The organism is Streptomyces sp. NPDC002623, assembly GCF_053592635.1.
Map to the genome: position 1 here is coordinate 1 of NZ_JBSFWB010000049.1, position 56,330 is coordinate 56,330.

The window sequence follows — 56,330 nt, forward strand, 5'->3', positions numbered from 1 at the left end:
GTCTTCGGCGCGTTCATGTTCGGCATGGTGCAGCAGGGCATCGTCTACGCCGGCTGGAACCCCGACTGGTTCAAGGCCTTCCTCGGCGTCATGCTGCTCGGCGCCGTCCTGATCAATCTGTGGGTCCAGCGCACAGCGACCCGGAGGTGAACGGAATGACAAGCATCAACGGATCCGGCACGCACGGCGCCGGCCTCGGCGACAGGGTGCGCGCGGGTCGAGCCGCCCTCGTGGAACTGTGCAACGCGGGCAAGGCGTACGGCAACATCCACGCCCTGCACGGCGTCGACCTCAGGGTTCATCCCGGCCAGGTCACCTGTGTCCTCGGCGACAACGGCGCCGGCAAGTCGACGCTCATCAAAATCATCTCGGGGCTGCACCAGCACACCGAGGGCGACTTCCTCGTCGACGGTGAACCGGTGCACTTCTCCACCCCGCGCCAGGCCCTGGACAAGGGCATCGCCACCGTCTACCAGGACCTCGCGACCGTGCCGCTGATGCCGGTGTGGCGCAACTTCTTCCTCGGCTCCGAGATGACCAAGGGCCCCTGGCCCGTGCGCCGCCTCGACATCGAGAAGATGAAGAAGACCGCCGACGACGAACTCCGTAACATGGGCATCGTGCTCGACGATCTCGACCAGCCCATCGGCACCCTCTCCGGTGGTCAGCGTCAGTGCGTGGCCATCGCCCGCGCCGTCTACTTCGGGGCGCGGGTGCTGATCCTGGACGAGCCCACCGCCGCGCTCGGCGTCAAGCAGTCCGGCGTGGTCCTGAAGTACATCGCCGCCGCCCGCGACCGCGGCCTCGGCGTCATCTTCATCACCCACAACCCGCACCACGCCTACATGGTCGGCGACCACTTCAGCGTCCTGCGCCTGGGCACCATGGAACTGTCCGCCGAACGCCACGAGATCACCCTCGAAGAGCTCACCAACCACATGGCCGGCGGTACCGAACTCGCCGCCCTCAAGCACGAGTTGGCCCAGGTCCGCGGTGTCGACGTGGAGGAACTCCCCGAAGCGGACGCCCTTCACGCCGGCGCTCCCCAGGCCGACTGACCCTCACCAGCACCGGAGACCTCACGAACATGCCACTTCAGCAAGCGCTGGGCGTTGCCGTCATCGGCACCGGCAAGATGGGCGCGGACCATGTGCGCAGACTCCACGACGTGATCAGCGGGGCACGCGTGACAGCAGTCGTCGACATCGAGGCGGAGCGCGCCAAGACGCTCGCGGACGCCATCGAGGGCTGCACGGCGTACACCGATCCCGCGGCGGCCATGGCGGCGCAGGACGTGGACGCCGTACTCATCGCCTCCCCGGGGCCCGCCCACGAGGCGGCCCTGCTCGAAGCACTCGGCCGTGACCTGCCGATCCTGTGCGAGAAGCCGCTCACCCCCGACGCGGCCTCCGCCCTGCGCGTCCTGGAGGCGGAGCAGCGGCTCGGGCACCGGCGCATCCAGGTGGGCTTCATGCGGCGGTACGACGCCGAATACATGAAGCTGAAGCGGCTCCTCGACAGCGGGGAGCTGGGCAGGGCGCTGATGCTGCACCATCGGCACCGGAACCTCTCCATGCCGCCGTGGTTCACCAACGAGATGCTCATCAACGACTCGGTGGTCCACGAGATGGACGTGACCCGCTGGCTCCTCGATCAGGAGATCACAGCGGTCACCGTGCACAAGCCGACCCCGACGTCACATGCTCCGGAAGGTATGAACGACCCTCAGTTCGTGCTCTTCGAAACCGAGTCGGGCGCCCTGGTCGACGTCGAGATCTTCGGGCACTGCGGCTACGGCTACCAGGTGCACGCCGAAGCGGTCTGCGAGCGGGGCACCGTACGCATCGGCGACGAGCCCGGGCCCCGAGTCAGCGCCGACGGCCGCTGGGGCGGACGTATCACGCCGGACTACGTCGAGCGCTTCGAGGGCGCCTACGACCGCGAGGTGCAGGGCTGGGTGGACGCCACCCGACGCGGCGAGGTCACCGGCCCCGGCGTCTGGGACGGCTACGCGGCCGCGGCCGTGTGCGAGGCGGGCGTGCTGTCCCAGCGGGAGGGGTGGCGCGTCGAGGTCGAGCTGATCGAGCGACCCGCTTTCTATCGGTAGACGGCACGCACAGCGGGAGAGGGCGGTACCGGTCCGGCACCGCCCTCTCCCGTTCGCTCTTCGCTATGCCGTGGCCGGAAGGACCGTACGCGGCCGGACCGGGAACCCGGCCGCCCGGTAGCACTCGTCGATGAGACGCATGGTCGTCAGTGCGTCGTCCGCGTCGAGAACCAGTGGCGCGTCATTGCGCAGACGTGCCGCGAAGGCCTCCAGTTGGTAGGTGTACGAGGACCGGCGGCCGAGCTCCTCGGTGCGCTCGCCGGCGGCCGTGCGCACCACCACGCGGTCGTCCAGGTGCGGCTGCACGAAGTTCGTCACCGTGGCCTCGCCCCGCGTGCCCACGACACGACAGCTCATCTGCCACTTGTCGTACGCCATATGGCAGTTGGCCGTGCCGGTGGCCCCGCCGGGAAACTCCAGATCGGCGTACAGCCACTCGTCGACGCCCGCGGCACCGGCCTTCTCGCCGCCGCGCGCGGCGACCAGCCGGGGCGCGCCGCCCGCCCAGGGCGCGAGCATGCGCTGGGCGTGCAGGCTGTAACACCCCAGGTCCATCAGCGCGCCGCCCGCCAGCGGCAGCGACCACCGTACGTCGCTGTCCGGCGGCGCGGGCATGGCGACCATGGTCTCGACGTGCCGGAGCTCGCCCAACTCCCCGCTGTCCAGCAGCTCGTGCAGGCGTCGGGTGACCGGGTGGAACAGATAGTGGAAGCCCTCCATGAACACCGTGCCCGCCTTGGCGACGGCCTCGTGGACCTCGGCCGCCTCCGCCGCGTCGCTCGCGGACGGCTTCTCGGTCAGGACGTGCTTGCCGGCCCGGAGGGCGGCCAGGTTCCACGGGCCGTGCAGGCTGTTGGCCAACGGGTTGTAGACGACCTCGATCTCCGGGTCGGCGATCAGGTCGGCGTAGGAGCCGGCCACCCGCTCCACGCCGTGTGCGGCGGCGAAGGCCTCGGCCCGGCCGCGGTCGCGGGCGGCCACCGCGACGAGGCGATGGCCGCCGGCCCGGGCCGGCCCGACGATCGACAGCTCGGCGATCCGGGCCGCGCCCAGGACGCCTATCCGCAGGGGTTCGGTCGTCATGCCTTATGTACCTCTTCGAGTCGTACGGGTCGGTGCTCGTGCAGCGACAGGGTGCGGGCCTCGGCGACGGGCTTCGTGAAGTCGTCGCCGCCGGGCCCGAGCCAGGTCCGTGATTCCACGGCGGTGGGAGACATCCGGGTCCTTTCGCAGTTCTTGCTTCTCTGCCAGTCTTGGGAACCCGAACCCATCATTCAATGCTCAGCAGGACATCAAAAGTCCATCACCGCTCCGAGGGAAACAGTCATGCGACACCCCTATCCGATCAGGGAAATCGCCCGCCAGGCCGGGTTGAGCACGGCCACGGTCGACCGGGTCCTCAACGACCGGGGCAATGTGCGGGAGAGCACGGTCAGGGAGGTGCAGGCAGCCATCAAGGACCTCGACCGACAGCAGACGCAGGTCCGCATCGGGGGCCGCACCTTCATGATCGACATCGTGATGCAGACGCCGGAGCGGTTCTCCACCGCCGTGCGCGAGGCGCTGGAGGCCGAGCTGCCCTCCCTGCACCCCGCCGTCGTGCGCTCACGCTTCCACTTCCGCGAGAGCTGCCCGGCCGCGGAGCTGATCGGAACCCTGGACAAGATCGCCAAGCGGGGTTCGCAGGGCGTGATCCTCAAAGCCCCCGACGTCCCGGAGATCGCCGCCGCGGTCGGCCGTCTGGTCGCGGCCGGCATCCCCGTCGTCACCCTGGTGACCGATCTGCCGCACAGTGCGCGCCTGGCCTACATCGGGATCGACAACCGCGCGGCCGGCGCCACCGCCGCCTACCTGCTCGGGCAGTGGCTCGGCAACCGGCCCGGCAATGTGCTCACCACCATCAGCCGGGGCTCCTTCCGCGGCGAGGAGGAGCGCGAGATGGGCTTCCGCAGCGAGATGCGCCTCGCGCACCCCGGGCGGTCTCTGGTGGAGGTCACCGACAGCGACGGCCTGGACGCCACTCAGCACGAGCTCGTCCTCGACGCGCTCAAACGCGACCCGGACATCGTCGCCGTCTACTCCGCGGGCGGCGGCAACCTCGCCACGCTCGACGCCTTCGACGCGCTGGGACGGGAGTGCGCGGTGTTCGTCGCGCACGACCTCGACCACGACAACACCCGGCTGCTGCGTGAACGCCGCCTGTCCGCGGTGCTCCATCACGACCTGCGCCAGGACGTGCGGCGGGCCTGTCAGACCATCATGCGGGCCAACAAGGCACTGCCCGACGACGGACCGACGCTCCCCTCGGCGATCCAGGTGGTCACCCCCTTCAACCTGCCGCCCGACTTCATGGGGTGACGCGGGAGCCGTGTCGGTGAGACGGGCTCACCGCCCTCCGTCGGAGAGCGACCCCCGGGCGTGGGACGTGAGGACCATGTAGGGAGCGATGTGGGCCTCCGCCGGAGCGGGGCCGTCGTCGCCCGGCGGGGGCATGGTGGGCAGGTCCACGGTGGGGGGCGGGAAGCCCGCGCCGGTGAGGAACGAGCGGTAGGCGTCCAGGGAGCGGTAGTGGCAGGCCGTGGTGATCCAGTCGCCGTCGAGCTGCCGTAGCGCGGTGGACACGGTGTCCCCGTCGGTGTGGACGGCGCCCGGCTCGCCGTAGCGGACGGTGGAGAACTCCCGCCCCGCGCCGGCCGGGTTGAGGTCCGCGAGGACGAACGGGGCGCCCGGGCGCAGGACCCGGTGGATCTCTCGGGTCAGGGCGGCCAGCCGCTTGTCGTCGGAGTCGGCGCAGTAGACCAGGCAGCACACGACCGCGTCGACGGAGGCGTCCGGGATCCAGGACAGGCTCTGGCCGTCGAAGAGCCGGTAGTCGACGCGGTGGTGCGGGCGGTCGGCGCGGGCGATGTCCAACATGTGCGACGACGGGTCGAGCCCCTGCACGCTCCACCCGTCGCTCTCGGCGAGAAACGCGGCGAGGGCCCCGGTGCCGCAGCCGACGTCCAGGGCGGTCGGGGCGGACGTGGAGGACCTGGAGGACCTGGAGGACTTGGCGGACGTCGCGGGACGGCCGAGGCGGCTCAGCGTGGTGGGAAAGATCAGCTGCCTGGCGAGGCGCATGTCGCGGTCGCGGTATGCGGCGGCCGCTGCCGGGGTGTCCCAGACGAGCGGGCGGTCGGGGGCGGTCAAGGGCGGGTGCCTCCGTCAGGTGCGGGCGCGGGTGCGGGTACCGGTGCGGGTACGGTACGGGCGCGGGTGGTGCCGGTGGTGTCGATGATCTCGATGTCCTCGTCGGTTCGGGGTCGTCGCGGCGGGTCCGCAGGAGCGCTTAGACGCACGCGGGGCGCAGAGGCGGGGCCTCCGCGCCGTCGGCCGCTGCCGTCAGCCGCTGGGGTCCTGGGGTGCGGCGGTGCTGCGGAGGCTGAGCGGGCCGTTCGGCGGGTCGCGTCAGGCCGGATACGCGTGGGTCTGTGTCGCCTTCACCGTCGCCCAGACGCGGGCGCCCGGGTGCAGGTCCAGTTCCGCCGCGGCGACGGTCGTCAGATCGGCGGCGAGGGGGAGTTCGCCGGTGAGGTCGGCGCGGATCTGGTCGCCGTGGGTCTCCAGTCCGGCGACCTCGCAACTCCAGAGGTTGCGGGCGCTGGAGCCGGTGGGCCGGTCGCGGTGGAGCGTCACCGCGCTGGGCGGGAAGGCGACGAACACGGGGCCCGTCAGAGGCTCGGTGGTGGTGACGGCGGGCCCGGTGTCGAGCAGGACCGTGTGGCCGTCCGCCCGCCCCCGGTAGAGGTTCAGGCCGACCAACTGCGCGATGTAGTCCGTGCGCGGGTGACGCGCGATGTCGGCAGGGGAGCCCTCCTGGACGACCCGGCCGTCCTCGACGACGACCAGCCGGTCGGCGAGCACCATCGCGTCGAGCGGGTCATGCGTGACGAGGACGGCGACCGCCTCGAACTCGGCCAGGTGGCGGCGGAGTTGGGCGCGGATCTCCAGCCGGGTGCGGGCGTCGAGGGCGGCGAGGGGCTCGTCGAGGAGGAGCAGCCGAGGGTGCGTGGCCAGGGCCCGGGCGAGGGCGACGCGCTGGGCCTGGCCGCCGGAGAGACGGCGTGGCTTGGCGTCGCCGTGGGCGGCCAGGCCCATGCGCTCCAGCCATGCGGCGGCCTGCGCCCGGGCCTCCGCCTTGCTCGCCCCCTGGCAGCGCGGGCCGAAGGCCACGTTGTCGATCGCGGACAGGTGCGGGAAGAGCAGGTAGTCCTGGAAGACGACGCCGACCGGGCGGGACTCCGGTGGCACACGGTCCAACGAGGTGCCGTCCAGGCGCAGATGACCGCCCGTCAGCGGGACCAGGCCGGCCAGCGCCCGCAGGGCGGTCGTCTTGCCGGCGCCGTTCGGGCCGAGCAGGGCGACGACATCACCGGGCGCGGCGGTCAACGCGACGTCGAGGCGGAAGTCGCCGCGCTCGACGACGAGACGGGCGTCCAGCCCCCCGGCGTCCACTCCTCCGGCGTCCAGCCCCTCGTCGGCCCCCTGCGCGGACTTCTCGGTGTGTGTCATCCGGCGGTCATCCAACGGTCGCGCAGCCCGGCCAACACCGCGATCGACACGGTCAGCAGTACCAGGCTGAGGGCGATCGCCGCCTCCGGGTCGCTCTGCAGCGCCAGATAGACGGCGAGGGGCATGGTCTGGGTACGGCCGGGGAAGTTGCCGGCGAAGGTGATCGTCGCGCCGAACTCGCCGAGCGCCCGCGCCCAGGCCAGCACGGCGCCCGCCGCGATGCCCGGCGCGATCAGCGGCAGCGTGACCCGGCGGAACGCGGTGAAGCGGGAGGCGCCCAGCGTCGCGGCCGCCTCCTCGTAACGGGGGTCGGCGGCCCGCAGGGTGCCCTCGACGCTGATCACCAGGAAGGGCATCGCCACGAAGGCCTCGGCCACGACCACCCCGGCCGTGGTGAAGGGAAGCGTGATCCCGAACCAGTCGTCCAGCCACTGCCCGACGATCCCGTTGCGGCCGAGCGCCATCAGCAGCGCCACACCGCCCACCACCGGAGGCAGGACGAGCGGCAGGGTGACGAGGGCGCGCACGAGACCGCGTCCGGGGAACTCGACCCGGGCCAGCAGCCACGCCAGCGGCACTCCGAGCACCAGGCTCACGGCGGTGGCGGCCGTGGCGCACACCAGCGACAGCTGGAGTGCCTGCCACACCTCCGTACTGGTCAGCTGCGCCGGCAGGCTGCGCCAGGGCGTGCGCACCAGCAGGGCGATCAGCGGCAGCACCAGGAACGTCAGCCCGAGCAGCGCGGGCACGAGCAGCGGAAGCGGGACGCCCCGGCCACTCGCGGGTCCACGTGCCCGGACACGTCCGCGCCGTGGCCCGCCCCTCAGGGTGTCGGCCACGGCGGCGGACTTGTCGTGCGGGGAGGTCACGGCTTCAGGAACCCGGCCTCGGTCAGGACCTGCTGTCCCTCGGCGGACTGCACCAGGGCGATGAACGCCTTGGCGGCCTCCGCGTTGGGGGCGTCCTTGAGGAGGGCGATGGGGTATTCGTTGATGGCGTCGGCCGACTCGGGGAAGTCCACGCCCTCCACCTTGTCACCGGCCGCGTGCACATCGGTCTTGTACACGACCGCCGCGTCGGCCTCCTTCAGCTCCACCTTCGTCAGGGCGGCCTTGACGTCCTGCTCGTAGGAGACGGGAGTCAGCTTCAGCTTGCCGGCGTCGAGAACCTTCTGGGCGGCGGCGCCGCACGGCACGGTCTTGTCGCACAGGACGACCTTCAGACCGGACTTGGTGAGGTCCTTCAGGGAGGCGATCTTGTCGGGGTTGCCCGGCAGGGTCGCGATCTCCAGCTGGTTGCGGACGAACGTGGCCGGCTCGGTGGCGTTGTCCTTCGCGTCCGTCACGATCTTCATCGTCTTGGGGCTGGCCGAGGCGAACACGTCCGCCGGGGCGCCGCCCGTGATGCTCGCGGCCAGCGAGTCACTGCCGCCGAAGCTGAAGGTGACCTTCGTGCCCGGGTTCGCCTTCTCGAACGCCGCGCCCAGCGCCGTGAAGCTCTCCTTCAGCGAGGCCGCCGCGAACACGGTCACCGTGCCGGACAGCTTCGGCGAGGAGGACGCGGACGCCGAGGAGCCCGACGTGGTGGAGGCCGAGTCGTCGGACGAGGAGCAGGCGCTCAGGGCGAGCAGCGCGGCGGCTCCCGCGGCGGCCGCCTGCAAGGTCCGGCGGGTCCGGCGCGTGGAACGGGTCATCACGGATCTACTCCCTATTTGCTGCGACCGAATCACTGCGACCGACCGTTCGGATACGTCGATCATAGTGCCGCAAATGCGAGGTGTAAGTCTCCTGTGGCATTGCATGAGCTGGATCACGGATTCATTGGCCTGGCATGTGCGTTTGTACGGTACGCCCGCCCGGGTACCGCCGTCCGGGAGGTGGAAGCCCGTGAGCCGGTCCCTCGCAGCCCCCGACCCGACCGTCGGCCCGGCGGCGGAAGTCGTTCGGCGGCCGGACTGCCGGTATTCGATTGCCCGCGAAGACCCCGGAACCGTACGTTCGCCACCATGGCTGATGATGAACCCACGCGCGCGGCGCGGCTGCTGGACGCCCAGTCGAAGGCCGTCCGGCTCTTCGCGGAGATCGAGACGCGCGGGCTGGTCGCGGCGGGCGAGGGAGAGCGGGCGGTCAGCGACCGCGTGCGGGACCTGGCGAACGAACTGTTCGGCACCACCCGGCACTGGCACAAGCGCATCGTGCGCTCCGGCCCCAACACGCTCAAGCCCTACCGGGAGAACCCGCCGGACCGGGTGATCGGCGCCGACGACATCGTGTTCGCCGACTTCGGGCCGATCTTCGAGGAGTACGAGGCCGACTTCGGGCGGACCTTCGTCCTGGGCGACGACCCGGTCAAGCACCGGCTGCGGGACGACCTGCCCGAGGTGTTCGCGGCCGGCCGGCGCTTCTTCGAGGCCGATCCGGGCATCACCGGCGCCGGTCTGCACGCCGAGGTGCAGCGGCTGGCCAAGGAGGCCGGGTGGGAGCTGGGCGGCTGGCACGCCGGACACCTGGTCGGCGAGTTCCCGCACGAGTGGATCGACGGCGCGGACACGGAGTCGTACATCACCCCCGCCAACGACACCCCGCTGCGCCGCACCGACAAGGCCGGCCGCCGTTGCCACTGGATCCTCGAGATCCACCTCGTCGACCCCGACCGAGGCTTCGGAGGCTTCTACGAGGAACTGCTCACCCTCGGCTGACCTGCGCGTCGTGCACCGGCGCCCACCCACACCCGGTCGGCGAACGCTGGGCCATGCGGCTGACTGGAGTGCGCCGTCCCGGGTAGATTCGCGATCTCGGGGTCTCGAAGGTCCGAACGGTCCGATACGGGGGGCGCAATGGGGGACAGGAACGCCGCCGTGCCCCGCGCCGGCTCCGCAGCGGATCGTGTCGTCCTGGTCAGCGGTGACGAGCAGGGCACCGGGGTGCTGATCGGCCCCCGGCACGTCCTGACCGCGGCCCATGTGCTGACCGGGCCGCCCAGAGCGCGGGTACGGCATCCGGAGGGCGTCAAGGATCTCCGGGCCAGGCCGCCCAAGCTCGTCCTCCTCGCCACCCGGCCACCGCGCACCGCCAGGATCATCCACCCGCGCAGTTCCGAGTGGGTGACCGGTGAGGTGCAGTGGATCGACACCGATCGAGACCTCGCTCTGCTGCGGACGCGCAACGAGGTGGCAGGGCAGGACTTTCTGCAGCCGCTGGGCCGGACCCGGCTGGGGCGGATCGCCACCTCGCAGCCCGTCGCCGACTGCCAGATCATCGGGTTTCCGGCCGTACAACGCGACCCGGTCAGTGCTGAGATCGAGTGCGACCAGTTCGAGGTCACCGTGCTGCCCCTGGCGAGCCGACTGCGGCCGGACGTCATGGTCTGCGAGTTCAATCGCCGGCCGGCGGCCGAGACGGACGGCCGCTCGTCCCCGCTCGCCGGGCTCTCGGGCGCCCCGGTCTTCGCCGGCGGGGTGCTGCTGGGGATCGTGACGAGGGTCCCCCGAGGGCGCGACCACATGCGGATCGAGACGGCTCCCGTCGAAACGGAGCACCTGACCGAGCAACTGCGGATGTCGGCAGGCGCCGAGACCGGGCTGCTCCTGCCGCGGCTGGAGGACGTCACCGAGACGCACCGCCGCGACGAGGAGTTCGAGCGGGAGTACCGGAAGGCGGTCAAGAACCGCTATCGCAAGATCGACATCATCGGTCTCGAGGAGCTCAGCGCCCATGAGTCCCGCTGGGACCTGGACACCGCCTACCTTCATCTGGAGGCGGAGAGCACTCGGCCGGCACATCCGTCGTCGGCGTCGCCGGACACTCCGTCCCGCCCCGGACGCGTCGACGAACTGCTCGCGCAGGCGGGACCGCATGTGCTGCTGCGAGGCGAAGCCGGCGCGGGCAAGACCACGCTCGTGTGGTGGCTGGCCTCGCACGCCGCCACGGGCACACTCGGCGGCAGCCTCGCACCGCTGAACGGACTGGTGCCGTTCGTCGTCCCCATGCGCAACCTCCGGGCCGGCGGACACGGCCTGCCCCGGCCGGGCGAACTCGACCGGGCCGCCCGACTGATGACGGACGACGCCCCGCCCGGCTGGGGCCGCCGGGTGCTGGCCGCCGGACGCGGGTTCCTGCTGGTCGACGGTCTCGACGAGGTACCGCGTGGCGACCGGGCGGCCGCCCGCCGATGGCTCGGCGATCTGCTGGCCGAGTACCCCGCACTGCACTGCCTCGTCACGGTGCGCCCGCTCGCCGTGGGGATGAACTGGCTCGGCCACGAGGGCTTCCGGGAGCTGCGCCTGCTGCCGATGCGGGACGCCGACATCCAGGCCTTCGTGCACGCCTGGCACGACGCCGCGCGCCTGGACCGGTCGGCGGCGGCAGAGGAGAGCGGACGGCTCGCCGAACTCGAAGCCGAACTCAAGGGAAAGTTCACCAGCACCCCGGCACTGCGCAACCTGGCCCGCACCCCCCTGCTGTGCGCCGTCATCTGCGCGCTGCACCGCCAGAGCGGCGACCTCCCGGCCAGCCGTCCGGAGCTGTACCTGGCGGCGCTGAAGATGCTGCTCGAAAAACGGGACGACGAGCGCGGGATCCCCGGCCCGGAGGGCGTCATCCTCCGCTGGCGGCAGCATCAGCTCCTGCTGCAGCGCATCGCCGTCTGGCTGGTGCGCAACGGCCAGTCCCAGCTGTCCCACGAACAGGCCGAGCGACAGCTGACCCCGGTGCTTCGGGGCATGGCCGAGGTGCCGTATCCCGTCGACGCCGTCCTGCGGCACATGCTCATCCGCAGCGGGGTGCTCGAAGAACGCACCCAGGACAGCATCCAGTTCATCCACCGCACCTTCCAGGACTTCCTCGCCGCACGGGAGTTCCTGGACAGCGAGTGTCTGCAGGAACTGCTGGGCCATGCCGCCCAGGAGGAGTGGCAGGACGTCGTCCTGCTCGCCGTCGGCCACGGCCGGACCACCGAGATCGAGCAGGTCGTCGACCGGCTGGTGGCCCAGGGGGACGCCCAAAACGGGCACCAGCGCTGGAATCTGCACCTTCTCGCCGCGAGTTGCGCGGCCGAGGCCGTCTTCCTTCCGCACGACAGACGCGAGGCCGTCGCGGAGCGCCTCAAGGCCTTCATGCCGCCCAAGGACGTGCTCCAGGCGACCGAAGTGGCCCGGCTGGGCGCCTATGTCCTGCCCATGCTCCCGGCCCCGGAGGGCCTGCCGGAGAGCGTGCAACTCCTCGTGGCCTCGACGCTGAGCAAGATCGGCACGGTCGGCTGCCTCCCGCTGGTGCGTGCGTACGCGGCCCGGCCGAGCAGGCCGCTGCGCCAGTTCCTGGCCTCGGCATGGGGGGACTTCCCGGCCGAGCCCTACGCGCGCGAGGTCCTGGCCGGCATGCGGCTGGACGACCTGGAGATCATGGTCGACCGCGACCACATGCTCGCCCCCCTGCACCACCTCGGACCGCTCACGAGTCTCGTCGTCGACGGAGCGTTCTCCGCGGCCCGGCTGGACTGGCAGCTGCCACGCACCCCGCTCGACCGGTTGGTCCTCACCGGCAACCCCGCCCTGACCGATCTGTCCTTCCTGCGCGGGCGCCCGGGGATCAAGCATCTGATCGTCGACTCCACCGCCCGGATCGTGGACGTCTGCGACCTCGCGGGCTGCGGCCTCACCACCCTCGGCCTGGACGCCTCGCTCCTGCTCCCCGAGGACCTCGAGGTCGTCGCCACGATGGACGGACTGCGCGAACTGCATCTGCAGGGGCTGCCGATCGGACTGTACGCACAGCTGCCACCGCCGAACCCGTCGGTGGCACGACTCTCGGTGTCGAGCCCGGACCTTCAACCGGACACCCTGCACCGGTGGACGGGCCTGCAAGGCCTCGCCGTGTGGCAGCCGACCCCGCTGAACGAACTCTTCGCCCAACTGGCGGCCCTGCCGAAGCTGTTCGCCCTCCAGCTCCCCCTCGCCGACCCCGGGGAAGAACTGCGCGGCCTTCCGGCACTGCCCAGGATCCGCGCCCTGAAGCTGCCCTCTCTCGTGAACGAGCCCGACCTCGACGGACTGACGACCACGTTCCCCTCGCTGCGCAGACTCACCCTCGATCTCCGGCTCGCCGCCGCCCCCGCAGTCGACCTGACACCCCTTCACGCACTCCCGGACCTGTGCGTGACGATCCTCGCCGACACGGAGCCGACGGTGCGCGAGCCGGGGCCGCTGGCCGGCCGGCTCCGTTGGCTGACCGCCGAGCCGAGTGATGCTCGGGCCGCGACAGCACCACCGCACTACCGTGTCATCGGCGCCGGCGCCCGACGACGAGGGGGAACCGATGACTTCGAGCACGCCTGAGACGCCTGACACGCCCGAGACGCCCGACGCCTTCTCCATCGGAGGCGAACACCGGGTGAGCCGGATCGGGTGGGGCGCCATGCGTCTGCCGACCGAGCCCGGCCCCGACCGGGACGCGGCAATCGAGGTGGCCCGGCGCGCCGTCGAGTCGGGTGTCACCCTGATCGACACCGCCCACCTCTACGGCTGGGGCGCCAATGAGGAACTCCTCGCCGAAGCCCTCCATCCGTACCCGGACCACCTGCTGATCACCACCAAGGTGGGGGTCGTCCGGTCCGACGGTCCCGAGGGCTGGGCCTACGACGCACGGCCGGACAGCCTGCGCGCGCAGGTCGAGCAGGGACTGCGCCGACTGCGGACCGAGCGCGTCGGCCTGCTCCAACTGCACCGGATCGATCCCGAGGTGCCACTGGCCGAACAGATCGGCGCGCTCCACGAACTCCGGCAGGAAGGGAAGATCGGCCATATCGGGCTGTCGGAGGTCACCGCCGCACAGCTGGCCGAGGCCCGGCGGACCGCCGAGATCGCGAGCGTGCAGAATCGCTACAACCTCTTCGACCGGGAGTACGAGCCGGTGCTGGAGGCCTGCGAGGCCGCCGGCATCGCCTTTCTCCCGTGGCGCCCGGTCGCCGCGGCTGCGACCGGACCGGCATCCGAGGTCGACGCCGTCGCCACCGAACTCGGCGCCACCGCTCCGCAGGTCCTGCTGGCCTGGCTGCTCGCCCGATCCCCGGTCCTGCTGCCGATCCCCGGCACGGCTTCCCTCGCCCATCTGAAGGAGAACCTGGCCGCGGCAGACCTCCGGTTGGACGAGTCCCGGCGCCGTCGCCTCGACCGCATCGCCCTCCCCGCCTGACACACCGACCGTTCAGAGCTGCTCGGGTCGCTCGGGCTGCTCGGGCTGCTCGGGTTGCCCAGGCTGTGCTGTCAGCCACCGGCGGTACGCCGACACCGCGGTGGGGAGCGTCGGGAACATGTGGTCGGCGCCCACCGCGTCCGCGAGGCCGTACGCCTTCAGATCGTCCAGGAGGTCCTGCTTCACCCGGGCGAGGGCGAACACGACGCCGCGTTCGGTCAGCTCGCGGCGTAGTTCGTCGACCGCGTCGAGGGCGGTGATGTCCACCTCCACGTTGGCCTCGGTGTTGAGGACGAACCAGCGCACGGGGTCGCTCTGTTCGTCGACGGCGGCCAGGGCGCGACGCCGGAAGTTCTCCGCGTTGGCGAAGAACAGCGGCGAGTCGTAGCGGTAGACGAGCAGACCGGGGATCGTACGGGCCTCGGGGTAGTCGTCGACGTCGTGCATGCCGGCCACCCCGGGGACCACGCCCTCGACCGCGTCGTGCGGACGGGCCACCCGGGTCAGCAGCTCGGCCACCGACAGACCGACCGCCACGATCACCCCGTACAGGATGTCCAGGGCGAGCACTCCGGCGAGGCAGCCGAGGGCGAGCAGCAGTTCCCGGCGGCGGAAGGACGCCAGCCGTCGGAAGCCCGCGAGGTCGATCATGCGGACCGCCGCGTAGACGACGAGCGCGCCGAGCACCGCGGCGGGTGTCCGCGCGAGCAGCGGGCTGAGGAAGAGCAGCACGCCGAGCACCACCGCCCCCGCCACCAGCGAGTACGCCTGGCTGCGGGCGCCCGCGGAGGAGGCCAGCGCGGTGCGACTGGCGCTGCTGCTCACCGGGAAGCCGTGCAGCGCCCCGGCGCCCAGGTTGGCCGCGCCCAGGGCGAGGAACTCCTGGTTGGCGTCCAGGCCGGCGCCGTCGTCGTCGGGGGCGGTGAACGCCCGCGCGGTCAGGATGAAGTCGGTGTAGGCGACCAGCAGCACCCCGAGCGCGGGCAGGACGAGCTGCGGCAGCTCGCTCAGGTCCGGGACGGCGAGACCGGGCAGGCCGGAGGGGACGTCGCCGATCACCTTGAGCCCGTAGCGGTCGTCGAGGTCGAAGACCACGACGGCGGTGGTGGCGAGGACGACCGCCACCAGCGGGCCGGGCACGACGCGCACGTAACGGGCCATCAGGAAGAGGAAGACGAGGGCGGTCGCGGAGAAGACGACGGTGGCCAGGTGCGCGTCCGGCAGGTGGGTGAGGAAGGACCACAGTTCGGGGAAGAACTCCGAGCCGGACTTCCTCACCCCGGTCAGTTTGGGCAGCTGGTCCGTCATCATGATGAAGGCCACACCCGCGAGATAGCCGATCAGGACGGGTCGGGAGAGCAGGTCCGCGAGGAAGCCCAGCCGCACCGCCCGGGCGATCAGACACAGCAACCCGACCGTGACCGCGAGGGCCGCCGCGAGCGACGCGTAGCGCCCGGGGTCCCCGGCCGCGAGCGGTGCGACCACGGTGGCCGTCATGAGGGCGGTGGTGGACTCGGGGCCGACCGACAGCAGACGCGAGGAGCCGAACAGCGTGTACAGCGCCAGCGCCGGGAGGATCGCCCACAGCCCGGCGACCGGCGGCAGCCCGGCCACCCCGGCGTAGGCCATGACCTGCGGCACGAGATACGCGGCCACGGTCACGCCGGCCAGCAGGTCGCCCGTGAGCCACGAACGCCGGTATCCCAGGAGCGCGGCGAGTCCGGGCATCAGCCGGCGCCACTCCGAGACCCGTCTGCCCGAGCCCTGCGACATCTGCCGCCTTCCGTCGTCCGGCCTCATGATCCAAAGGAAATCATGGCTAGGACCATGGCCGAGCACGAGCCCCGCGTACGTCAGCCGCTCAGAGGCTCGCCGCGTGGTCGGGGACGTAGGTCTGCAGATCGCGCGGCGGGCGTTCGTAGCCGGTCGACTCCGGACGCTTCGGCAGTTCGAGAACCGGCGGGGGCACGTCGAGATACGGCAGCGAGTGCAGCAGGTGGGCGATCGTGTTCAGCCGCGCCCGGCGCTTGTCGTCGCTCTCGACCACGAACCAGGGCGCCTCGGCGATGTCGGTGTGGACCAGCATCTCGTCCTTCGCCCGGGAGTAGGCCTCCCAGCGGGTGATCGACTCCAGGTCCATCGGCGACAGCTTCCAGCGCCGCAGCGGGTCCTCCAGCCGGCGCCGGAAGCGCTCCTGCTGCTCGGTGTCGCTCACCGAGAACCAGTACTTGCGCAACAGGATCCCGTCCTCCACCAGCATCCGTTCGAAGATCGGGCACTGCCGCAGGAACAGCTGGTACTCCTGCTTCGTGCAGAAGCCCATCACATGCTCGACCCCGGCCCGGTTGTACCAGGACCGGTCGAACAGCACGATCTCCCCGGCCGCGGGCAGATGCTCGACGTACCGCTGGAAGTACCACTGGCTGCGTTGCCGCTCGGTCGGCTTCGGCAGGGCCGCGATCCGTGCCACGCGCGGGTTGAGATGCTCGGCGACCCGTTTGATGGTGCCGCCCTTGCCCGCCGCGTCCCGCCCCTCGAAGACCACCACCAGCCGGGCGCCCGTCGCCCGCACCCACTCCTGCAGCTTCACCAACTCGGTCTGCAGGCGCAGCAGTTCCTTCTCGTACGGCTTGCGCGGCAGCTGCGCCGCCTCATTGCCGGCCATGCCGCCTCCACCATGTCAAGGTCGAACACCAGGACGCCACCGTACGTTCCGCCGACGACCTGCGCACCCTCGACGCGCACCGGCCCCCGCCGACGACCTCGCGATCGGCCGGCTCCCCTGCTGCCCCGCTCGGCTGCGACCGGTCGGAACCTCACGCGCCCCGAGCGCCCCGGCCGCCTCAACCCCCGGCGGCCGCACCCTCGTTGAGGAACGGGGCACGGCCCTGCCGTCCGCCGTCACCCGTGCCGGTGATGATCAGCGAGGCGGCCCCGGCGGCAGGCGACGCGCCGCCACCCTGGGGGGCATGCGCATGAGCCACCTCCTCGCCGTCGCGGCCCTCGCCGCCGCCCTGCTCACCGCGGGCTGCGTCGCCGTCCCCTCCCATGCCCCACCGCCCCCGGCCATGGCCCCGGCTGCCGCCCGTACGCCGTCCCGCGTCCCGGCGCCGAGCCAGGCGTCCGCCCGTGCCGCCCTGGTCGCCACGGCCCCCACCCGGGCGCCGAAACAGCACGCCGGGCAGGACCGCCCCGACGCCGGGCCGCGTTCCGCCGGGGCCGCCGTGACCCGGGCGCCGCGCGCGGACCCGCTGACGCGGCCGCGCACGCCGGTGCGCCGCGCACAGCCGCGGCCCGTCACACCTCCGCGAACCCGGCACCGACCCGCGGCTCCGGTCGCACCCCGCCGTCCGGCCGAACGCCCGAGCCCAGCCCGGCCACAGCCCTCCTACGACCTGGGCACCGTCTGCGGGTGGTCACACCGATCGCCCGTGCCACCCGCCGTCCGCGACCTCTGCGACACCTACGTGCGCGGCGACGAATAGGTGCGCCGGCACCCTGCCGACCACGAACGGCTCAGGTCGGCCAGTCCGCTCCCGACAACCGCCGGAACGCGACGACGGCGGCTTCCACGGTGGGGAAGAAGTGCCGCGGGTCGATGGTGCGGGTGAGTTCGTACCGTTCGATCTTGCGCCGCACGGGGTCCTTGAGTTCGGCGAACACGAGGTGGATGTGCTCGGCGTTGAGTTCCAGGTCGAGTTCCTCCAGAACGTCCGCCGCGGTCGTGTCCACGTCGGTCATCGGCTCCGCCGCGATCACGATCCAGCGCGGCCTCGGCTCCGTGCGCGCCAGCCGTCTGATCTCGTCGCGGAAGGCCTTGGCGTTGGCGAAGAAGAGCGGGGCGTCGAACCGGTGGATCACCAGGCCCGGGAGCTGTTCGGCGTGCGGGTAGGAGCGGATGTCGTGGTAGCCCTCCAGGTCCTTCACCCGTCCCAGCACGGTGTTGTACGGCCACCAGGCGCGCCGGAACACATTGAGGACGGACAGGGCCACGGCGATGGCGATCCCCTCCAGGACGCCGAGCAGGGCCACCCCCAGGAACGCGGCGAACGACAGCAGGAACTCCGTCCGGCGCTGTCGCCACAGCCGTACCGACCCCGGCAGGTCGGCCAGGGACAGCGAGGCGGTGATGACGACGGCGGCGAGGGCCGGCTGGGGAAGGTTGCGGAACATGCCGGGCGCCAGCACCAGCATGACGACGATGAGCGCGGCCCCGACGACTCCGGTGAGCTGGCTCCTGGCCCCCGCCCGTTCCGCCACCGCCGTGCGCGATCCGCTGGCGCTGACCGGGAAGCCCTGGAACAGGCCGGCCGCGAGGTTCGCCACGCCGACCGCGGTCATCTCCTGGTTGCCGTGTATCTCCCGCCCGCCGCGGGCCGCGAACGCCGACGCGTTGGAGATCGTGTCGGCCAGGGACACCAGGGCGATGCCCAGCGCACCGCCGAGCAGTGGCGCGAGATCGGAGAGGCGGACGTCGGGGATCGTGAACGGCGGGAAGCCCTCGGGGAGTTCGCCGACCAGGTTCACGCCGTGCTCGCCGAGGTCGAAGACCGCGGTCGCGGCGATCGCCAGGATCACCATCACGAGCACCGCGGGGACCTTCGGCAGCCACCGCTGGAGCACCAGGATCAGCAGGATCCCGCAGCCGCCGACCGTGGCGGCCGCCGGCACCGCGGCCCCGTCGGCGAGCTTCTGCACGAGACCGACGCACTCCCCGATCAGGTTGTCCGCGTCGACCTTGAATCCGAGGAGTTTGGGCAGCTGGCCGATCAGGATGGTGAGGGCCAGGCCGTTCATATAGCCGATCATCGTCGGTTTGGAGATCAGGTCGGCGATGAAGCCGAGCTTCGCCACCGAGGCCAGGATCATGATCGCCGCGACCATGACCGCGAGCACCGAGGCCAGGGCGATCGCCCGGTCGGGATCCCCGTCCGCCGCCACCAGGGGGAGCACGGTGGCGGCGATCATCGGCCCGAGCGAGGAGTCCGGGCCCAGCACCAGGATGCGCGACGGCCCGCACACGGCGTAGCCGAGCAGACAGAGGATCGTCGTGTACAGGCCGGTGATGGCCGGCAGACCCGCCAGCTCGGCGTACGCCATGCCCTGCGGCACCAGCAGCGTGGTCAGGACGATCCCCGCGATCAGGTCCTTGACCAGCCACTCGCGCCGGTACGACGACAGCGCACGGACCCCGGGGACGGCCCGGAGCCGGGACAGCACCCCGTGGCCGCCCCCCGACTCATCCGGCACTCATGCTCACCCGACCTCCACCGCCCGCTCTGCCGCCCCCGACCGTACGGCCCGCCGCGACCGCCTGGCCAGCAGCTTGCCCAGTTCCCACACGAGCAGCAGCGCGACGGCGCTCAGCAGGGCCCAGCCGAACTGCCGTGCGTCGATCTCGGTCGTCCCCAGGATCCGGCGGAAGCCGTCCAGCTGGGTCACCGCCACCGCGAGGACGAGTTGGGTCAGGGCCACCCAGTTCATCTGCCTGCTGTCGAAGGTGGCCGGCGTCAGCACGGACTCCGTCTCGCTGCGGCACTCGAACGCGGCCACGATCAGACAGAGCGCGAAGGCGGTGAACGCGATCGACTGACCGGTCTCGACGCTGTCGAAGTGGACCTGGCCGAGCTTGATCAGCCCGAGCAGCGCGCAGGTGATCGCCAGACCGCCCAGCCCGACCGTCACCAGCACGGACCGGGTGAGCACCGACTCCCCGCGCGGTCGCGGCCTGCGGCTCATGAGCCCGGGACTCTCCCGGTCGAAGCCGAGCGCGAAGCCGAAGGAGGCGTTGACCACGAAGTGGATCCACAGCACCTGCGGCGGGGTGAAGGGCTCACCCCCCGCGATGTTCAGCACGGTCGCCCCGAGGAACGTCAGCACGAAGGTGACCAGCAGAAGCAGCACGAACCGGATGTACTTGGTGAGGTTGTCGTAGATCGTCCGGCCCTGCTCCACGGCGTAGACGATGGTGGCGAAGTCGTCGTCGGAGAGGATCATGCGGCCGGCGTTCTTCGCCACGTCCGTGCCGCTGCCCATCGCGATGCCGATGTCGGCGGCCTTGATGGCGGGTGCGTCGTTGACGCCGTCCCCGGTCATCGCCACGACGTCGCCCTTCTTCTTGAGCGTGTCGGCGAGCAGCACCTTGTGCTCCGGCGCGACCCGCCCCACGACGCCGATGTCGTCGATGCGGGCCAGCCGCTCCGCCTCGCTCATCGCGGCGAAGTCGGCGCCGAGGACGGATTCGCCGGGGATGCCGATCTGCCGGGCGATCGCCGCCCCGGTGGTGACGTCGTCGCCCGTCACCAGACGGACCCGGATGTGCGCCGCCCGGGCGTCCGCGACGGCCTTCGTCGACTCGGCGCGGGGCGGATCGACCATGCCGACGAGACTGCTCATCCGCAGCTCGGTGACGTACGCGAGCAGGTCGCCGTCCGCGTCGAACCCGGCCGGGTCGAGGTCCCGGGTGGCCGCGGCCATCACCCGGCGTCCCTCGCCGCCCATCCGCTCGATCGCCGCCTCGGCGCGGCCCTGCAGACCGGCGTCCCACGGGACGGTCGCGCCGGCCGCCAGCGCGGTGGCGGCCCGCGCCAGCACCGCCGGCGCCGCGCCCTTGACGAAACAGCGCACGACGGGACGGCCGTCGGCGTCGCGCGTCGCATGGAAGGTGGCCATCAGCTTGTAGTCCGGGTCGAACGGCAGGGTCGCCAGCCGGGGGAGCGCCTCCCTGGTGGCGTCCGTGTCCAGCCCCGCCTTGTGGGCGAGCACCAGCAGCGCGCCCTCGGTCGGGTCGCCCACCACCTGGCCCTCCACCAGCTTCGCGTCGCTGGCCACGACATACGGCAGGATCGCGTCCTCGATGCCCACGGAGGACCCCGCGGCGTGGTGGACCTTCCCCGCCAGGCCGTAACCCGTGCCCGACACGGTGTACTTGTCGGTCGGACTGAGCACTTCGACGGCCGTCATCTGGTTCATCGTCAGGGTGCCGGTCTTGTCCGAGTTGATCGCCGAGGTGAACGCGAGCGTCTCGACCGACGGCAGTTCCTTCACGATGGCGTTCCGCTTCGCCAGGTTGAGGCTCCCGACGGAGAGGATCGCCTGGGTCACGGTCGGCAGGGCCTCGGGGATGGCCGCGATGGCCAGCGAGACCGCGCTGACGAACAGCGCGTCCCACGCCTCGTCCCGGCTGCGCCCCAGGACGAACATCACGATCATGGTGAGGGCGGCCGCCCCCGTGATCCACAGCGTCAGCGTGTCGAGCTCCTTGGTGAGCGGCGGCACCTCCTTCTCGGTGGCCGCCAGCATCCCGGAGATCTTGCCCAGCTCGGTGTCCGCGCCGATCGCGGTCACCACGAGCAGCCCGCTGCCATGGGTGACCGGGGTGTTCATGAACGCCGTGTTGATCCGGTCGCCCGGCGGCAGCCGCCCGCCGGCCGGCAGTGCGGCGGTGCCCTTCGCCGCGGGGACGCTCTCGCCGGTGAGCGCCGACTCGTCGATCTGCAGCGCACTGGCCTCGACGATGCGCCCGTCGGCCGGCACCTGGTCCCCGGCCGAGACGAGCACGATGTCGCCGACGACGAGCTGCTCCGCGGGGATCTCGGCCTCCGTGCCGTCCCTGCGCACCCGTGCCGTGGCCCTCATCATCGACTTCAGCGCGTTCATCGCGCTCTCGGCCTTGCCCTCCTGCCGCAGGCCGACGACGGCGTTCAACAGGGTCAGCACGAGGAGCAGGACCGCGGTGGTCCACTCCTGGATGAGCAGCGAGACCACCGCCGCGGCCACCAGGACGAGCTGCATATAGCTGCGGTACTGATCGAGGAACCGCCGCCAGGCCGGCGTCCGGCTCTCCTCCGGCAACGCGTTCGGGCCCTGCGCGGCGCGGAGTTCGGCGGCCCGCGCGGCGGTGAGGCCGACCGCGGGATCGACGCCGAGCGCCGCCGCGACCTCCGCCGGGGAACGCGCGTACCAGTCGTCGCCCTGCGAAGCCCGCCGCTGTACGCCCACGGAATCCGGCTGCACCGTCATCGCCCTGCCTCCGATCCTGGCCGGTCAGGTCCCTTCGCGGTCTCTAGCCGCGCTTTTTCTTGGCCGCCGGCCGATGCCGGGCCGCGTACGGGTCGGCCGGCAGACCCTCGGGAGCCTCCCGCTCCAGCCGTCGCTTCGCGGTGCGCAGGTCCTTGCGGGTCTCCTCGTCCACCTCCGGGTACCGGGGGTCGATGTCGATCAGGGTGTGCGCCAGGATCGCCGCCGTGCAGATCCGCGCGAACCACTTACGGTCCGCCGGCACCACGTACCAGGGCGCCCACTCCGTGCTCGTCGCCGACAGCATCCTGGAGAACGCGCGCTGGTAGTCGTCCCAGTACTGCCGCTCCCGGACGTCGGCGGCGGAGAACTTCCAGTTCTTCTCCGGCAGATCGAGCCGTTTCAGGAACCGGGTGCGCTGCTCCTCCTTCGACAGGTTCAGGAAGACCTTCACCACCTTGAACCCGTTGTCCGTGAGGTGGCGCTCCCAGTCGTTGATCTCCCGGTACCGCCGCTTCCAGACGCCCGATCCGCGCGCGTGGCCGGGCAGCCGCTGCCGCAGGAGAAGCTCGGGGTGCACACGCACCACGAGGACCTCCTCGTAGTGCGAGCGGTTGAAGATGGCGATCCCGCCGCGCTCGGGCAGCCGTTTCGCGTAACGCCACAGGAAGTCGTGGTCCAGTTCCTCGGCGGAGGGCACCTTGAAACTGCTCACCCGCACGCCCTGCGGATTCACGCCGCTCATCACATGACGGATCGTTCCGTCCTTGCCGCCGGCGTCGAGCGCCTGCAGACAGAGCAGCACACCGTAGGTGTCCTGGGCGGCGAGGCGTTGCTGGTACTCCGCCAGCAACTCGACCCCGGCCCGCAGCAGTTCGACCCCGTCCCGCTTCTTCATGCCGGCCCTGTCACGAGGGTCGAAGTCCCGGCCGAGTCGGACCTTCGACCCCGGCTCCACCCTCAGCGGCTCGATGAAGTCCGCGATCCGCTCGGCTCGTTCGTCACCGTGCACCGTCGCCGCCGTAGTACGACTCGGGCCGGTCCACGCACAGCGCCCAGATGATGAACCCGGACAGGGCGATCATCACGACCGACCACACGGGGTAGTACGGCAGGGAGAGGAAGTTGGCGATGATGATGAGTCCGGCGATGGCCACGCCCCCGATCCGGGCCCACAGGGCGGACTGGAACAGACCCAGGCTGACGATCACCGCGACCGCGCCCAGGGCCAGATGGAGCCAGCCCCAGCCGGTGAGGTCGAACCGGAAGACGTAGCTGGGCGTCGTGACGAAGACGTCGTCCTCGGCGATCCCCATGATCCCGCGGAAGATGTCCAGCACTCCGGCGATCATGAGCGTGACGGCGGCGAAGACCGTCAGGCCCTCGGCCCAGTGCCGCTTGGCTGCGTGCTGGTCGGTGTGTGCGTGCGTGGGCGATGTGGTCATGACCTTGCCTCGATTCGCTGTCCTCGGTGTCGTGGGGCGGCCGGCTCAGTGGCGTACCGGGGGGCCGTAGTCGCTCAGGACCAGCTCCTTGGCCCGCTGGAACTCCTCCTCCGTGATGTCGCCGTGGGCCTTGATCTCGGACAGTCTGGCGAGCTCGTCCACACTGCTGGACGGACCGCCGGAACCCTTGGCGGTCTCCCGGACGTAGTCGTCGAACTGCTTCTGCTGCTCCTGCGCCTGAGCGATCTCGCGGTGGCCCATGTTCTTCCCCCGGGCGATCACATAGACGAACACGCCCAGGAACGGCAGGACGATGCAGAACACCAGCCAGCCCGCCTTGGCCCAGCCGCTGAGGTCGTCGTCGCGGAAGACGTCGACGATGACCCGGAACAGCAGGACGAACCACATGATCCACAGGAAGAACACCAGCATCGTCCAGAAGGCGCCCAGCAGTGGAAAGTCATACGCGAGATACGTCTGCCCGCTCATCTCTCTCTCCTTCGTTCCGGGTCTGCGCCCGAAAGGCCGTTCCGGGCGAGCGCCCGTTCCGTGCCGTCTTCAGCGTGCACACGGCAATCGGCGGGTGCCTCACCCCCGGAGGGTGAGACTGACCGGAGGGTGAGGCGCGGCGGCTCGCTCGGCGACACCCTCAGCGGCGCGGGCCGCGGCCGTACGGCGGGGTGGTGACCGCCTGGTACCGGACGGTCGCGGCGAGCCACCTCGGCGACGGCCGGCCCGACCGGGACGGCCGGTCCTGTCGCGGGGACCGCGGCCATGGCTCCTGCCGGGTGTCTCAGACGCTCGAGCCGGCGCGGGCTCCGTCGGGCGGACCCGTGACCCCCGCCCGGCGCAGCGCGGCCCGCCAGGCGAGGGCGACCGCCGCCTCGCCCAGCCCGAGCAGGACGAGCCACAGCCCGAGCAGCCGGGTCAGCGCCCGGGCCGACTCGGTGGGCAGGGCCAGCACGACGACTCCCGCGACGATGCCCAGCACCGCCACGGCGAGGACGAACCCGCGGTGGGGCAGGTCCCTGGCGGCGATGGCCGTGTAGAGCGTGAGGATGCCGGACACCAGCCACAGCGCGCCGACGATCAGCGACAGCGCCGCGATGGTCTGCAGCGGGTTGCGCAGGCACAGCACCCCGGCGAGGACGTACAGCACGGCCAGCAGGAGCCCGGTCACCCGGCCGCCGTGGTCCTCCTGGGCGAAGAGCGCGAACACGGCGACGAACCGGAACAGCCCGGTCACGAGCAGATACAGGCCGATGAGGACCGCCAGGACGTGCAGCGTCTCGTCCGGCCAGACCAGCACCAGGATGCCGGGGACGAGCGTCACGACGGCGGAACCGAGGATCCACGTCCAGGAGCGCCCCAGGGCGGCCAGCATGTCGGCGGCGTCGCCCATCGCTCCAGGGGCCGCCCCGCCGGGTTCCTGCTCCGGTCCGGAACGCGGCGCCGGACCATGCGAAACGGTCATGGCTCCTCCTCGCACGGTCCGGCGGGCCGCGTCCGTACCGCCGACGGGGCGGTGTGTGGTGACCTGACCGAATCAGCGTGCCGCCCGCCGCCGCCCGGCGCGTCACCCGCCGGGGGTGAGCGGGCCGCTGCTGGGCCCGCTCATTCCGGCAGCTGACGCATCTCCATCAGCCGCAGGCCCAGGTTCTGGCAGCGGTCCAGGAGCTCGTACAGATGTGCCTCGTCGATGACGGATCCGAACAGCACGGTCTGGCCGGACATCACCACCTGGTCCAGCTCCGGGAACGCGCATTTCAGCGTCTCCGACAGCTGTCCTTCGACGCGGATCTCGTAGCGCATGGGCTGTTCTCCCCGGCGTGCCCTGGGACGGGCTGACGGCGCTCTTTCCCCGCGATGCTCCGCCCGGGGCCCGCCCCGGGACCTCACCCGGCACAGGTGATACCTGGGAGCGGGCGACGGGAACCGGCCCCGGGCGACCGGGCCGCAGCGTTTCGTACTCCGTGTCGTACTTCCACGTGGTGCTGTCGTACTCCCACGTGGTGCAGTCGTACTGCCACGTGGCGCTACGGCCGCCGCCGGACCGCTCCCGGGCCCGGCCGGGCCGTGACTTCGCCGGGGGTGAGGGCGGAGTGCTCCACGGAGCACTCGACGACGACGCGGACCGGGGCGTCGCAGTCGGTGTGGCGGACGTCCAGCACAGGGCCTTCGGAGCCGACGGCGTACGCCTCGCCCCACTGGGTCAGTGCCATCAGGACGGGCCACAGGTCCCAGCCCTTGCGGGTCAGGCGGTACTCGTTGCGGGCGCGGCTGCCGGGTTCCTGGTAGGGGGCGGTCCTGAGGATGCCGGCCGAGGTCAGCTTGCGCAGGCGGTCGCTGAGGACGGCCTCCGACAGGCCGATGTGCCGGCGGAAGTCGTCGAAGCGGCACACTCCGTTGACGGCGTCGCGCAGGATCAGCAACGTCCATTTCTCTCCGACCACGTCGAGCGTGCGCTGGACGGGGCAGTTCTCCGTGCTCGCCTCAAGCCACTCCATCCCGCCATCGTAAGGGGCTGGCTTCGTCATTGACAGTCAGGTGAGCCGGAGGCTAGCTTCACCTGAAAAAGTCAGATGCAGAGCCAAGAACGAGGGAAGGCGCTGGGCCGTGGGGCGAACACGCACGTATCAATGGGAGGATCCCGCGATCCTGGCGGAGGCTGCCGGGAGCATGTCCGGCATCGACTTCCTTCGCGAGATGCAGAAGGGGAGGCTGCCGGCGCCGCCCATCGGCGCCACCTTCGACATGGCGCTGGACGAGGTGGAGCCCGGCAGAGCCGTCTTCTCCCTGACGCCGGGCGAGGAGCACTACAACCCCATCGGCAGCGTGCACGGCGGCATCTTCGCCACCCTGCTCGACTCGGCGGCGGGCTGCGCCGTCCAGTCCACCCTGCCGCAGGGCATGGCGTACACCTCGCTCGACCTGACCGTGAAGTTCCTGCGGCGGATCACCGTGGAAACCGGCACGGTGCGCGCCGTCGGCACGGTCGTCAGCAGCAGTCGTCAAACCGCCCTCGCGCAGGCCCAGTTGTTCGACGCGACGGACCGCCTGCTCGCCCACGCCACCAGCAGCTGCATGCTCTTCCCGGTGCCCGCCCCCCGAAGCTGACTTCCGTTGGTCGTCGGCCTGGACGGCTGCCCGCGACGCAAGGACTACTCGAAGTCGCAACCGGGGTTGGGGGCGTCACGGGAGAAAGGCGCGCCGTGCGGCAGGACGTAGAGGACCTCCAGGACGATGTCGGTGGCGCCGAGGTTCCTGCCGATGTGCACGTTGCCGGCGCCGGACGGCTCCTTGAGGGAACTGCCCTCGGGGTACACGCCGTCGGACGCGCAGGTGGCGTTGAAATGGCTGAGGGTGCCGTGCTTGACGTACGCGTAGAGAGTGCCGTCGTGGAAGTGCCAGCCGGTCGCCTGGCCCGGCGGAATGGTGACCTCCCGCAGTATGTAGTCCGTCCCGCCGATGGTGGACCGGGCTATGACCTTGCCCGTCACACCCGGACCTCCCGGGGTGGCGTACGCGGCCCCGGGAACGGACAGGCCGGCGAGCAGAGCGCCGACGACTCCTGCACGGGACAGAGTGTTCATCCTCGTTTCCTTTCCTGGTGAGTGCGGTGCTGATCGGGTCGGGAAGAAGGGCCTGGGCTCAGGCTTCGCGCAGATCCGGTCGGACGTCGGGGAACACGGCGCGCACCCGGTCGGCGGTCGGCTTGTCGAGAGTGGTGTACCGCAGATCGAGCGCTTCGAGGCCCCGGAGCCGGAAGAAGGATTCGGGCAGGGTGGTCAGCTCGTTGAAGGACAGGTCGAGCCGCCGCAGCCCGGGCATACGGGCGAACGCGTCCTCGGGCAGCGCGGTGAAGGCGGGGCGCAGCACCTCGCCGCCCGCGGTGCGCCGGCCCCAGCGGTCGATCTCCAGGTGTTCCAGTGTGGTGATGTCCCAGACACCGGCGAGCAGTGCGCGATCGGGTTCGGGCTGGAATGACCAGCGCGTGTTGCCGCTGAGGCGCAGCACCCGCAGTCGGGGGAGCCGGGCCAGGTCGGGCAGCCGGGGCAGCTCGGCGGAGAGCGAGCCGCGCAGGTCCAGCTCTTCGAGCGTGGTCAGCGCGAGGAGGTCGTCGGGGAGCGTCTCCAGGAACATGGCCGAGAGGTCGAGACGGCGCAGGGCCGGCAGCCGGGTCACCGCCAGCGGAAACGGGACCAGGGAGTCGTACTCGCCCGGTTGCAGGTTCGACAGGTCCAGCTCGCGCAGGGTGCTCAGCCGGGCGACGGCGTCGGGGACCGGGCAGCTCAGATCGCCGGCCCGCAGCACTTCCAGCCGGGGAAGGTCGCCGATCTGCTCGGGCAGGGACGTGAGTTCGTTGCGCGAGACGTCCAGAACGCGCAGCTCGCGCAGCCGGCCGATGCTCTTGGGCAGGGCGGTCAGCCGCAGCCCGGAGACGTTCAGCTCTTCCAGGGCGGTGAGGTCGCCGATGCGCTCGTCCAGGCTGCCGATGTCCTTGTTGCCGGCCAGGGAGAGGACCCGCAGGTTGACGAAGGCGTGGAGCTGCTCGGGGAGTCGGCGGAGCTTGCGGTCGGACAGGTCGAGTTCGGTGATCTCCGCGGCGCGCGGCAGCAGGGCGTCGAGTTCGTCCAGCGCGAGCAGATGGCTGGGCCGGATGCCGGGCCGCAGGACCGGCTGTCCCGCACGGAGGGCGGCGCTGATGCCGCGCTCGTCCGCGGTGCCGTCCTTGTCGAGGAGTTCGGGCAGGACGAGTTCGTCGAGTTCGTCGTCGGTGAAGTCGACCGGGCAGTTGACGCTGTGGGAACCGGTGATCAGCAGCGCGTCCGGCTGCTCGGCGAAGTGCATGGTGAAGTACAGGGTGCTGATGACGCTCCGGGCGCGCGTGCGGCCGCCGACCAGCAGACAGCCGCCGTCGTCGCCGTAGCTTCCCTGGACCGTGCCGGACGCGGTCAGGTCCCCCCGGACGACCACGTTCGGACAGCCGGACAGCAGCACATGGCGGGCCCGCAGATCGCCGGTGACGAGCAGGAAGTTGCCGCTCGCCGAGTCCCACCACTCCAGGTCGCCGCCGACGGTCAGGTCACCGTCCACGATCGTGTTGTACGGCACCCAGTCGCCGTCGGGCTCCGCATCGAGGCCGCCCGCGACCTGCAGACCGCCCTCGTAGAGCCGTATCTCCTGCTCGTCGGCGAAGTCCTGGTACGGATGCTGGACGTCGACGGAGACGCCGAACCGCTCCTCCGCCTCGGCCACGGTGATGACGCGGTAGCCCGCCGACGCGCTATGTCCACTCATGCCCGGGATGCTAACGGCCGCCACTGACACGGCCGGGGCGTTGCCGGGTCCGAGCGATGAGTTGCGCGAGCAGCCGGGTGCGCGGGACCATGCGCGCGACCTCGACATGCTCGGTGTCCGCGTGGGCGCCGCCGCCCACCGCGCCCAGACCGTCCAGCGTCGGGCAGCCCACGGCCGCCGTGTAGTTGCCGTCCGACGCACCGCCGACGGCGAGCCCGCGCAGCGGCTCCTGACCCAGCTCCGCGGCGATCCGGGAGGCGAGGGCGAACAGTTCGGCGGAGGACTCCGGCTCCATGGGCGGGCGTCGGCCACCGCCGAGCACCTCCAGGCGGGCGCCCGGCGTCAGCGCGGTGAGTCCGCGCACGAGTTCGTCGACACGGTCCTGCGCCGCCGGGGTCGGCACGCGCACGTCCACCGACACCCGGGCCAGCGCGGGCACCGTGTTGCGGGAGCTGCCCGCCGACACCAGGGTGGGCGTGACCGTCGCGGCGCCCAGGAGGGAGGGGGACGCGTCGGCGGCTCCCGTCGCGACCCCGAGGCCGGCGATGGCCAGCACCTGATGAGCCGCCTCGACGGCGGCGTTGATCCCTTTGTGCGGTTCCTGGCCGGCGTGAGCGGCCTTGCCGTGCACCACGACCTCGTACCGTGAGGTGCCCTTGCGGGCGATCTTGAGCGCGCCCGTTTCGTCCGCCGCCGCCTCCAGGACGAAGGCGGCCGCGGCCTCCCGCGCGCTCTCCTCGATCAGCTCCCGGGAGGTGGGCGAGCCGACTTCCTCGTCCCCGTTGACCAGCACGCACACTCCGTCCGGAGAGGGCAGTGAGGCCAGTGCGTGGAACATCTGCACCAGGCCCGCCTTCATGTCCAGGACCCCGGGCCCACGGGCGATCCCGTCGGCCAGCGACCAGGGGTGGCTCTGGAGCGAGCCCATGGGCCACACCGTGTCGTGGTGTCCCACCAGCAGCACGCGCGGGGCGCCGAACCGCCAGCGCAGATGGGTCACTCCGTCGACCACGATCGTCTCCGGCCCGGTCCCCAGCAGCCGTGTGCCGAGGGCGGCGACCGCCTCGGCGCTGCGGGCCACCGCGGCATGGTCGGCCGAGAACGACTCGCAGAGCACGAGCTCCCGCAGATCGTCCAGCATCGTCGACAACAGCACACTTCCCCCTTGAAATCGGTGATTGGTGTCCGGCGGAGCCGGTGAGCACGGGGCGGCGGCGCCCGTCCCCCTTGCCGGAGCTTCGGAATCCTCCGGGCTTCCCGGGCACCGCCGCGCATTCGACGGTAGAAGTGAGCAAGGCATTCCACCAGCGACTGGATCGCATGGGATCAATGCGCCCGAGGAATGGGTTCGACGAATGTGTTCGACGAATGTGTTCGAGGAATGTGTCTCGACGGACAGGTGGGGGAACGTGTTCGAGATCGATGCGCTGCGGCTGCTGGTGGCGGTGGCCGAGACGGGGTCGTTCACCAAGGCGGCGGGCCGGCTCAGTTACACGCAGTCCGCGGTGTCCCGGCGGATCGCCACGCTGGAACAGCAGGCGGGCGGCCCGCTGTTCGAACGGCTCCCGAGGGGCGTACGGCTCAACCCCGCCGGGCGCGCGCTGCACCGGCATGCCCTGGACGTGCTCGACCGGCTGTCGCGGGCGGAGCGGGAACTGACCGTGCTGCACGCGGGACACGGCGGGCTGCTGCAGGTGGGCGCGTTCGCCACCGCCAACATCTCGCTGGTGCCCGCAGCCCTGCGAGCGCTCCAGGAGGCCAGACCGGAGGTCGAGATCGTCGCCGTCGAGGGCCCGACCGACACGCTGATGCGACGTCTGTCGGACGGGTCGCTGGATCTCGCCGTCGTCAGCGACTACCCGTCCGGGCTGCCCTCGGCCGACGGCGTCACGACGACCGAACTGTGCGACGACGAACTGCTCGTCGCCCTCCCGTGCGGACACCGCCTGGCCGAAGCCGACGCCGTCGACCTGGGCGAACTGCGCGACGAAGGCTGGCTGCAGGGCGCGTACGGCGACCGCCCCACGATGCTCGCCGACGCGTGCGCCCGCGCGGGCTTCACCCCCAGGAAGGTCATCCGCATCGCGGAATGGACCGGGAAGTTCGGCTATGTCGCCGCCGGGCTGGGAGTGGCCCTGGTCCCTTCCCTGGCGGCCTGGGCGGTCCCCGGCGAACTCGTTCTCCGTCCCCTCAGCGACCGGGCCCTGCACCGGACCGTGCATGTCGCACTGCCCGCCACTCCGCTGCCGGCGGCACTGGCGCTGCGGGATCTGCTGCGCGCCGCACGACAGGTCCGGCGCCCGCATCGGGATCATCTTCAGTGACCGGCATCGACCAGCGGCATCGCGAAGTCGCCGACACGGCGGCCGACACCCTCGGGGTCGGCCGCCGTGCCGCTGTGCTGCTGGTCACATGGCCGTCACGGTCTCCAGCAATTTACTAGGACGTCCTAGTATCTAGGTGTCAGCGTTCTTCCGAACATCGGGGAAGGCCCCATGAGCGATCTGCATCGTCCCGTGCACCCCGTGCGTCTGGTCACGGCTTCGGCCCTGTTCGACGGGCATGACGCGTCGATCAACATCATGCGGCGGATCTTTCAGTCCCAGGGCGCGGAGGTGATCCATCTGGGGCACAACCGTTCGGTCCGGGAGGTCGTGGACGCCACGCTGGAGGAGGACGCGCACGGCGTGGCCGTCTCCTCGTACCAGGGCGGGCACGTCGAGTACTTCGAGTACCTGGTCGAGTCGCTGCGCGCCCAGGGCGCCGACCACGTCCGTGTGGTGGGCGGCGGGGGCGGGGTCATCGTGCCCGAGGAGATCGCCCGGCTGCGCGCCGGCGGGGTGACCATCTTCTCCCCGGAGGACGGGCAGCGGATGGGCCTCGCCGGGATGGTCAACTCGGTCGTGCGGGACTGCGACTTCGATCTGTGGGAGAGCGGGTCGGCCGACGCCGACGCCGTGCTCGCCGGTGACCGGTTCGCGGTCGCGCGCGCGGTCACCGGCGCCGAACTGGGCAAGCTTCCCCCGGACCTCCTCCAGCGGCTGCGGGCCTCGGCGCGGCCGGTGCCGGTGCTCGGCATCACGGGCACCGGCGGCTCGGGGAAGTCGTCCCTCACCGACGAACTGGTGCGCCGGTTCCGGCTGGACCAGCAGGACAAGCTGCGGATCGCCGTGATCGCGGTCGACCCGACCCGGCGCCGGGGCGGCGGAGCGCTCCTCGGCGACCGGATCCGGATGAACTCCCTCGACGGGAACAGGGTGTTCTTCCGCAGCCTCGCCACCCGCGGCAGCCGTGAGCTGCCGGAGCACCTGTCCGAGGTGATCGACGTGGTGAAGGTGGCCGGGTTCGACCTGGTGATCGTGGAGACGCCGGGCATCGGCCAGGGCGACGCGGCGATCGTGCCTTTCGTCGACGCCTCGCTGTATGTGATGACGCCGGAGTTCGGCGCCGCCTCGCAGCTGGAGAAGATCGACATGCTCGACTTCGCCGACGTCGTGGCGATCAACAAGTTCGAGCGGCGCGGCGCGAAGGACGCGCTGCGCGACGTCGGCCGCCAACTCGTCCGCAACCGTGAGGCGTTCGGGATGCGGCCCGAGGAGATGCCGGTGTACGGCACCTCCGCGGCCACCTTCAACGACGACGGGGTCACCGCGCTCTACCAGCACCTCAAGGCCACGCTGGCCGAGCGGGGACTGCCGCTGACCGAGGGCGCGCTCGCGCCGGTCGACGTCCGCCACTCCTCCGGCATCCGGCAGGTGGTGCCGGCCGACCGGGTGCGCTACCTCGCCGAGGTCAGCGAGACCGTACGCGCCTACCACGCCGGCACCGAGCGGCTGACCGAGGCGGCGCGGCGGGTGCAGCGCCTGGCGGCGGTCGAGGGCGAGCTCGTCGAGGCGGGCTCCGACGCCGGCAACGTACGGGCGCTGCTGGAGGACGCCCGCCGGCGGCTCCCGCAGGACGTCGGCGAACACATCGCGAACTGGCCCGCCGTCGTGGCCTCCTACTCGGGTGACGAGCAGGTGGTGAAGGTCCGGGACAAGGAGATCCGCACCAAGCTGACCCGCGAGTCCCTCTCGGGCAACAAGATCCCCCGCGTCGCCCTGCCACGCTTCACCGACCACGGGGAGCTGGTGCGCTTCTGGCGCGCGGAGAACCTGCCCGGCTCCTTCCCCTTCACCGCCGGGGTGTTCCCCTTCAAGCGCGACGGCGAGGACCCGGCCCGGATGTTCGCCGGCGAGGGCGACCCGTTCCGCACCAACCGCCGCTTCAAGCTGCTCTCCGAGGGCCAGCCGGCCACCCGCCTGTCCACCGCCTTCGACTCCGTCACCCTCTACGGCCGCGACCCGGGCGAGCGCCCCGACATCTACGGCAAGGTCGGCACCTCCGGGGTGTCGGTGGCCACCCTCGACGACATGAAGACGCTCTACGACGGCTTCGACCTGGTCGCGCCCACCACCTCCGTCTCCATGACGATCAACGGTCCCGCGCCGACGATCCTCGCGTTCTTCCTCAACACCGCGATCGACCAGCAGATCGACCGGTTCCGCGCCGCCGAGGGCCGCGACCCCGCCCCCGAGGAGGCGGCCGAACTCCGTGCGCACGCACTGGCGAACGTCCGCGGCACCGTGCAGGCCGACATCCTCAAGGAGGACCAGGGCCAGAACACCTGTCTGTTCTCCACCGAGTTCTCCCTGCGGATGATGGCCGACGTCCAGGAGTGGTTCATCGCCCACCAGGTCCGCAACTTCTACTCGGTGTCCATCTCCGGCTACCACATCGCCGAGGCCGGCGCGAACCCCGTCAGCCAGCTCGCCTTCACCCTCGCCAACGGCTTCACCTACGTCGAGGCCTACCTCGCACGCGGCATGCGCATCGACGACTTCGCGCCCAACCTGTCCTTCTTCTTCTCCAACGGCATGGACCCCGAGTACTCGGTCCTGGGCCGGGTCGCCCGCCGGATCTGGGCGGTGGCGATGAAGGAGAAGTACGGCGCGAACGACCGCTCGCAGAAGCTGAAGTACCACGTCCAGACCTCCGGACGCTCCCTGCACGCCCAGGAGATGGACTTCAACGACATCCGCACCACCCTCCAGGCGCTCATCGCGATCTACGACAACTGCAACAGCCTGCACACCAACGCCTACGACGAGGCCGTCACCACCCCCACCGAGGACTCCGTCCGCCGGGCCCTGGCCATCCAGCTGATCATCAACCGGGAGTGGGGCCTGGCGATGAACGAGAACCCCCTTCAGGGGTCGTTCGTCATCGACGAGCTCACCGATCTCGTCGAGGAGGCCGTGCTCCAGGAGTTCGAGCGGATCAGCGAGCGCGGCGGTGTGCTCGGCGCGATGGAGACCGGCTACCAGCGCGGCCGGATCCAGGACGAGTCGATGCTCTACGAGCAGCGCAAGCACGACGGCACCCTGCCCATCATCGGCGTCAACACCTTCCGCAACCCCCACGCCGACACCGCCGAACCCGGCGTCATCGAGCTGGCGCGCGCCACCGAGGAGGAGAAGCGCTCCCAGCTGGAGCGGGTGCGCGGCTTCCAGGAGGGCCATCGCGACCCGGCTCACGCCGCCCTCGCCGCACTCAAGGACGCGGCGGTGAGCGGTGCAAACGTCTTCGCCGTCCTGATGGACGCCGCCCGGGTCTGCTCGCTCGAGCAGATCACCGACGCCTTCTTCGAGGTGGGGGGCCAGTACCGCCGCAACGTCTGAACCGGCCACCGTCACCACCGGCCCGAGCCCTGCGCGTCGTCTCTCGATGCGGACCCGCTCTTGGGCGGGGACGCCGGTCAGGCAATCATGTGCCCATGCACCGGCCGCAGCTCCGTCTCCACACCCCCGAGTGGGTCACGGCCGACGGTTCCACCCTGAACGTCGCGCTCGTGTATCCGATGCAGGGGCCCGCCGGGATCTTCGGCCCCACCTGTGAGGCATGCGCACGGCTGGCGGCCGAGGAGATCAACAAGGCGGGCGGAGTCCTCGGCAAGGAGCTGCGGCTCATCGAGGTCGACGGCGGCGCCGACCCGCACAAGGTCGCCGAGGACGTCGAGGCCCTGGTGGCGACCGGCGCGGTGCAGGGCGTCACGGGCTGGCACATCTCCTCCGTGCGGCAGGCGGTGGCGCCGCGGGTTGCGCATCGGGTGCCGTACGTCTACACGGCTCTGTACGAGGGCGGAGAGCGCACCGAGGGCGTCTTCATGACGAGCGAGACACCCTCCTGGCAGTTGCTGCCCGCGATGCGGCTGCTCACCGAGACCCGGGGTGTGCGCCGCTGGTTCGTCGTCGGCAACAACTACGTCTGGCCCCGGCACACCGCCCGGGCCGCCCGCCGTTACGCCCGCGACTGCGGCGGCCGGGTCTGCGGCGAGGCGTATCTGCCCCTCGGCGCCGAGGACTTCGAGGACGTGCTGCGGCGGATCGAGCGGGCGGACGCCGACGGGGTGCTGATGCTCCTGGTGGGCAGCGACGCGGTCCGCTTCAACCGGGCCTTCGCCGCCTCCGGGCTCGACCAGCGCAGTCTTAGGCTGAGCACGCTGATGGACGAGAACATGCTGCTGGGCAGCGGTCCGGAAGCCACCGTCGACCTGTTCAGCACGGCCGGGTTCTTCGCCTCGCTGGCCGACCAGAACACCATGGACTTCCACGGCCAGTACGCCGACCGCTTCGGGCCGGAGGCGCCGACGCCCGGCAGCCTCGGCGAGTCCTGCTACGAGGGTGTGCTGCTGCTCGCGGCGCTCATCGAACGGGCGCGCGCCCTGGACATGTCCGCGATCGGCGCGGCGGCCGACCGCGTCTCGTACGAAGGCCCGCGCGGTCTGTTGAGCCTGGACGGCCGGCATGTGCGCCAGCGCATCTACCTCGCGCAGGCGGACGGGCTCGACTTCAACGTTCTCGCCCAGCTGCGCGCTCCGCACGAGTTGTCGTGACGGCGCCCCGGCCCTCTTCGAGCGCTGCCGCCAGCTGATCCAGCAGCACCTCCAGCCGTGCGCCCTCCTCCTCGCCGAGGTCTCCGAGTGCAGGCTCCAACTCGGCCCAGTCGGCCCGCACTTCACGGGCCATGCGCTGCCACCGCTGTCTGCCGCGTGGGGTGAGGTGGGCCAGGACGCGACGCCGGTCGGTGGGGTCGATCCTGCGGAAGACCAGGTTCTGGTCGACGAGTTGGTCGATCAGCTTGGTGAGACTCGGGGCCGGCAGGAAGGCGTGGTCGGCTAGGGCCGTCATGTTGTGCCCGTGCCCGTCGGAGAGGAGGTCGAGGACCCGCCATGCCTCCACCGAGCAGTCGAACTCGTCCAGTACGGCCTGGACCCGGCGTACGGAGAGGCGCTCGGCCCGTGTCAGCAGCCGGAGCAGATCCTGGGGCCGCCTCGCCATCGCACTCCTCCGCTCGAAGCCCTGCTGATCCCCGCGCGGGGTCGCCCGCTCGAGCCTACAGGAAAACAGATCCTTTCCCTGGGAAACATTAATTGACTGCGGATCATTTCTTTTGGTCCACATTTTTGCTTCCACTGGAAACTGTTCTTCAATTGCTTCGAAACTCACAGGAAACAGTTTCCTCGCAGGCTGTGCGCCAACACCCCCTTCCCTGAAGCGCGTTCCGCTCCTTCCCTCCCCCAGAGTCGAGGTTTCGTATGTCCGGGCTCAGCATCAGCAGACGCGGCCTGTTGGCCGGCATCTCGGCGGTCGGCGCGTCCGCGGCCCTCAGCGCCTGTGGCGCGAAAACGGGCAGCGACACGTCGTCGGACTCCGCCGCCAAGGCGGACACCGCCGGCAGCACCGTCAAGGTGGGTCTGCTGAACTCGCTGTCGGGCACCATGGCCATCAGCGAGGTCACCGTCCACAACGCGCTGTTGCTCGCCATCAAGGAGATCAACGCGGCCGGCGGTGTGCTGGGCAAGAAGCTCAAGGCCGTCAGCCAGGACGGCGCGTCCGACTGGCCCACCTTCGCGGAGAAGGCGGAGGCGCTGATCAAGGACGACAAGGTCGCGGCCACCTTCGGCTGTTGGACCTCGGCCAGCCGCAAGGCCGTCAAGCCGGTCTTCGAGCGGTACAAGTCGCCGCTCTTCTACCCGGTGCAGTACGAGGGCCTGGAGGAGTCGCCGTACATCTTCTACATCGGCGCCACCACCAACCAGCAGATCGTGCCCGCGCTCGACTACCTCAAGAAGCAGGGCCTGACCAAGCTCTACCTGGTCGGCAGCGACTACGTCTTCCCGCGCACCGCCAACAAGATCATCAAGGCGTACGCGAAGGCCAAGGGCATGACGGTGGTCGGCGAGGACTACGCGCCGCTCGGCTCCACGGAGTTCGGCACCATCGTCAACAAGGTCAAGGGCTCCGGCGCGGACGCCGTGTTCAACACCCTCAACGGCGACAGCAATGTGGCCTTCTTCAAGGAGTACAAGTCCTCCGGGCTCACCGCGAAGAGCATGCCGGTGCTGTCGGTCTCCATCGCCGAGGAAGAGGTGAAGAGCATCGGCACCCAGTACCTGGAGGGCCAGCTGACCGCGTGGAACTACTACGAGACCACGCCGGGCGCGGCCAACGTCAAGTTCGTGGCGGCCTACCAGGCCGAGTACGGCAAGGACAAGCCGACCAGCGACCCGATGGAGGCCGCCTACATCTCCGTCTATCTGTGGAAGGCGATGGTCGAGAAGGCGGGTTCGTTCGACGTCGCCAAGGTGAAGGCGGCCTCGGACGGCATCACCTTCGACGCCCCCGAGGGCAAGGTCACCGTCGACGGCGCGAGCCAGCACGTCTACAAGACCGCCCGGATCGGCAAGGTCGGTGCGGACGGCCTGATCACCGAGGTGTGGAACTCGGGCAGCCCGATCAAGCCGGACCCGTACCTCAAGGGCTACGACTGGGCCTCCGGATTGTCCTGATCCCCGGACTCCCGCGGTGGGACCCGGCCCCGGCACGGGGCCGGGTCACGCCCATGGCAAGCCCGCACTCCCGTCCCCGACCCGGAGCCGCTTCATGACGGTCGTCCTCAACCAGTCCTTCACCGGCATCAGCATCGGTGCCGTCCTGCTTCTCATCGCGCTCGGTCTGACCCTGACCTTCGGGCAGATGGGCGTGATCAACATGGCGCACGGCGAGTTCATCATGGCCGGCGCCTACACCACGTACGTCCTGCAGAAGTCCATCAGCAGCGCCGGACTCTCGCTGCTTGTCGCGCTGCCCGTGGCCTTCCTGGTCGCCGGGGCGATGGGCGCCCTGCTGGAATGGCTGCTGATCCGGCGTCTGTACACCCGGCCGCTGGACACCCTGCTGGTCACCTGGGGCGTCTCCCTGATGCTCCAGCAGCTCGCCCGGGACGTCTTCGGCGCCCCCAACGTGCAGACCCACGCACCCGACCTGCTCACCGGCAACATCTCCCTGGGCGGCGGCGTCACCTTCGCCAACAGCCGGCTGTTCATCCTCGGCCTCGCCCTGCTCTGCGTCCTCGCCCTCACACTGATCCTGCGGCTCACCCCGCTCGGGCGCCGTATCCGGGCCGTCGTGCAGAACCGCGACCTCGCCGAGGTGTCCGGCATCGCCACCGGCCGGGTCGACCGCATGACCTTCTTCATCGGCTCGGGCCTTGCGGGCGTGGCCGGCGTCGCCCTCACCCTGGTCGGTCCGATCGGCCCGACGATGGGCACCAACTACATCGTCGACGCCTTCCTGGTCGTCGTCGTGGGCGGCATCGGGCAGCTCAAGGGCAGCGTGATCACCGCCTTCGCGCTCGGCGTCCTCCAGTCGGTCCTCGAGTACTCGACGACGGTCAGCGTCGCGAAGGTCATCGTGCTCGTGGCGATCGTCGCCTTCCTCCAGTGGCGACCCCAGGGCCTGTACACACTGCGCACCCGGAGCCTGGCATGACGACGACCGCACCCACACCCCCCGCCGCGACACAGCCCTCGACCCCGCTGTCGGCACGCCTCCGGGTCCCCGGCGCCTTCCTCCTCGGCGCCGTGCTCCTGCTCGCCGTCGCCCCCGTCGCCCTCTCCGACTTCCGCCTCTCCCTCCTCGCGAAGTACCTGTGCTACGCGATCGTCGCCGTCGGAGTCAGCCTCGCCTGGGGCCGGGGCGGACTCATGGTGCTCGGCCAGGGCGTCTTCTTCGGCCTCGGCGGCTACGCCATGGCCATGCACCTCAAGCTCGCCGACGCCGCCGCGACCGGCGAGACACTGCCCGACTTCATGCAGCTGTACGGCACCGGCGACGCGCTGCCGTGGTGGTGGAAGCCCTTCGCCAACCCCGGGTTCGCGCTCGCCATGACCGTGCTGCTGCCGATGGCGGTCGCCGCGGTGCTCGGCTTCTTCGTCTTCCAACGCCGCGTCAAGGGCGCCTACTTCGCGATCCTCAGCCAGGCCCTGGCCGCCGCTCTGGCCATCTGGCTCGTCGGCCAGCAGGCCACCACCGGCGGCACGAACGGCCTCACCGACATCCAGGGCTTCTTCGGCTACTCGCTCGACGACCCGGTCAACCAGCGCACGGTGTACTTCATCATCGCCGTCGTCCTGCTGCTGCTGATGGCCGCCGCCCGCCAGCTGTTCGTCAGCCGCTACGGCGAACTCCTCATCGCCGTACGGGACTCCGAGGAGCGGGTGCGCTTCCTCGGCTACAACCCGGCAGGCGTCAAGCTCGTCGCCTACGTCGTCGCGGCCGGCATGGCGGGCCTCGCGGGCGCCCTCTTCGTGCCGGCCGTCGGCATCATCTCCCCGGCCCTGATCGGGATCGTGCCGTCCATCGGCTTCGTCATCGGCGCGGCGGTCGGCGGCCGGGCCTCGCTGGTGGGCGCGGTGCTCGGCGCGATCGCCGTGGCCTGGGCGCAGAGCACGCTCTCCGACGCCTTCCCCGCCGCGTGGACGTACCTCCAGGGCCTGCTGTTCGTCGTCGCGGTCGGCTTCCTGCCCGGCGGCCTGGCCTCCCTCGGCGTCGTCCTGCGCAGGCGCCGTGCCCCTGCCGGTACCGCCGGTACCCGTACGACTGGAGAGACAGCATGAGCGGCGAGGGACTGACCGTCCGCGACCTCAGGGTGACGTTCGACGGGTTCACCGCCGTCGACGGCGTCGACCTCGACATCCGCCCCGGCGACCTGCGCTTCCTCATCGGCCCCAACGGCGCCGGCAAGACCACCCTGGTCGACGCCGTCACCGGCCTGGTGAAGGCCACCGGATCGGTCCGCTTCGGCGGCGAGGAACTCCTCGGCAGACCGGTCCACCGGATCGCCCGCAAGGGCATCGGCCGTACGTTCCAGACGGCCACCGTCTTCGAGGAACTGACCGTGCTGCAGAACCTCGACATCGCCGCGGGCGCCGGGCGCGGCCCCCTGACCCTGCTGCGACGCCGCAAGGGCATACCGGAGCCGGTGACGAAGGCACTGGAGACCACCGGCCTCACCGAGCTGCGCGACCGGCCCGCCGGGGTGCTGGCCCACGGACAGAAGCAGTGGCTGGAGATCGGCATGCTGCTCGTCCAGGACGTGCAGCTCCTCCTCCTCGACGAGCCGGTCGCCGGCATGAGCCACGACGAACGCGAGGCCACCGGCGAGCTGTTGCGGCGGATCGGCGAAGACCACACGGTCGTCGTCATCGAGCACGACATGGACTTCATGCGCTCCTTCGCGCGCAGCGTCAGCGTCCTGCACGCGGGCAAGGTCCTCAGCGAGGGAACGGTCGCCGAGGTCCAGGCCGACGCCAAGGTCCAGGAGGTCTACCTGGGACGCGCGTCCGACCCGGAACCGGTGAGCGAACCCGCTGCCGTACCCGTCGCCGAGGAGGCGTGACGACCATGCTGGAGATCAGTTCCGTCCGGGCGGGCTACGACCGCACCACCGTGCTGCACGGTGTGACCGTCTCCGTCCCGAAGGACGGCGTGGCGACCGTCCTCGGCCACAACGGAGCCGGCAAGAGCACTCTGCTGCGCGCCGCCATGGGCCTGATCAGGCCGAAGGGCGGGACCGTCCTGCTGGACGGCGAGGACATCACCCGCCTCGCCCCCAACGAGCGGGTCGCCCGCGGCATGGCCTATGTCCCGCAGGGCCAGCAGTCCTTCCCGCACCTCACCACGGCCGAGAACCTCCAACTCGTCGCCGACGGACGCCCCGAGGGCAAGGCGGCCGTCGCCGAGGCGCTGGAGCTGTTCCCGGTGCTGCGTGAGCTGTCCGGCCGTCGCGCCGGCCTGCTGTCCGGCGGTCAGCGCCAGCAACTCGCCCTGGCCCGGGCCCTGATCACCCGCCCGAGGCTCCTGCTTCTCGACGAACCGACCGAGGGCATCCAGCCGTCCGTGGTCGCCGAGATCGAGGAGACGATCCTCGCGCTGACGCGGCGCGGCGGCCTGTCCGTCCTCCTCGTCGAACAGCATGTGGGTTTCGCGATGCGGGCGGCTCAGCGCTACTACGTCCTGGAGGCGGGCCGGGTCACGTCCTCCGGAGAGGGCGGAACGGAAGCCGAACACACCGTGCGGGCGGCGCTCAGCGTATGACGCCGGACCCGGTCGGCAGCCCGCCGACCGGGTCCTGGAGGCACCTGCCTGAACTCGCCTCTCAGAGGCGGGAGTTCGCCTGACGGTACGCCTGCGGACCGAGCCCGTACTGGGCCTTGAAGGCTCGGCTGAACACGGAGGCGTTGTCGAAGCGCCAGTGGCGGGCGACGGCCGCGACGCAGAGCGAGGCCTGCAGGGGGTCGGTGAGGTCGGCGCAGGCGCGTTCCAGACGGCGCTGACGCACGTACCGGGACACCGTCGAGTGCTGCTCGGCGAAGACATGGCGGACGTACCGGGTGGACAGATGGTGCGCCGCGGCGAGTCGTTCCGCGTCCAGCACCTCGTCCCGCAGATGGTGTTCGATCCATTGCGCGAGCTGGTTGAACAGGGAGAGCTTCCGGCTCGGCGGCTCTCCCGAGGTGTGGTCCATGATCACCGCGTGGATCAGCGACAGGACGGCGTTGCCGTGCTCGACCCGGGCGCGAGCCGTCAGCTCGGTGTGGCCGCCGGCCAGGCAGGTCAGCGCGGCGGAGAGGATCGAGCCGCTGGTGGTGCGGTTGAGCTCGGCGGACGCGAGGATCTCGGGCAGTCCCACCGACTGCCGTCCGATCGAGTACAGCGGCACCGCGATGGCCAGGTAGGAGTGGGCGACCGGCGCGGAGATGGTGAACGGCTGCGCCCCGGAGTACATCGTGAACTGACCCGGCCCGAGGGCCACCGACCTGCCCGCCTGGTTGACCGTGGTCTCGCCCGCCAGCACCAGGCCCACGGCGATGCCCGCCCTGGGCTGGGCCCGGACCGACTCGACCTCGACGGGATCGCCCGAGGAGAAGGCGGTGCAGGTCAACGTGCCCAGGGAGAAGGTCTCCGGTTCGGCGACCTCCCCGGGCGACCGGAGGATCACGGTCGGCCCGGGGTCCGTCGGCCCGGAGCAGTCGTCGGGCGCATCCGCGAAGATGATGCGCTCCCGTAGCCCGTGGTTCATCGCTCATCGGCCTCCTGAGCCGGGAGAGTAGCTCGTTTCATCCCGAACGAACAGCTCCCGCCGCGAGCCGGGTGAAGGCCACCGCCGCCAGCAGCGCGCCACCGTTGAACACCGGCCCCACCCACGCGGGTGCGCCGAGCAGGGTGAGGCCGCTGACGCTGACGGCGACGAACAGGATGCCGATCACGGTGCCGGCCACCGACGGGCGTCCCAGGTCGAGGGTGATGGTGCTGAGCAGTACGGCGGTGAGCGCCGGGAAGAGCATGGTCATGCCGTTGTCGGAGGTGGCCGCGCCCTGCCGGGCCAGCAGCAGCACCCCGGCGATCCCCGCCACCGTGCCCGACAGCACGAACGACAGCAGCCGCACCCGGACGACCCGCACGCCGACCAGCTCCGCCGCCCGGGCGTTCGACCCGGTCGCGAAGAGCTGTCGTCCGAACGGGGTGTGGCTCGTGACGAACCATGCGGCCGCGGCCAGCAGCGCGGCCAGTACGGCGATCCGCGGCACGCCGGCGATGTCGAGGGAACCCTGGTCGGTCAGGCCGGCGGGGATGCCGTCGGTGATCTGCAGTCCTCCCGTGTAGGCGAAGATCACCCCGCCGAGCAGGGTGGCGGCGCCCAGCGTGGCGATGAAGCCGTTCATGTCCCAGACCGCCACCAGGACGCCCAGCAGCAGGCCCACGAGTGCTCCCGACACGATCGCCAGCGTCACGGCGACCGGCAGGGGAAGCCCGTGGCGGGACAGCGCCGTCGCCGCGACCACCGAGGACATCGCCGTCACGGCCCCGACCGAGAAGTCGAAGTAGCCGGCCGCCATGGGGAACAGCAGGGCGAGGGCGACCGTCAGGCCCACCGCCTGGTTGGCGAGCATCGCCTGGACGTTCTCCGGGCTGCGGAAAGCGGTGCCCGAGGCGGGCAGCACCGAGAAGGCGACGATCATGGCGATCAGCACCAGCGTCAGGGCGTACCGGGGTCCCAGGAGCCGATGCCGCAGGGGCGTCGGCCGCTCGGCGGGCGCCGTGACGATCTGCTGCCGGTCCGGGGATTCAAGGCGCGTCGACATGTTCGTCCGTCCGATCCTGTTGCGCCGACTGGGAGATGCGGGACTCGGTGAGTTCCGCGCCGATGAGTTCCGCGACGGTCCGTCCCTCGCGCAGGACGATCACTCGATCGCAGAGTTCCGCCAGTTCCTCGAAGTCGGAACTGGCCACGAGGGCCGCGTTGCCGTCCGCCACATGGGTGCGCACGAACCGGTGGATGTCCGCTCGGGCGGCTGCGTCCACGCCCTGGGTCGGCTCGTCGAGCAGCAGCAGCCGCGGGGAGCCGCGGAACCAGCGGGCCAGCACCGCCTTCTGCTGGTTGCCGCCCGAGAGCGCGGCGAACGGGATGTCGGGCGAGGCCGCCTTCACCCCGTAGCGGGCGACGAGAGCGGCGGCTTCGGCGCGCTCGCGGCGCTTGTCGATCCGCCAGCCGTGCCAGTGCTCGCCCAGGCCGGCCGCGCAGATGTTCTCCCACAGCGGGCGGTCCATGAAGCCCGCGTCCGCGGCCCGGTCCTCGGGGATCATCGCGATGCCCAGCCGCATCGCGGCGGGCGGATCGCTCACGGTGACCGGCCGGCCCGCCAGCTCGACGGACCCGCCGCGGACGCGCAGGTCCCCGAACAGGGCACGCAGAAGAGACGTGCGTCCGGAGCCGACGAGGCCCGCGACCCCCACCACCTCTCCGGCGGCCACCCGCAGATCCGCCGCCCGCACGGCACCGGCCGACAGGGCGCGTACGCGCAACAGCGGCGGCCCGGCGCTCTCCGGGCGCCGCACTCCGACTCCGGCCTCCGGCTCGGGGAGCGTGGCGCCGGTGATCGCCTCGATCAGGCCCGCCCGGTCGGTGCGGGACCTGGGGACGTCGGCCGTCACCACGCCGTCGCGCAGCACGCTCACATGGTCGGCGATCTCCAGGACCTCGGCGAGCCGGTGACTGACGTAGATGATCGTCTGCCCGCGCTCGCGGCACTCGCGCAGCGACTGCAGGAGCAGATCGACCTCGTGCTTGGGCAGCCGGGCCGTGGGTTCGTCGAGGACGAGGGTGATCGCGGGGTCGTCGTCGCGCAGGGCGCGCGCGATGGCCACCAGCGTGCGGTCGCTGGGACGCAGGGACCCCACCGGCGTGCGCGCGTCGACGGCCACCCGGGCCCGGTCCAGCTGCTCCTGCGTCCTGCGATACAGCGTCCGCCAGTCGACGGCGGTCCCGAACCGGCGCGGAAAGCCGCCTTCGAGGGCGAAGTTCTCGCCGACGGTGAGATCCGGGACGAGGCCCAGATCCTGGTGGACGAAGCGCAGACCGGCCGCGCGGGCCCGCGCGGGGGAGTAGTGGGCGGTCGGGTGCTCCTTGCCGTGGATCCGGATGACACCGCCGGGGGCCGCGCGGTGCGCTCCGGCCAGGATCTTCAACGTGGTGGACTTTCCCGACCCGTTGCCGCCGAGCAGCGCGTGCAGGGATCCGGAACGGACGTCGAGCGAGATCCCGCGCAGCACGGGCACGCTGCCGAAGGACTTGTGGATACCGGTGAGCCGGACGGCGGGCTGGACGGCGGGCTGGACGGCGGACCGGACGGCGGATTCCGGTGGGGCGTTCATCGCAGGCCGTCCGGGACCGCGGTGGTCCACGCGTACAGCGGCTCCACGGAGGCGGCGAGCCGGATCAGGGCGGCCTCGTCGAACGGGCCGCCCACCAGTTGCGCCCCCACCGGGAGGCCCGCGGCGGTGCGGTGCACGGGCAGGCTGATCGCCGGCAGGCCGGTCAGGTTGGCGAAGAACGTGAAGGAGATCATCTGGGTCTCGGTCAGCCGGAACCCGGTCGGATCGGCGTTCTTCTCCTGGACGACGGTGCCCACGGGCGGGGGAGTGCAGGCCATCGTCGGGGTCAGCAGGACGTCGAAGTCACGGCCCCACTGCGCCACGACCTCCCGGGACTCCCGGTGCAGGAGCGCCATTCCCCGGGCGTACTCGGCGATGTTGCGGGTCAGGGCGAGGGCGCGCAGCTCCTGCAGATAGGGCTCGGCGAGCTCGGGCCGCTCGTAGGACACCAGGTGCAGCGCGGACGGGATGACGAGCTCGATGTACGCCTGGGCCGCCTCCTGGGAGAAGAAGCGCGGTGTGACGGGGGTGACCTCGTGGCCGAGGCCTTCGAGGGTGCGGGCGAGCGAGGTGGCCGCCGCGACGCACTCCTCGTCCACCGGCACTCCGGTCGGCGCGGACAGCAGCAGCCCGATCCGGAGCCGCCCGGCGTCCCGTCCCACCTCGTCGGCGAACGGCCGGTGCGGGACGGGGGCGTGGTACCAGCCCAGGAGGTCCGGGGCCGACATGACGTCGAGGACGGCGGCCGCGTCCTCGACATGGCGCGTGATGGCGCCGTCCGTCGCCGAGTGCTCCCAGGCCGGCACCCGCATGGGCACCCGCCCCCGGCTCGGCTTGAGACCGACCAGCCCACAGGCCGAGGACGGCATACGGATCGAGCCGCCGCCGTCGGACGCCTGGGCCAGCGGGGCGAGACCGGCGGCCACCGCGGCGGCGGCGCCCCCGCTCGATCCGCCCGGGCTGAAGCGTGGATCCCACGGGTTGTGGGTGACGCCGTAGCGGCGGTTCTCCGTGACGGACATGGGGCCCATCTCCGGGGTGTTCGTGCGTCCCATCAGCAGGAACCCCGCGTCCAACAGCCGCTCGACGCTGAGGTCCGTCTCCTCGCTCGGCGCGTCCGAGGTGCCGGCCGAGCCGTAGGTGTTCGGCTGCCCGGCCACCGAGTTGAGATCCTTGACCGGGATCGGCACCCCGTGGAAGGGCGGCAGCTCGGCGTCGGACATGACCGCGCGTTCCGCCTCCTTCGCGGCGCGCAGGACGTCCTCGTCGTTGCGCCACACGAAGGCGTTGAGCTGCGGGTCGTGGCGGTCGACGCGGCGCAGGTACTCTTCTGCGAGCTCCACCGGGCTGAGCTCCCTGGACCTGACGGCGCGGGCCAGACTCACGGCTGAATCGAAGGGATTCATTTTCGGTTCACCTTCCCTGGGTGTCTGGCTGTCGAGTGTGACCGGGGCCTTTTCGACGGTGTTGACCGTCAGGGCGTTGCTGTTGACCGGGGCGGCACAGCCCTCGGCGAGTCCTCGGCACCGGCTGCGGCACGGGCTTCGGCGCAGACCTGGACCGGCCGCGCGGCTCGCATCCGTGCAGGACTGCCGTGGCGGTCAACCGCTGTGCCGTGGGCGTCAATCGGGGGGAGGCACCGGGTCGCACACTCCTGTCCACCGTGCCGAGGACGCACTCACCCAGGACAGGAACGAGCGATCATGAACCGCAACTCATCCCCGCTTCGCCGAGCCGTACTCGCCGCCGCCGTCGCCTGTGCGCTGGGGACGACGGCCTGCTCGTCGACCGGCGCCGAAGCCACCGGATCGACGGCAGGAGGCTCCTCCGCAGGAGGCAAGGCGCCCGCCGCCGCCACGGCCGCCGTGCAGGCCGCCGTCAAGGGAATCGACGGGCCGGTCCCCACCACCGGACCGAGCGCGGTCCGGGGCAGGAACGTCTGGATCGTGTCCGCGTTCGAGCAGGTGCCCAACATCGCGGTCATGACGAAGAGCCTGAAGGAAGCCGGGCAGGCCCTCGGCTGGAAGGTGTCGGTCTGCGACGGACGCAACAACGCGGGCGGAGCCTGGGCCGCGTGTGTGCGTCAGGCCGTCGCCGCGAAGGCGTCGGGCATCATCCTCGACGCGGTCGACTGCGCCCCGGTGAAGGCGGCGCTGGCCGAGGCCAGGAGCGCCGGAACGAAGATCGTCGGGATGTCGGCCTTCGACTGCAGCGATCCTCAGCAGGGCGGGGGCGCGTCGATGTTCGACGGCAACGCGACGTTCGCCTCCACCGTGCCGTCCACCGCGGAGTTCCTGCGGCAGCAGGGCAGGCTGCGGGCGGACTGGATCATCGCGCAGTCCAAGGGCAGGGCCAAGGTGGTGCATGTGCGCTTCCGCGGGGTGGCCCTGGGCGAGTACCTCGCCGAGGGCTTCACCGAGGAGATCGCGACCTGTAAGGGGTGCAGCGTGGTCGGCACCGTGGACATCACCCCCGAGGACGTCCCGCAGATCCGGCAGAAGTTCGAGTCCGCGCTGCTGAAGGCCCCGCAGGCCGACGCGGTGGCGGTCGACGAGGACTTCATCGTGACCGGGGGGATCCAGCAGGCGCTGGCGACGGCGAACCGGCCCGGGCTGATCGCCGCCGGCGGGGAGTGCTCGCAGGACACCCTGTCCGCGCTGCGCACGGGCAGAGGCGTGCAGATGTGCATCGGGTCCTCGCTCGGCCGGCTGGCGTACTCCGCGGCCGACGCGCTGAACCGGGTCTTCGCCGGCGCACAGCCGGCCTCCTCGGGCCTGGGGTGGTCGCTCGTCACGAAGGACCACAACCTGCCGGCCGAGGGAGCGTTGTTCGAGAGCGCCACGGACTACCGGGCCGGGTACCGGGCGGTGTGGGGCGCCTCCGCGTCCTGAGCTCGAGGGTGCAGTTGGCGCCGGAGCAGACGCTCATCTCATCCGCTCAGGTGAGAGGGCCCAGTCGGCATGACGCCGGCTGGGCCCTCGTAGATCCGGGATGCCGCGACTGCGGAGGCGATCGGTCAGCCGTGACCGCTGTCCGTCACGAGAGAGTCACCTCAAGATCGGGGGCCTGTCCCTGGTTGTGCTCACGGAGCGCCAGGCTCCGTCGACTATCCGAAGCTGCCGTCCCCGAGGGCCACAGCCGTGTAGACCCCGGCTGGGCCGAACCCGATGAGGTCCGCACGTCCGTCGCCGGTGATGTCGGCCACGAGGCGGGGATGCTGAGCGTTCCGCCAGCCCTGGTCGAATCCGAGGTCCGTGACGACGCGCTGCGAAGTCCCGAAGGTGCCGTTGCCGAGCGCGTTGGCCGTCCAGACCCCGTCGGTGCCGAACCCGACGATGTCGCCGCGCCGGTCTCCGGTGATGTCGGCCACGAATTTTGGCCGGTCACCACGCCAGCCTGCTCCCGCCCCGAAGTCGTTGCTGGCGACTCTGAAGTCGGCGAATGTGCCGTCTCCATTGGATACCGCGACGTACGACTGAGGCTCGGTCTGGCCGAATGCGACGATGTCGGCGCGGCCGTCGCCGGTGACGTCGGTCACCGCGTCCATGAGCTGGAATGCCGATGTCGCGTTCGTTTGCGCGCGCCGCGACGCGGCGTAAGTTCCGTCAACCCTCGGACTGGCCGACACGATGTGCGCTGACGTGTCGAACTTGACCGCCAGGATCTCCGCGCGTCCGTCGCCGGTGACATCGACGACCCGGAAGTTGCTGAACGTGCTGATGACGGTGGTGAACTCGGTGGTGGCGAGTATGGGCGCGGCGAACCCGCCGTTTCCCTGCGCCAAGGCGATGTCCACCCGGCGATCGCTGATGCCGATGAGATCGGTACGGCCGTCCCCGTTGACGTCTCCGGTGAAGAACTCGCTGGGCAGCCTCGTGTTCGCCCCGAAGGCGTCCAGCGCGAACTGGGCCGGGCCGAATGTGCCGTCCCCACGGGAGATGGCCGTGTAGACCCCGTCGTCGCCGATGGCGATGATGTCCGCGCGCCCGTCACCGGTGACGTCGGTGACGAAGCGGGGATGCCGACCGACCCGCCAGCCGTTGCCGTATCCGAGACCGGCGGTACCGCCCGCGAGCGCGAATGTGCCGTCCCCGCGAGCCACGGCGGTCTGGACCTCGGTGTCACCGAAACCGACGATGTCCGCGCGCCCGTCACCGGTGATGTCGGCCATGAATCGCGGATGGCGATCGACCCGCCAACTGTTGGCGAGCCCGAACCCGGCAAGCACGAATCGCGCATTCGGCAGTACGGACGCAGTTGCGCCCGCAGCGCGTTGGGCGTCGCCCTTGGCAACAGCCGAATCGGCGTGTGCGGGTGACAACACCCCCAACACCGCACTGCCCACCGCGACCGCCGCCCCCAACACCCTCACAAGACGATGTCTCATTTTTTCCCCCTACTGATCGCCACCATGGCGCGTGATGACGACTATTTCGCGCCGGCGCTCACCCGGTCACTGCGGTCCGCCATCCACTTGGGGTATGGCCTGCCACACCCCGGACGTGATCCGCGTCATGGGGGCGGGCGGAGAGAATCAAGGGTGGATGGTGATGGCCCATCAGGCGTTGAGGTAGGCGAGAACGGCGAGCACCCGGCGGTGCTGGGCGTCGTCGGGCGGGAGACCGAGCTTCGCGAAGACATTGCCGATGTGCTTCTCCACCGCGCTGCCGGAGAGCACCAGCCGCCGGGCAATGGCCGAGTTGGAATGGCCCTCGGCCATCAGGGCCAGCAACTGCCGTTCACGCGCGGTCAGTACGCCCAGCGGGTCGTCCCGGCGCTGTACGGCCAGTAACCGGGCGACGACCTGAGGGTCGAGCACCGTCGCACCACGGGCGACCCGGTACAGGGCGTCCAGGAACTCCTCGACCTTGGCGACCCGGTCCTTCAGCAGATAGCCGACGGCACCGAAACCATCCGCGAGCAGATCAGATGCGTAGGACACCTCCACATACTGGCTGAGCACCAGCATCGGAGAGCCGGGCAACTGTCCGCGGGCGGTGATCGCCGCCCGCAGGCCCTCGTCCGTATGCGTCGGCGGCATCCGCACATCGACGACCGACACGTCCGGGCGGTGCGCGAGCACCGCCTCGACCAGGGCTGGGCCGTCACCCACCGCCGCCACGACCTCGTGGCCGTCCTCGGCGAGCAGGCGGACCAGGCCCTCGCGCAGCAGCACCGCGTCATCGGCGACGACGATCCGCAGTGGATCCCGGGCCGCAGGAGCCGAGTGCGCGCCAGGCGGTGTGTCAGGCCTTGTCCCGCCCGAGGTCAGCGACATGGCAGCTCCGCGGTGACCGTCGTCGGACCGTACTCGGGACTGCTGATCCGCAGGCGGCCGCCGACCGCCTGCACCCGGTCGGCCAACCCCTGCAGTCCGTGTCCTTTCGCGGAGGTCGCTCCGCCCACCCCGTCGTCCGTCACCCACACCCGCAGAACTCCCTCGGCACGGCGCATTCCGACCATGCACCGGCGGGCGTGGCTGTGCTTGGCCACGTTCGTCAGCGCCTCGGCGACCACGAAATACGCGGCCGTCTCGACGGCGTCGTCCAGCCGACGGCCGATGGGACCGACGTCGAGTTCGGCGGCGACGACGCAGCGCGCGGCCAAGGCGGTGAGCGCCTCCCGCAGCCCTCGGTCGGCGAGGATCGGCGGGGCGATGCCTCGTGACAGAGCGCGCAGCTCGTCCAGCGCCTGCTGAGTCTGGACGACCGCATCGGCGAGTGCGACCCGGACGAGTTCCGGATCACGGTCGAAGTGATGCTGGGCGCGGCCCAGTTCCATCGCCAGCCGGACCAGCTGCTGTTGGGGCCCGTCGTGGATGTCACGTTCGAGCCGGCGCAGGGCGGTGGCCTCGGCCGTCACCGCTGCGACGGCCTGCGCGCGGGCGGTGTCGCGCTCCTGCTCCGGACCGCTGATCCTGCGACGCAACGCGGACATGTCGGAAAGCAGCGCCTGCCCAAGACCAGCCTGGGCGGCGACGCACACCCGGGTCATCAGCGGCAGGGTGGACAGCAGCAGCACAGCGAGCGTGATCGCGAAGGCGAGCCGCTCGGCCGGCGACGTCAGCCCCAGGCTCAGGGAGAAGTGGGACCGGTTGCTGCCCGCGTACAGGGTCAGGGTCATCGGTCGTCGCTGCGACCCAGGCGCGAACTGGCTGCGCAGGGGGTATGTGGCCGTCGCGACTCCCACGAACCACCACAACACCGTCACCACCGAGGTGACCAGGACGACGGGGAGCACCAGCACCGCGTGCGCCAGGTCGAGCCACAGCCCCGGATCAGCCGTATCCGCCGTCTCCTTCGACCTCGGCCGCCGGCCCGCGCCCTGTGCCCCGCCCGTCCGGAAGCGCACCTTGCCGATCCGCCACCACTCCAGATCGCCGGGCCACCGCGCCAGCGCCAGCGCCCGGGTGGTGACGGGCGCCCCGCTCGGCAACAACGAACCGACCGTTGCGACGCACAGGCCGCCGACCACCAGCAGCAGACCGACAACGGCGCTCAACGGCGCGGTAAGGAGAAACAGCGATTCCACGAGCGTGCGACGCCCGACGCGAACGATGAACCCGGCGCTCCGCCGCCACCGACCCGTGACCGCGGAAGGCAGCGACTCAACCATTCCACCAGCATAATGTCGTTCCACCCAAGCGTTCCCGACACCCGTCGGCATCAGTGCCGTGTACGGGGGTCCCGCAGGACGCGATCGGACAACTCTCCCGCTTTTGGGCGGACTTCTACGACTCGCGGTCACGCCGTCATGGACTCCACACGGCGCATCACCTCGCGGCAGAACGCGCCCACCGCGCGCGGGTCGTCCGTGAACTGCGAGGGCTTGATGCAGAAGGTCGTGAAGCCCTGTGCCAGTTGCCGGGGGATCGGCTCCAGAGCCTGCGCGAGGTCGGCGCAGGAGGTGTCGTCGGGGAAGACAGCGCGGGTGCCGCCGATCATCTCCAGCTCGGCGATGTCCCGCCCCGCGGCGGCCATCGCCTCCTTGAGCCGCTGCATCTCCGCGGGCTGCACCTGCCCGAGCGGGTTGAAGGCGTGGCCGTACCGGACGATCCGGCGGACCATCGCCTCGTGCATGCCCGCCCCGCCGAAGCACAGCCGGGGCCCGCTCGGGCGATGGGCCTTGGGCTCGAAGTAGACGTCCTGGAAGCTGTAGTGCTCGCTGTGATGGGACACCGGGGACGGCCCCCACAGCTTCGCCCAGATCTCCAGGTGCTCGTCGAGGAGCTTGCCGCGCCGGGTGAACGGGACGCCGAGGGCGTCGTATTCGTCGCGGCTCCAGCTGACGTTGGGCAGCACCATCAGCCGGCCCTCGCAGAGGAGATCGAGGGTGCCGAGCTCGCGCGCCAGGAGCAGTGGGTGGCGCAGCGGTGCGATCACGGCTGACGCGGCGAGGCCCACCCGCTCGGTGACGGAGGCGATGGCGGCGAGCAGGATCAGTGAGTTGGGCCAGGGCATGGCGGGGTCCTGGTTGCCGGGCAGCGCGTAGTCGCGGGGGTTGCCCATGATGCCGTCGGCCCCGGCGTCCGGGCCGAGCACGATGTGCTCGCTGATCATCACCGAGTCGAATCCGGCGTCCTCGGCCTCGCGCGCCCAGCGGACCACGGTCGGCAGATCCGCGCGGCCGCCGGTCATGGTCCAGTTCTCGCTGAGGACGAGCTGCATACGGGGAGTGGGCATCGTGGATCCTCACAAGTAGGGGGAGCGGGTTCGGGTCCGGGTTCGGTTCAGGCGAGCGTCCGGGTCAGGCGAGGGTCACCTCGACCGGCAGTTTCTTGATGCCGTTGACGAAGTTCGAACGCACGCGGGGGACGGCGCCGGCCAGCCGGATGTCGGCGATGCGCGGGATGAGCTCCTCGAACATGATGCGGATCTCGGTGCGGGCGAGCAGGTTGCCCAGGCACAGGTGGGGGCTGCCCTTGCCGAAGGTGACGTGGTCGTTGTCGGCGCGGGCGACGTCGAAGTCGTAGGGGTTGCCGAAGACTTCCTCGTCGCGGTTGCCGGACGCGTACCACATGACGACCTTGTCGCCCTCCCGGACCTGCTTGCCGCCGAGTTCGACGTCTCGGGTGGCGGTGCGGCGGAAGTGGTAGACGGGGGAGGCCCAGCGCAGGAACTCCTCGACGGCGGTGGGGATCAGGTCGGGGTTCTCCTGGAGCCGGGCGAGCTGCTCGGGGTGCTGGAGGAGGGCCAGCATGGAGTGGGTGATGGTGTGCCGGGTGGTCTCGTTGCCGGCCACCACCAGCAGCAGGAAGTAGTTGTCGAAGTCCTGCGAGGAGAGGGGCACGCCGTCGCGCGGGGTCTCGTTGACCAGCTTGGAGACCAGGTCGGTGCCGTTCCCGCCGCGCCGCTGCCGGGCCAACTCCCGTCCGTACTCGAAGACTTCGAGCGAGGCGGGGGAGCGGAAGGGCAGATCGCGGTACTTCTCGCTCTCCGCGCTGCCGAGCAGGACGTCCGCGTAGTCGGGGTCGGTGTTGCCGATGATGCGGTTGCCCCAGTCGATCAGCTGCTGGTTGTCCTCCGGGGGGACGTCGAGGAGGCGGGCCAGGACGTTGATGGGGAAGTCGGCGGAGACGTCGGCGACGAAGTCGAAGGCGCCCTTGGCGAGGGCCGCGTCCAGGGTCTTCGCGGTGAGCCCGCGCAGGAAGTCGGCGTAGCTGTTGATCACGCTCGCGCCGAACTGGCGCTGGAGCAGGCTGCGCAGCGCGCGGTGGCGGACTCCGTCGAGCTCCAGGATCGAGGCGCGTTTCTTGATCTGGTCCTCGTCGACCTCTTCGAGGTTGACGAACTTCATGGAGGTGAAGGTCTCCGCGTCACGGTCGACGCGGGCGATGTCCGCGTGCCGGGTGACGGCCCAGAAGCCGGAGTTGGGGGCCTCCTCGGGCTGCCAGTGCACCGGGTCCTGGTGGCGCAGGGTGTGGAACATGCGCCAGGGGGTGACGCCGTCGGTGAAGTTGTCCAGGTCGGCGAGGTCGACGTCGGCGAGCCGCATGGGCTCGCTCGCGGCGGGGGTGAGGATCTCGGTCATGTGCGGTTCTCCGGAGGTCACAGGTGGTAGGCGTACTCGGTGAACTCCCAGTCGGTGACGTGCCGTTGGAAGCGTTCGACCTCGTTGCGCTTGTAGCTGAGGTAGGAGGCGGCGAAGTCCTTGCCGAGCACCTCGGCCAGTGCGGTGTCCGCCTCCAGCGCGTCGAGGGCGGCGGCCAGGGTGGTGGGCAGCACGGCGGCCCGCGACGGGTCGTAGCCGTAGCCCTCCAGCGGGGCCGGGGGCTCCTCGCCCGCCCGGATGCCGAGCAGCGCGGCGGCGATCGTGCCCGCGATCAGCAGATACGGGTTGGCGCTCGCGTCGCCCAGCCGCATCTCGAGGCGGGCGCCGGCGCCACGCTCGGGCGGGATGCGGACCATCGCGCTGCGGTTGTCCAGGCCCCAGTCGATCAGCCAGGGGGCGAGGGTGTCCGGGCCGAAGCGTTTGTACGAGTTGATCGTCGGGTTGGCGAGGGCGGCGAGCGCGGGCGCGTGGGCGAGGACGCCGGCGATCGCGTGGCGCGCGGTGGCGGACAGCCCGTAGGGGGCCGAAGGGTCGTCGAGGGTGTTGCGAGCGCCTTCCTCGGCGGAGGCTTCGAAGGACAGGTGAAGGTGGAAGCCCGAGCCGCCGGCGTCGTTGAACGGCTTGGCCATGAAGGTGGCGAGTCGGCCCTCCTTGCGGGCCAGCTCCTTGACGGCCGCCTTGAAACGGAACGCGCGGTCCGCGGCCGACAGGGCCTCGGAGTGGGTCAGATTGATCTCGAACTGGCCGCCGTCGAACTCGTGGTTGCCGGTGGTGGCGCCGATGCGGAGATCGCGCAGGGCGCGCAGGGTGCGCAGGAGGTGGTTGTCGGGGTCGGCCCGCAGACCGGAGGTGTAGACGGCGCCCGTGGCGCCGGAGTAGCGCTTCCAGCCGGTCGCGGTCTCCGGACTCTCGTCGCAGAGGAAGTATTCGAGTTCCGGGCCGACGACCGGTCGCAGTCCCTGCTCGGCGCACTGGGCGAGCACCGAGCGCAGCAGGTCGCGGGGCGACTCGGGGGCGGGCGCCCCGGTCGCCGCGTCCACGGCCTCGCCGAGACAGACGGCGACCCCGGGTTCCCAGGGCAGCGCGACGAGGGTGTCGAGGTCCGGGCGGACGGTGATGTCGGGCAGGCCCGCGTCCAGGCCGCCGGGCACAGGGACGACGTCTCCCTGCGGTGAGGTGTGGTAGACGGCGCGACAGAAGGCGAGCCCGTGGTCGCAGGCCGCGGGCAGTTGGTCGAGCAGGACGTCGCGGGCGCGGTCGGTGCCGATGAGATCGGGATAGGTCACCCGGACCACGTCGATGCCCTCCGCGGCCAGCCGCTCCTGGTGCCGGCTGACGTCCGGCTTTTGAGATGCGCTCACCGATGTCTCCTCGGGGCGGATGGACGGGGGCGCCCCCCGATCCATGTTGTTTGGTGCCAAACGATAAGGAGGGGTTCGGGCGTCCACAAGGGGTGGTGTCAATAAAATTATCCAGGTGGACAGGTATTGACCAGGGGTGGGCCGCTTCCTATGTTGTTTGGAGTCAAATGAACTGGAGGCCGGCCATGAAGGTCGTCGTCGACATGAACAAGTGCCAGGACCACGGTCAGTGCGTCTTCGCCGCGCCCGACGTCTTCCACCTCGACGAGAGCGGGCGTCTGGGCTACGTCGGCGACCCCGACGACGCCCTGCGCGACGAAGTCGAGGAAGCCGCCGACGTCTGCCCCCTGCAGGCCATCCGGATCGAGGACTGAAGCCCCATGACCGAAACCGCCACCGGACGCGTCCTCGTCGCGGGCGCCTCGATGGCCGGCCTGCGCGCCGCCGAACAACTGCGTTCGGCGGGCTGGACCGGAGCGATCACGCTCGTCGGGGACGAGCCCCACATGCCCTACAACCGGCCGCCGCTCTCCAAGGAGGTCCTCGCCGGAAAGGCGCCCTTCGCCTCGCTGGCCTTCCGGCTCCGCCCGAGCGTGGCCGACGTGCAATGGCGACTGGGCACGAGGATCGCCGCTTCCAGTCTGTCGGCGCGCACCGTCGAACTCGACGACGGCGAGACCATCCCCTACGACGGCCTCGTCGTCGCCACCGGCATGCGGCCACGTCGGCTGCGCTGCCCGGGCCCCCTCGCCGGCCGTCACACGGTCCGCACCCTCGACGACGCCCAGGGCCTGCGGGAGGAGCTGGCCCGACCGGGCGCGCGCCTGGTCGTCGTGGGCGCGGGCTTCATCGGCTGCGAGGTCGCCGCCACCGCCGTCGGACTCGGCGTGGCCGAGGTGACCGTCGTCGACCCGCTCCCGCTGCCCATGGTGGGCCCGCTCGGCGAACTCGTCGCCCGCGCCCTGCTCGAGCGGCACGAGGAACGCGGAGTGCGCTTCGTGCTCGGCACGGGCGTCACCGGGTTCGAGGGCGACGACCGGGTCACGGGCGTGGCGCTCGACGACGGCACGGTCCTGCCCGCGGACGTCGTGCTGGAATCGGTCGGCTCCCTCGCGAACACCGAGTGGCTGGACGGCAACGACCTCGACCTGTCCGACGGCGTGCTCACCGACGCGGCCCTGCGCGTCGGCGGCCGGCCGGACGTCGTCGCG

Annotated in this window: 49 protein-coding genes and 1 pseudogene (1 of these 50 running past the window's edge); 20 read left to right on the top strand and 30 right to left on the bottom strand. The window is 71.0% G+C overall.

Annotation, left to right across the window (positions count from 1 at the left end):
• From ACWD4O_RS43630 to ACWD4O_RS43640, 3 genes and pseudogenes are all read left to right on the top strand, one after another.
• Nucleotides 1–150: pseudogene (locus ACWD4O_RS43630) on the top strand (ABC transporter permease); the annotation flags it as partial.
• Between the two features lie 5 nt (nt 151–155).
• Nucleotides 156–1,058, top strand: coding sequence for an ATP-binding cassette domain-containing protein (locus tag ACWD4O_RS43635; RefSeq protein WP_451288595.1), 903 nt, complete (start codon nt 156–158; stop codon nt 1,056–1,058).
• 29 nt (nt 1,059–1,087) lie between these two features.
• On the top strand, nt 1,088–2,107 hold the full coding sequence (locus ACWD4O_RS43640; RefSeq protein ID WP_451288596.1) for a Gfo/Idh/MocA family protein: 1,020 nt from the start codon (nt 1,088–1,090) through the stop codon (nt 2,105–2,107).
• A gap of 63 nt (nt 2,108–2,170) precedes the next feature.
• On the opposite strand, the gene ACWD4O_RS43645 is transcribed toward ACWD4O_RS43640, so the two are convergent.
• Together ACWD4O_RS43645 and ACWD4O_RS43650 are read right to left on the bottom strand one after the other, a co-directional pair.
• The gene (locus ACWD4O_RS43645; protein WP_451288597.1) at nt 2,171–3,190 is read right to left on the bottom strand and encodes a Gfo/Idh/MocA family protein; all 1,020 of its coding nucleotides are present in this window, start codon (nt 3,188–3,190) and stop codon (nt 2,171–2,173) included.
• Nucleotides 3,187–3,324, bottom strand: a complete 138-nt coding sequence (locus ACWD4O_RS43650) for a hypothetical protein (protein WP_451288598.1) — start codon at nt 3,322–3,324, stop codon at nt 3,187–3,189. Before ACWD4O_RS43650 ends, ACWD4O_RS43645 begins: the two co-directional genes overlap by 4 nt.
• A 109-nt stretch (nt 3,325–3,433) precedes the next feature.
• Here ACWD4O_RS43650 and ACWD4O_RS43655 point away from each other — a divergent pair, with 109 nt between their 5' ends.
• On the top strand, nt 3,434–4,465 hold the full coding sequence (locus ACWD4O_RS43655) for a LacI family DNA-binding transcriptional regulator (protein ID WP_451288599.1): 1,032 nt from the start codon (nt 3,434–3,436) through the stop codon (nt 4,463–4,465).
• 27 nt (nt 4,466–4,492) lie between these two features.
• Here ACWD4O_RS43655 and ACWD4O_RS43660 read toward each other — a convergent pair whose 3' ends face one another.
• The 4 genes from ACWD4O_RS43660 to modA form a co-directional block, all read right to left on the bottom strand.
• Nucleotides 4,493–5,296 carry a class I SAM-dependent methyltransferase gene (locus ACWD4O_RS43660; protein ID WP_451288600.1) on the bottom strand — a complete coding sequence of 268 codons (804 nt, stop codon included), beginning with the start codon at nt 5,294–5,296 and terminating at the stop codon, nt 4,493–4,495.
• Nucleotides 5,297–5,554: 258 nt separating this feature from the next.
• The gene (locus tag ACWD4O_RS43665) at nt 5,555–6,658 is read right to left on the bottom strand and encodes an ABC transporter ATP-binding protein (protein ID WP_451288601.1); all 1,104 of its coding nucleotides are present in this window, start codon (nt 6,656–6,658) and stop codon (nt 5,555–5,557) included.
• Nucleotides 6,655–7,527, bottom strand: coding sequence for a molybdate ABC transporter permease subunit (modB, locus tag ACWD4O_RS43670; RefSeq protein ID WP_451288602.1), 873 nt, complete (start codon nt 7,525–7,527; stop codon nt 6,655–6,657). Before modB ends, ACWD4O_RS43665 begins: the two co-directional genes overlap by 4 nt.
• The gene (gene modA, locus ACWD4O_RS43675) at nt 7,524–8,351 is read right to left on the bottom strand and encodes a molybdate ABC transporter substrate-binding protein (protein ID WP_451288603.1); all 828 of its coding nucleotides are present in this window, start codon (nt 8,349–8,351) and stop codon (nt 7,524–7,526) included. The genes modB and modA overlap by 4 nt, the downstream gene beginning before the upstream one ends.
• A 312-nt stretch (nt 8,352–8,663) precedes the next feature.
• Here modA and ACWD4O_RS43680 point away from each other — a divergent pair, with 312 nt between their 5' ends.
• The 3 genes from ACWD4O_RS43680 to ACWD4O_RS43690 all read left to right on the top strand — a co-directional run bounded on the left by ACWD4O_RS43680 (nt 8,664) and on the right by ACWD4O_RS43690 (nt 13,845).
• Nucleotides 8,664–9,356 carry a M24 family metallopeptidase gene (locus tag ACWD4O_RS43680; protein ID WP_451288604.1) on the top strand — a complete coding sequence of 231 codons (693 nt, stop codon included), beginning with the start codon at nt 8,664–8,666 and terminating at the stop codon, nt 9,354–9,356.
• 138 nt (nt 9,357–9,494) lie between these two features.
• A complete protein-coding gene (locus ACWD4O_RS43685; protein ID WP_451288605.1) occupies nt 9,495–12,989 on the top strand; it encodes an NACHT domain-containing protein in 3,495 nt (1,164 codons plus the stop codon).
• Nucleotides 12,970–13,845 carry an aldo/keto reductase gene (locus tag ACWD4O_RS43690; protein WP_451288606.1) on the top strand — a complete coding sequence of 292 codons (876 nt, stop codon included), beginning with the start codon at nt 12,970–12,972 and terminating at the stop codon, nt 13,843–13,845. Before ACWD4O_RS43685 ends, ACWD4O_RS43690 begins: the two co-directional genes overlap by 20 nt.
• A 12-nt stretch (nt 13,846–13,857) precedes the next feature.
• On the opposite strand, the gene ACWD4O_RS43695 is transcribed toward ACWD4O_RS43690, so the two are convergent.
• Complete coding sequence (locus ACWD4O_RS43695; RefSeq protein WP_451288607.1) at nt 13,858–15,618, bottom strand: SulP family inorganic anion transporter; 1,761 nt, start codon at nt 15,616–15,618, stop codon at nt 13,858–13,860.
• An 88-nt stretch (nt 15,619–15,706) separates the two neighbouring features.
• Nucleotides 15,707–16,510, bottom strand: a complete 804-nt coding sequence (ppk2, locus tag ACWD4O_RS43700) for a polyphosphate kinase 2 (protein ID WP_451288608.1) — start codon at nt 16,508–16,510, stop codon at nt 15,707–15,709.
• Nucleotides 16,511–16,814: 304 nt separating this feature from the next.
• On the opposite strand from ppk2, the gene ACWD4O_RS43705 reads away from it, so the two are divergent.
• A complete protein-coding gene (locus ACWD4O_RS43705) occupies nt 16,815–17,330 on the top strand; it encodes a hypothetical protein (protein ID WP_451288609.1) in 516 nt (171 codons plus the stop codon).
• Nucleotides 17,331–17,361: 31 nt separating this feature from the next.
• Here ACWD4O_RS43705 and ACWD4O_RS43710 read toward each other — a convergent pair whose 3' ends face one another.
• From ACWD4O_RS43710 to ACWD4O_RS43745, 8 genes are all read right to left on the bottom strand, one after another.
• On the bottom strand, nt 17,362–19,095 hold the full coding sequence (locus tag ACWD4O_RS43710) for a SulP family inorganic anion transporter (protein ID WP_451288610.1): 1,734 nt from the start codon (nt 19,093–19,095) through the stop codon (nt 17,362–17,364).
• Nucleotides 19,096–19,101: 6 nt separating this feature from the next.
• On the bottom strand, nt 19,102–21,867 hold the full coding sequence (locus tag ACWD4O_RS43715; RefSeq protein ID WP_451288611.1) for a cation-translocating P-type ATPase: 2,766 nt from the start codon (nt 21,865–21,867) through the stop codon (nt 19,102–19,104).
• 43 nt (nt 21,868–21,910) lie between these two features.
• Complete coding sequence (locus tag ACWD4O_RS43720; RefSeq protein WP_451288612.1) at nt 21,911–22,876, bottom strand: polyphosphate kinase 2 family protein; 966 nt, start codon at nt 22,874–22,876, stop codon at nt 21,911–21,913.
• On the bottom strand, nt 22,866–23,309 hold the full coding sequence (locus ACWD4O_RS43725) for a DUF7144 family membrane protein (protein WP_451288613.1): 444 nt from the start codon (nt 23,307–23,309) through the stop codon (nt 22,866–22,868). The genes ACWD4O_RS43720 and ACWD4O_RS43725 overlap by 11 nt, the downstream gene beginning before the upstream one ends.
• Before the next feature lie 45 nt (nt 23,310–23,354).
• A complete protein-coding gene (locus ACWD4O_RS43730) occupies nt 23,355–23,798 on the bottom strand; it encodes an SHOCT domain-containing protein (RefSeq protein WP_451288614.1) in 444 nt (147 codons plus the stop codon).
• Between the two features lie 304 nt (nt 23,799–24,102).
• Entirely contained in the window at nt 24,103–24,783 is a 681-nt protein-coding gene (locus ACWD4O_RS43735) for an HdeD family acid-resistance protein (protein WP_451288615.1), read from the bottom strand.
• A 140-nt stretch (nt 24,784–24,923) separates the two neighbouring features.
• Entirely contained in the window at nt 24,924–25,121 is a 198-nt protein-coding gene (locus tag ACWD4O_RS43740; protein WP_451288616.1) for a hypothetical protein, read from the bottom strand.
• A 224-nt stretch (nt 25,122–25,345) separates the two neighbouring features.
• Nucleotides 25,346–25,816: a winged helix-turn-helix transcriptional regulator gene (locus ACWD4O_RS43745; RefSeq protein WP_451288617.1), complete on the bottom strand. Its 471-nt coding sequence runs from the start codon at nt 25,814–25,816 to the stop codon at nt 25,346–25,348.
• Nucleotides 25,817–25,925: 109 nt separating this feature from the next.
• On the opposite strand from ACWD4O_RS43745, the gene ACWD4O_RS43750 reads away from it, so the two are divergent.
• Nucleotides 25,926–26,426: a PaaI family thioesterase gene (locus ACWD4O_RS43750; protein ID WP_451288618.1), complete on the top strand. Its 501-nt coding sequence runs from the start codon at nt 25,926–25,928 to the stop codon at nt 26,424–26,426.
• A gap of 44 nt (nt 26,427–26,470) precedes the next feature.
• Here ACWD4O_RS43750 and ACWD4O_RS43755 read toward each other — a convergent pair whose 3' ends face one another.
• The 3 genes from ACWD4O_RS43755 to ACWD4O_RS43765 are packed head-to-tail and all read right to left on the bottom strand — an operon-like array spanning nt 26,471 to nt 29,751.
• Complete coding sequence (locus tag ACWD4O_RS43755; protein WP_451288619.1) at nt 26,471–26,902, bottom strand: cupin domain-containing protein; 432 nt, start codon at nt 26,900–26,902, stop codon at nt 26,471–26,473.
• Between the two features lie 58 nt (nt 26,903–26,960).
• Nucleotides 26,961–28,610 (bottom strand): leucine-rich repeat domain-containing protein, encoded by a 1,650-nt coding sequence (locus tag ACWD4O_RS43760; RefSeq protein ID WP_451288620.1) that lies wholly within the window; start codon nt 28,608–28,610, stop codon nt 26,961–26,963.
• A 10-nt stretch (nt 28,611–28,620) separates the two neighbouring features.
• Nucleotides 28,621–29,751, bottom strand: a complete 1,131-nt coding sequence (locus ACWD4O_RS43765) for a M20/M25/M40 family metallo-hydrolase (protein WP_451288644.1) — start codon at nt 29,749–29,751, stop codon at nt 28,621–28,623.
• Between the two features lie 268 nt (nt 29,752–30,019).
• Here ACWD4O_RS43765 and ACWD4O_RS43770 point away from each other — a divergent pair, with 268 nt between their 5' ends.
• The 3 genes from ACWD4O_RS43770 to ACWD4O_RS43780 all read left to right on the top strand — a co-directional run bounded on the left by ACWD4O_RS43770 (nt 30,020) and on the right by ACWD4O_RS43780 (nt 35,544).
• Nucleotides 30,020–30,934 carry a LysR family transcriptional regulator gene (locus ACWD4O_RS43770; protein WP_451288621.1) on the top strand — a complete coding sequence of 305 codons (915 nt, stop codon included), beginning with the start codon at nt 30,020–30,022 and terminating at the stop codon, nt 30,932–30,934.
• A 171-nt stretch (nt 30,935–31,105) separates the two neighbouring features.
• Nucleotides 31,106–34,330, top strand: coding sequence for a fused isobutyryl-CoA mutase/GTPase IcmF (icmF, locus tag ACWD4O_RS43775; RefSeq protein WP_451288622.1), 3,225 nt, complete (start codon nt 31,106–31,108; stop codon nt 34,328–34,330).
• 95 nt (nt 34,331–34,425) lie between these two features.
• On the top strand, nt 34,426–35,544 hold the full coding sequence (locus ACWD4O_RS43780; RefSeq protein WP_451288623.1) for a substrate-binding domain-containing protein: 1,119 nt from the start codon (nt 34,426–34,428) through the stop codon (nt 35,542–35,544).
• Here the strand turns inward: ACWD4O_RS43780 and ACWD4O_RS43785 are convergent.
• Nucleotides 35,501–35,989, bottom strand: a complete 489-nt coding sequence (locus ACWD4O_RS43785) for a MarR family winged helix-turn-helix transcriptional regulator (RefSeq protein WP_451288624.1) — start codon at nt 35,987–35,989, stop codon at nt 35,501–35,503. The two genes, ACWD4O_RS43780 and ACWD4O_RS43785, sit on opposite strands and share 44 nt — an antisense overlap.
• 257 nt (nt 35,990–36,246) lie before the next feature.
• Between ACWD4O_RS43785 and urtA the strand changes: the two genes are divergently transcribed.
• From urtA to urtE, 5 genes are all read left to right on the top strand, one after another.
• Complete coding sequence (gene urtA, locus ACWD4O_RS43790; protein WP_451288625.1) at nt 36,247–37,500, top strand: urea ABC transporter substrate-binding protein; 1,254 nt, start codon at nt 36,247–36,249, stop codon at nt 37,498–37,500.
• A gap of 94 nt (nt 37,501–37,594) precedes the next feature.
• Nucleotides 37,595–38,482 (top strand): urea ABC transporter permease subunit UrtB, encoded by an 888-nt coding sequence (gene urtB / locus ACWD4O_RS43795; protein WP_450949341.1) that lies wholly within the window; start codon nt 37,595–37,597, stop codon nt 38,480–38,482.
• Nucleotides 38,479–39,609: an urea ABC transporter permease subunit UrtC gene (urtC, locus tag ACWD4O_RS43800; RefSeq protein ID WP_451288626.1), complete on the top strand. Its 1,131-nt coding sequence runs from the start codon at nt 38,479–38,481 to the stop codon at nt 39,607–39,609. The genes urtB and urtC overlap by 4 nt, the downstream gene beginning before the upstream one ends.
• Nucleotides 39,606–40,391, top strand: coding sequence for an urea ABC transporter ATP-binding protein UrtD (gene urtD, locus ACWD4O_RS43805; RefSeq protein WP_451288627.1), 786 nt, complete (start codon nt 39,606–39,608; stop codon nt 40,389–40,391). Before urtC ends, urtD begins: the two co-directional genes overlap by 4 nt.
• 5 nt (nt 40,392–40,396) lie before the next feature.
• Complete coding sequence (gene urtE, locus ACWD4O_RS43810) at nt 40,397–41,089, top strand: urea ABC transporter ATP-binding subunit UrtE (RefSeq protein WP_451288628.1); 693 nt, start codon at nt 40,397–40,399, stop codon at nt 41,087–41,089.
• Nucleotides 41,090–41,150: 61 nt separating this feature from the next.
• On the opposite strand, the gene ACWD4O_RS43815 is transcribed toward urtE, so the two are convergent.
• Genes ACWD4O_RS43815 through ACWD4O_RS43830 form a run of 4 tightly spaced genes read right to left on the bottom strand, consistent with a single transcriptional unit; the run spans nt 41,151 to nt 46,050 of the window.
• On the bottom strand, nt 41,151–42,074 hold the full coding sequence (locus ACWD4O_RS43815; protein WP_451288629.1) for a helix-turn-helix domain-containing protein: 924 nt from the start codon (nt 42,072–42,074) through the stop codon (nt 41,151–41,153).
• 37 nt (nt 42,075–42,111) lie between these two features.
• Nucleotides 42,112–43,137: an ABC transporter permease gene (locus tag ACWD4O_RS43820; RefSeq protein ID WP_451288630.1), complete on the bottom strand. Its 1,026-nt coding sequence runs from the start codon at nt 43,135–43,137 to the stop codon at nt 42,112–42,114.
• Complete coding sequence (locus ACWD4O_RS43825; protein WP_451288631.1) at nt 43,121–44,707, bottom strand: sugar ABC transporter ATP-binding protein; 1,587 nt, start codon at nt 44,705–44,707, stop codon at nt 43,121–43,123. Before ACWD4O_RS43825 ends, ACWD4O_RS43820 begins: the two co-directional genes overlap by 17 nt.
• Nucleotides 44,704–46,050, bottom strand: a complete 1,347-nt coding sequence (locus tag ACWD4O_RS43830; protein WP_451288632.1) for an amidase — start codon at nt 46,048–46,050, stop codon at nt 44,704–44,706. Before ACWD4O_RS43830 ends, ACWD4O_RS43825 begins: the two co-directional genes overlap by 4 nt.
• Before the next feature lie 360 nt (nt 46,051–46,410).
• Between ACWD4O_RS43830 and ACWD4O_RS43835 the strand changes: the two genes are divergently transcribed.
• The gene (locus tag ACWD4O_RS43835) at nt 46,411–47,598 is read left to right on the top strand and encodes a substrate-binding domain-containing protein (RefSeq protein WP_451288633.1); all 1,188 of its coding nucleotides are present in this window, start codon (nt 46,411–46,413) and stop codon (nt 47,596–47,598) included.
• A 215-nt stretch (nt 47,599–47,813) separates the two neighbouring features.
• Here ACWD4O_RS43835 and ACWD4O_RS43840 read toward each other — a convergent pair whose 3' ends face one another.
• The 6 genes from ACWD4O_RS43840 to ACWD4O_RS43865 form a co-directional block, all read right to left on the bottom strand.
• A complete protein-coding gene (locus tag ACWD4O_RS43840) occupies nt 47,814–49,052 on the bottom strand; it encodes an FG-GAP repeat domain-containing protein (RefSeq protein WP_451288634.1) in 1,239 nt (412 codons plus the stop codon).
• 213 nt (nt 49,053–49,265) lie between these two features.
• Entirely contained in the window at nt 49,266–49,910 is a 645-nt protein-coding gene (locus ACWD4O_RS43845) for a response regulator transcription factor (RefSeq protein WP_351919500.1), read from the bottom strand.
• 65 nt (nt 49,911–49,975) lie between these two features.
• The gene (locus ACWD4O_RS43850) at nt 49,976–51,373 is read right to left on the bottom strand and encodes a sensor domain-containing protein (RefSeq protein WP_451288635.1); all 1,398 of its coding nucleotides are present in this window, start codon (nt 51,371–51,373) and stop codon (nt 49,976–49,978) included.
• A gap of 77 nt (nt 51,374–51,450) precedes the next feature.
• Nucleotides 51,451–52,389, bottom strand: a complete 939-nt coding sequence (locus ACWD4O_RS43855; protein ID WP_451288636.1) for a TIGR03619 family F420-dependent LLM class oxidoreductase — start codon at nt 52,387–52,389, stop codon at nt 51,451–51,453.
• A 64-nt stretch (nt 52,390–52,453) separates the two neighbouring features.
• The gene (locus tag ACWD4O_RS43860; protein WP_451288637.1) at nt 52,454–53,737 is read right to left on the bottom strand and encodes a cytochrome P450; all 1,284 of its coding nucleotides are present in this window, start codon (nt 53,735–53,737) and stop codon (nt 52,454–52,456) included.
• Between the two features lie 17 nt (nt 53,738–53,754).
• Nucleotides 53,755–55,119, bottom strand: coding sequence for a glutamine synthetase family protein (locus ACWD4O_RS43865; RefSeq protein WP_451288638.1), 1,365 nt, complete (start codon nt 55,117–55,119; stop codon nt 53,755–53,757).
• 185 nt (nt 55,120–55,304) lie between these two features.
• On the opposite strand from ACWD4O_RS43865, the gene ACWD4O_RS43870 reads away from it, so the two are divergent.
• Both ACWD4O_RS43870 and ACWD4O_RS43875 read left to right on the top strand, forming a co-directional pair.
• Nucleotides 55,305–55,493 carry a ferredoxin gene (locus ACWD4O_RS43870; RefSeq protein ID WP_450949348.1) on the top strand — a complete coding sequence of 63 codons (189 nt, stop codon included), beginning with the start codon at nt 55,305–55,307 and terminating at the stop codon, nt 55,491–55,493.
• Between the two features lie 6 nt (nt 55,494–55,499).
• A protein-coding gene (locus ACWD4O_RS43875) for an NAD(P)/FAD-dependent oxidoreductase (protein WP_451288639.1) crosses the window boundary here: on the top strand, nt 55,500–56,330 show its 5' portion. The gene runs 390 nt beyond the window's last position; 831 of the gene's 1,221 nt are visible here — the first part of the coding sequence; its start codon is at nt 55,500–55,502; its stop codon lies off the right edge, out of view.

Excerpts from the sequence above, each read along its gene's own strand:
- ACWD4O_RS43635 (WP_451288595.1), top strand. The coding sequence starts at position 156 with ATGACAAGCATCAACGGATCCGGCACGCACGGCGCCGGCCTCGGCGAC.
- ACWD4O_RS43640 (WP_451288596.1), top strand. The coding sequence starts at position 1,088 with ATGCCACTTCAGCAAGCGCTGGGCGTTGCCGTCATCGGCACCGGCAAG.
- ACWD4O_RS43645 (WP_451288597.1), bottom strand. The coding sequence starts at position 3,190 with ATGACGACCGAACCCCTGCGGATAGGCGTCCTGGGCGCGGCCCGGATC.
- ACWD4O_RS43650 (WP_451288598.1), bottom strand. The coding sequence starts at position 3,324 with ATGTCTCCCACCGCCGTGGAATCACGGACCTGGCTCGGGCCCGGCGGC.
- ACWD4O_RS43655 (WP_451288599.1), top strand. The coding sequence starts at position 3,434 with ATGCGACACCCCTATCCGATCAGGGAAATCGCCCGCCAGGCCGGGTTG.
- ACWD4O_RS43665 (WP_451288601.1), bottom strand. The coding sequence starts at position 6,658 with ATGACACACACCGAGAAGTCCGCGCAGGGGGCCGACGAGGGGCTGGAC.
- modA (WP_451288603.1), bottom strand. The coding sequence starts at position 8,351 with ATGACCCGTTCCACGCGCCGGACCCGCCGGACCTTGCAGGCGGCCGCC.
- ACWD4O_RS43680 (WP_451288604.1), top strand. The coding sequence starts at position 8,664 with ATGGCTGATGATGAACCCACGCGCGCGGCGCGGCTGCTGGACGCCCAG.
- ACWD4O_RS43685 (WP_451288605.1), top strand. The coding sequence starts at position 9,495 with ATGGGGGACAGGAACGCCGCCGTGCCCCGCGCCGGCTCCGCAGCGGAT.
- ACWD4O_RS43690 (WP_451288606.1), top strand. The coding sequence starts at position 12,970 with ATGACTTCGAGCACGCCTGAGACGCCTGACACGCCCGAGACGCCCGAC.
- ACWD4O_RS43695 (WP_451288607.1), bottom strand. The coding sequence starts at position 15,618 with ATGTCGCAGGGCTCGGGCAGACGGGTCTCGGAGTGGCGCCGGCTGATG.
- ppk2 (WP_451288608.1), bottom strand. The coding sequence starts at position 16,510 with ATGGCCGGCAATGAGGCGGCGCAGCTGCCGCGCAAGCCGTACGAGAAG.
- ACWD4O_RS43705 (WP_451288609.1), top strand. The coding sequence starts at position 16,815 with ATGCGCATGAGCCACCTCCTCGCCGTCGCGGCCCTCGCCGCCGCCCTG.
- ACWD4O_RS43715 (WP_451288611.1), bottom strand. The coding sequence starts at position 21,867 with ATGACGGTGCAGCCGGATTCCGTGGGCGTACAGCGGCGGGCTTCGCAG.
- ACWD4O_RS43725 (WP_451288613.1), bottom strand. The coding sequence starts at position 23,309 with ATGACCACATCGCCCACGCACGCACACACCGACCAGCACGCAGCCAAG.
- ACWD4O_RS43730 (WP_451288614.1), bottom strand. The coding sequence starts at position 23,798 with ATGAGCGGGCAGACGTATCTCGCGTATGACTTTCCACTGCTGGGCGCC.
- ACWD4O_RS43735 (WP_451288615.1), bottom strand. The coding sequence starts at position 24,783 with ATGACCGTTTCGCATGGTCCGGCGCCGCGTTCCGGACCGGAGCAGGAA.
- ACWD4O_RS43740 (WP_451288616.1), bottom strand. The coding sequence starts at position 25,121 with ATGCGCTACGAGATCCGCGTCGAAGGACAGCTGTCGGAGACGCTGAAA.
- ACWD4O_RS43745 (WP_451288617.1), bottom strand. The coding sequence starts at position 25,816 with ATGGAGTGGCTTGAGGCGAGCACGGAGAACTGCCCCGTCCAGCGCACG.
- ACWD4O_RS43755 (WP_451288619.1), bottom strand. The coding sequence starts at position 26,902 with ATGAACACTCTGTCCCGTGCAGGAGTCGTCGGCGCTCTGCTCGCCGGC.
- ACWD4O_RS43760 (WP_451288620.1), bottom strand. The coding sequence starts at position 28,610 with ATGAGTGGACATAGCGCGTCGGCGGGCTACCGCGTCATCACCGTGGCC.
- ACWD4O_RS43765 (WP_451288644.1), bottom strand. The coding sequence starts at position 29,751 with ATGCTGGACGATCTGCGGGAGCTCGTGCTCTGCGAGTCGTTCTCGGCC.
- icmF (WP_451288622.1), top strand. The coding sequence starts at position 31,106 with ATGAGCGATCTGCATCGTCCCGTGCACCCCGTGCGTCTGGTCACGGCT.
- ACWD4O_RS43780 (WP_451288623.1), top strand. The coding sequence starts at position 34,426 with ATGCACCGGCCGCAGCTCCGTCTCCACACCCCCGAGTGGGTCACGGCC.
- ACWD4O_RS43785 (WP_451288624.1), bottom strand. The coding sequence starts at position 35,989 with ATGGCGAGGCGGCCCCAGGATCTGCTCCGGCTGCTGACACGGGCCGAG.
- urtA (WP_451288625.1), top strand. The coding sequence starts at position 36,247 with ATGTCCGGGCTCAGCATCAGCAGACGCGGCCTGTTGGCCGGCATCTCG.
- urtB (WP_450949341.1), top strand. The coding sequence starts at position 37,595 with ATGACGGTCGTCCTCAACCAGTCCTTCACCGGCATCAGCATCGGTGCC.
- urtC (WP_451288626.1), top strand. The coding sequence starts at position 38,479 with ATGACGACGACCGCACCCACACCCCCCGCCGCGACACAGCCCTCGACC.
- urtD (WP_451288627.1), top strand. The coding sequence starts at position 39,606 with ATGAGCGGCGAGGGACTGACCGTCCGCGACCTCAGGGTGACGTTCGAC.
- urtE (WP_451288628.1), top strand. The coding sequence starts at position 40,397 with ATGCTGGAGATCAGTTCCGTCCGGGCGGGCTACGACCGCACCACCGTG.
- ACWD4O_RS43815 (WP_451288629.1), bottom strand. The coding sequence starts at position 42,074 with ATGAACCACGGGCTACGGGAGCGCATCATCTTCGCGGATGCGCCCGAC.
- ACWD4O_RS43820 (WP_451288630.1), bottom strand. The coding sequence starts at position 43,137 with ATGTCGACGCGCCTTGAATCCCCGGACCGGCAGCAGATCGTCACGGCG.
- ACWD4O_RS43825 (WP_451288631.1), bottom strand. The coding sequence starts at position 44,707 with ATGAACGCCCCACCGGAATCCGCCGTCCGGTCCGCCGTCCAGCCCGCC.
- ACWD4O_RS43835 (WP_451288633.1), top strand. The coding sequence starts at position 46,411 with ATGAACCGCAACTCATCCCCGCTTCGCCGAGCCGTACTCGCCGCCGCC.
- ACWD4O_RS43850 (WP_451288635.1), bottom strand. The coding sequence starts at position 51,373 with ATGCCGACGGGTGTCGGGAACGCTTGGGTGGAACGACATTATGCTGGT.
- ACWD4O_RS43855 (WP_451288636.1), bottom strand. The coding sequence starts at position 52,389 with ATGCCCACTCCCCGTATGCAGCTCGTCCTCAGCGAGAACTGGACCATG.
- ACWD4O_RS43860 (WP_451288637.1), bottom strand. The coding sequence starts at position 53,737 with ATGACCGAGATCCTCACCCCCGCCGCGAGCGAGCCCATGCGGCTCGCC.
- ACWD4O_RS43870 (WP_450949348.1), top strand. The coding sequence starts at position 55,305 with ATGAAGGTCGTCGTCGACATGAACAAGTGCCAGGACCACGGTCAGTGC.